This is a genomic window from Streptomyces jeddahensis (assembly GCF_001642995.1).
GTDB classification, from domain to species: Bacteria; Actinomycetota; Actinomycetes; order Streptomycetales; family Streptomycetaceae; genus Streptomyces; species Streptomyces jeddahensis.
This window is the reverse complement of the sequence record NZ_LOHS01000200.1, coordinates 57672-114329: the sequence shown is the minus strand read 5'-3', so window position 1 is coordinate 114329 and position 56658 is coordinate 57672. Positions and strand designations below refer to the sequence as shown.

General features: G+C 70.7%; 56 protein-coding genes and 2 pseudogenes (2 of these 58 running past the window's edge). 26 read left to right on the top strand and 32 right to left on the bottom strand.

From position 1 onward, the window contains the following. From STSP_RS35815 to STSP_RS35770, 11 genes are all read right to left on the bottom strand, one after another. A protein-coding gene (locus tag STSP_RS35815; RefSeq protein ID WP_107441498.1) for a DEAD/DEAH box helicase crosses the window boundary here: on the bottom strand, positions 1-1740 show its 5' portion. The gene continues 1215 nt to the left of window position 1, outside the view; 1740 of the gene's 2955 nt are visible here — the first part of the coding sequence; its start codon is at positions 1738-1740; its stop codon lies off the left edge, out of view. 358 nt (positions 1741-2098) lie between these two features. Next, complete coding sequence (locus tag STSP_RS35810; protein WP_067285365.1) at positions 2099-2686, bottom strand: sugar kinase; 588 nt, start codon at positions 2684-2686, stop codon at positions 2099-2101. Next, a complete protein-coding gene (locus STSP_RS40890; RefSeq protein ID WP_269801071.1) occupies positions 2683-2805 on the bottom strand; it encodes a hypothetical protein in 123 nt (40 codons plus the stop codon). The genes STSP_RS35810 and STSP_RS40890 overlap by 4 nt, the downstream gene beginning before the upstream one ends. After that, positions 2805-3998: an ROK family glucokinase gene (locus STSP_RS35805; RefSeq protein WP_067285364.1), complete on the bottom strand. Its 1194-nt coding sequence runs from the start codon at positions 3996-3998 to the stop codon at positions 2805-2807. Before STSP_RS35805 ends, STSP_RS40890 begins: the two co-directional genes overlap by 1 nt. A gap of 91 nt (positions 3999-4089) precedes the next feature. Then, a complete protein-coding gene (locus tag STSP_RS35800) occupies positions 4090-5058 on the bottom strand; it encodes an ATP-binding cassette domain-containing protein (protein ID WP_078067779.1) in 969 nt (322 codons plus the stop codon). Then, positions 5055-6137, bottom strand: coding sequence for an ABC transporter permease (locus tag STSP_RS35795; protein ID WP_078067778.1), 1083 nt, complete (start codon positions 6135-6137; stop codon positions 5055-5057). The genes STSP_RS35800 and STSP_RS35795 overlap by 4 nt, the downstream gene beginning before the upstream one ends. Continuing rightward, the gene (locus tag STSP_RS35790) at positions 6134-7147 is read right to left on the bottom strand and encodes a sugar ABC transporter substrate-binding protein (protein WP_067285363.1); all 1014 of its coding nucleotides are present in this window, start codon (positions 7145-7147) and stop codon (positions 6134-6136) included. Before STSP_RS35790 ends, STSP_RS35795 begins: the two co-directional genes overlap by 4 nt. Positions 7148-7348: 201 nt before the next feature. Next, positions 7349-8086 carry a GntR family transcriptional regulator gene (locus STSP_RS35785; protein ID WP_067285361.1) on the bottom strand — a complete coding sequence of 246 codons (738 nt, stop codon included), beginning with the start codon at positions 8084-8086 and terminating at the stop codon, positions 7349-7351. A 142-nt stretch (positions 8087-8228) separates the two neighbouring features. Continuing rightward, the gene (locus tag STSP_RS35780; protein WP_067285359.1) at positions 8229-9062 is read right to left on the bottom strand and encodes a carbohydrate ABC transporter permease; all 834 of its coding nucleotides are present in this window, start codon (positions 9060-9062) and stop codon (positions 8229-8231) included. Continuing rightward, positions 9059-10078, bottom strand: a complete 1020-nt coding sequence (locus STSP_RS35775; protein ID WP_078067777.1) for a carbohydrate ABC transporter permease — start codon at positions 10076-10078, stop codon at positions 9059-9061. The genes STSP_RS35780 and STSP_RS35775 overlap by 4 nt, the downstream gene beginning before the upstream one ends. A 12-nt stretch (positions 10079-10090) precedes the next feature. Beyond that, positions 10091-11359: an ABC transporter substrate-binding protein gene (locus STSP_RS35770; protein WP_067285436.1), complete on the bottom strand. Its 1269-nt coding sequence runs from the start codon at positions 11357-11359 to the stop codon at positions 10091-10093. 396 nt (positions 11360-11755) lie between these two features. Here STSP_RS35770 and STSP_RS35765 point away from each other — a divergent pair, with 396 nt between their 5' ends. From STSP_RS35765 to STSP_RS39860, 5 genes are all read left to right on the top strand, one after another. Further along, on the top strand, positions 11756-12760 hold the full coding sequence (locus STSP_RS35765; protein ID WP_198547519.1) for a LacI family DNA-binding transcriptional regulator: 1005 nt from the start codon (positions 11756-11758) through the stop codon (positions 12758-12760). Between the two features lie 141 nt (positions 12761-12901). Then, the gene (locus tag STSP_RS35760) at positions 12902-14833 is read left to right on the top strand and encodes a cellulase family glycosylhydrolase (protein WP_067285353.1); all 1932 of its coding nucleotides are present in this window, start codon (positions 12902-12904) and stop codon (positions 14831-14833) included. 264 nt (positions 14834-15097) lie between these two features. Then, complete coding sequence (locus STSP_RS35755) at positions 15098-16108, top strand: Gfo/Idh/MocA family protein (RefSeq protein WP_067285351.1); 1011 nt, start codon at positions 15098-15100, stop codon at positions 16106-16108. A 205-nt stretch (positions 16109-16313) separates the two neighbouring features. After that, entirely contained in the window at positions 16314-17186 is an 873-nt protein-coding gene (locus STSP_RS35750) for an LLM class flavin-dependent oxidoreductase (protein WP_067285350.1), read from the top strand. 31 nt (positions 17187-17217) lie between these two features. Then, positions 17218-17451, top strand: coding sequence for a hypothetical protein (locus STSP_RS39860; protein WP_198547518.1), 234 nt, complete (start codon positions 17218-17220; stop codon positions 17449-17451). A gap of 42 nt (positions 17452-17493) precedes the next feature. Here the strand turns inward: STSP_RS39860 and STSP_RS35745 are convergent, their stop codons facing one another. The 6 genes from STSP_RS35745 to allB form a co-directional block, all read right to left on the bottom strand. After that, positions 17494-18696 carry a cytochrome P450 family protein gene (locus tag STSP_RS35745; RefSeq protein ID WP_067285348.1) on the bottom strand — a complete coding sequence of 401 codons (1203 nt, stop codon included), beginning with the start codon at positions 18694-18696 and terminating at the stop codon, positions 17494-17496. Between the two features lie 441 nt (positions 18697-19137). Beyond that, the gene (locus STSP_RS35740) at positions 19138-19560 is read right to left on the bottom strand and encodes a ribonuclease domain-containing protein (protein ID WP_067285347.1); all 423 of its coding nucleotides are present in this window, start codon (positions 19558-19560) and stop codon (positions 19138-19140) included. A gap of 109 nt (positions 19561-19669) precedes the next feature. Next, complete coding sequence (locus tag STSP_RS35735; RefSeq protein ID WP_067285345.1) at positions 19670-20587, bottom strand: DMT family transporter; 918 nt, start codon at positions 20585-20587, stop codon at positions 19670-19672. A gap of 118 nt (positions 20588-20705) precedes the next feature. Beyond that, entirely contained in the window at positions 20706-21350 is a 645-nt protein-coding gene (locus STSP_RS35730; protein ID WP_198547517.1) for a dihydrofolate reductase family protein, read from the bottom strand. Positions 21351-21536: 186 nt separating this feature from the next. Then, positions 21537-22652 carry an allantoicase gene (alc, locus tag STSP_RS35725; RefSeq protein ID WP_067285342.1) on the bottom strand — a complete coding sequence of 372 codons (1116 nt, stop codon included), beginning with the start codon at positions 22650-22652 and terminating at the stop codon, positions 21537-21539. Between the two features lie 126 nt (positions 22653-22778). Further along, entirely contained in the window at positions 22779-24116 is a 1338-nt protein-coding gene (gene allB / locus STSP_RS35720) for an allantoinase AllB (protein WP_067285340.1), read from the bottom strand. 289 nt (positions 24117-24405) lie between these two features. Here allB and STSP_RS35715 point away from each other — a divergent pair, with 289 nt between their 5' ends. Further along, positions 24406-25203: an IclR family transcriptional regulator gene (locus STSP_RS35715; RefSeq protein WP_067285338.1), complete on the top strand. Its 798-nt coding sequence runs from the start codon at positions 24406-24408 to the stop codon at positions 25201-25203. A gap of 33 nt (positions 25204-25236) precedes the next feature. On the opposite strand, the gene STSP_RS35710 is transcribed toward STSP_RS35715, so the two are convergent. Beyond that, positions 25237-25557, bottom strand: coding sequence for a DUF5955 family protein (locus STSP_RS35710; protein ID WP_067285336.1), 321 nt, complete (start codon positions 25555-25557; stop codon positions 25237-25239). Between the two features lie 181 nt (positions 25558-25738). Here STSP_RS35710 and STSP_RS35705 point away from each other — a divergent pair, with 181 nt between their 5' ends. Together STSP_RS35705 and aceB are read left to right on the top strand one after the other, a co-directional pair. Further along, entirely contained in the window at positions 25739-26371 is a 633-nt protein-coding gene (locus STSP_RS35705) for a nucleotidyltransferase family protein (RefSeq protein ID WP_067285334.1), read from the top strand. Positions 26372-26466: 95 nt separating this feature from the next. Next, complete coding sequence (gene aceB, locus STSP_RS35700; protein WP_067285332.1) at positions 26467-28092, top strand: malate synthase A; 1626 nt, start codon at positions 26467-26469, stop codon at positions 28090-28092. Between the two features lie 40 nt (positions 28093-28132). Here aceB and STSP_RS35695 read toward each other — a convergent pair whose 3' ends face one another. From STSP_RS35695 to STSP_RS35680, 4 genes are all read right to left on the bottom strand, one after another. Continuing rightward, a complete protein-coding gene (locus tag STSP_RS35695) occupies positions 28133-28384 on the bottom strand; it encodes a SelT/SelW/SelH family protein (protein ID WP_067285432.1) in 252 nt (83 codons plus the stop codon). Positions 28385-28472: 88 nt separating this feature from the next. Beyond that, a complete protein-coding gene (locus tag STSP_RS35690) occupies positions 28473-29402 on the bottom strand; it encodes a HipA family kinase (RefSeq protein WP_067285430.1) in 930 nt (309 codons plus the stop codon). A 58-nt stretch (positions 29403-29460) separates the two neighbouring features. After that, positions 29461-30213, bottom strand: a complete 753-nt coding sequence (locus STSP_RS35685) for a Clp protease N-terminal domain-containing protein (RefSeq protein WP_067285330.1) — start codon at positions 30211-30213, stop codon at positions 29461-29463. Positions 30214-30280: 67 nt separating this feature from the next. Beyond that, complete coding sequence (locus tag STSP_RS35680; RefSeq protein ID WP_078067775.1) at positions 30281-32065, bottom strand: IucA/IucC family protein; 1785 nt, start codon at positions 32063-32065, stop codon at positions 30281-30283. 178 nt (positions 32066-32243) lie between these two features. Between STSP_RS35680 and STSP_RS35675 the strand changes: the two genes are divergently transcribed. Further along, entirely contained in the window at positions 32244-33737 is a 1494-nt protein-coding gene (locus tag STSP_RS35675; RefSeq protein WP_067285427.1) for an IucA/IucC family protein, read from the top strand. Positions 33738-33744: 7 nt separating this feature from the next. Here STSP_RS35675 and STSP_RS35670 read toward each other — a convergent pair whose 3' ends face one another. Beyond that, positions 33745-34218 (bottom strand): ATP-binding protein, encoded by a 474-nt coding sequence (locus STSP_RS35670; RefSeq protein ID WP_067285328.1) that lies wholly within the window; start codon positions 34216-34218, stop codon positions 33745-33747. Between the two features lie 167 nt (positions 34219-34385). Here STSP_RS35670 and STSP_RS35665 point away from each other — a divergent pair. Continuing rightward, positions 34386-34637: pseudogene (locus STSP_RS35665) on the top strand (helix-turn-helix domain-containing protein); the annotation flags it as partial. A gap of 76 nt (positions 34638-34713) precedes the next feature. On the opposite strand, the gene STSP_RS35660 reads toward STSP_RS35665, so the two are convergent. After that, positions 34714-35370: a winged helix-turn-helix transcriptional regulator gene (locus tag STSP_RS35660; protein WP_067285325.1), complete on the bottom strand. Its 657-nt coding sequence runs from the start codon at positions 35368-35370 to the stop codon at positions 34714-34716. An 87-nt stretch (positions 35371-35457) separates the two neighbouring features. On the opposite strand from STSP_RS35660, the gene STSP_RS35655 reads away from it, so the two are divergent. From STSP_RS35655 to STSP_RS35640, 4 genes are all read left to right on the top strand, one after another. Continuing rightward, complete coding sequence (locus tag STSP_RS35655; RefSeq protein ID WP_067285323.1) at positions 35458-36666, top strand: pyridoxal phosphate-dependent aminotransferase; 1209 nt, start codon at positions 35458-35460, stop codon at positions 36664-36666. 85 nt (positions 36667-36751) lie between these two features. After that, positions 36752-37351 carry a histidine phosphatase family protein gene (locus tag STSP_RS35650; RefSeq protein ID WP_067285320.1) on the top strand — a complete coding sequence of 200 codons (600 nt, stop codon included), beginning with the start codon at positions 36752-36754 and terminating at the stop codon, positions 37349-37351. Positions 37352-37398: 47 nt separating this feature from the next. Beyond that, positions 37399-38049, top strand: a complete 651-nt coding sequence (locus STSP_RS35645; RefSeq protein ID WP_067285318.1) for a hypothetical protein — start codon at positions 37399-37401, stop codon at positions 38047-38049. Between the two features lie 116 nt (positions 38050-38165). Next, positions 38166-38588, top strand: a complete 423-nt coding sequence (locus STSP_RS35640) for an acyl-CoA thioesterase (RefSeq protein ID WP_067285316.1) — start codon at positions 38166-38168, stop codon at positions 38586-38588. Between the two features lie 37 nt (positions 38589-38625). Here the strand turns inward: STSP_RS35640 and STSP_RS35635 are convergent. Continuing rightward, positions 38626-39733 (bottom strand): annotated as a pseudogene (locus tag STSP_RS35635) (DUF4037 domain-containing protein). Positions 39734-39940: 207 nt separating this feature from the next. On the opposite strand from STSP_RS35635, the gene STSP_RS35630 reads away from it, so the two are divergent. After that, positions 39941-40204: a DUF1876 domain-containing protein gene (locus STSP_RS35630; protein WP_067285314.1), complete on the top strand. Its 264-nt coding sequence runs from the start codon at positions 39941-39943 to the stop codon at positions 40202-40204. A gap of 81 nt (positions 40205-40285) precedes the next feature. Here STSP_RS35630 and STSP_RS35625 read toward each other — a convergent pair whose 3' ends face one another. From STSP_RS35625 to STSP_RS35595, 7 genes are all read right to left on the bottom strand, one after another. Further along, complete coding sequence (locus tag STSP_RS35625; protein WP_067285312.1) at positions 40286-41674, bottom strand: 8-oxoguanine deaminase; 1389 nt, start codon at positions 41672-41674, stop codon at positions 40286-40288. A 32-nt stretch (positions 41675-41706) separates the two neighbouring features. After that, positions 41707-42624: a factor-independent urate hydroxylase gene (gene pucL, locus STSP_RS35620; protein WP_067285310.1), complete on the bottom strand. Its 918-nt coding sequence runs from the start codon at positions 42622-42624 to the stop codon at positions 41707-41709. Positions 42625-42626: 2 nt separating this feature from the next. Beyond that, on the bottom strand, positions 42627-43022 hold the full coding sequence (gene uraH, locus STSP_RS35615; protein ID WP_067285308.1) for a hydroxyisourate hydrolase: 396 nt from the start codon (positions 43020-43022) through the stop codon (positions 42627-42629). Beyond that, positions 43019-43549, bottom strand: coding sequence for a 2-oxo-4-hydroxy-4-carboxy-5-ureidoimidazoline decarboxylase (gene uraD / locus STSP_RS35610; protein WP_067285306.1), 531 nt, complete (start codon positions 43547-43549; stop codon positions 43019-43021). Before uraD ends, uraH begins: the two co-directional genes overlap by 4 nt. Before the next feature lie 163 nt (positions 43550-43712). Further along, positions 43713-44090: a helix-turn-helix domain-containing protein gene (locus tag STSP_RS35605; protein WP_067285304.1), complete on the bottom strand. Its 378-nt coding sequence runs from the start codon at positions 44088-44090 to the stop codon at positions 43713-43715. Then, positions 44087-44338, bottom strand: a complete 252-nt coding sequence (locus STSP_RS35600) for a hypothetical protein (RefSeq protein WP_067285303.1) — start codon at positions 44336-44338, stop codon at positions 44087-44089. The genes STSP_RS35605 and STSP_RS35600 overlap by 4 nt, the downstream gene beginning before the upstream one ends. A gap of 105 nt (positions 44339-44443) precedes the next feature. Further along, on the bottom strand, positions 44444-45238 hold the full coding sequence (locus STSP_RS35595; RefSeq protein ID WP_067285301.1) for an SGNH/GDSL hydrolase family protein: 795 nt from the start codon (positions 45236-45238) through the stop codon (positions 44444-44446). 423 nt (positions 45239-45661) lie between these two features. On the opposite strand from STSP_RS35595, the gene STSP_RS35590 reads away from it, so the two are divergent. The 11 genes from STSP_RS35590 to STSP_RS35540 form a co-directional block, all read left to right on the top strand. Then, positions 45662-46711 (top strand): lytic transglycosylase domain-containing protein, encoded by a 1050-nt coding sequence (locus tag STSP_RS35590; protein ID WP_198547516.1) that lies wholly within the window; start codon positions 45662-45664, stop codon positions 46709-46711. 71 nt (positions 46712-46782) lie between these two features. After that, positions 46783-47898 carry an RNA polymerase sigma factor gene (locus STSP_RS35585; protein WP_107441501.1) on the top strand — a complete coding sequence of 372 codons (1116 nt, stop codon included), beginning with the start codon at positions 46783-46785 and terminating at the stop codon, positions 47896-47898. Positions 47899-48032: 134 nt separating this feature from the next. Next, positions 48033-48986, top strand: coding sequence for an ABC transporter ATP-binding protein (locus tag STSP_RS35580; RefSeq protein ID WP_067285296.1), 954 nt, complete (start codon positions 48033-48035; stop codon positions 48984-48986). Beyond that, the gene (locus tag STSP_RS35575; protein WP_067285294.1) at positions 48983-49753 is read left to right on the top strand and encodes an MlaE family ABC transporter permease; all 771 of its coding nucleotides are present in this window, start codon (positions 48983-48985) and stop codon (positions 49751-49753) included. Before STSP_RS35580 ends, STSP_RS35575 begins: the two co-directional genes overlap by 4 nt. Before the next feature lie 3 nt (positions 49754-49756). Next, positions 49757-50584: an MlaE family ABC transporter permease gene (locus tag STSP_RS35570; protein ID WP_067285292.1), complete on the top strand. Its 828-nt coding sequence runs from the start codon at positions 49757-49759 to the stop codon at positions 50582-50584. A 65-nt stretch (positions 50585-50649) separates the two neighbouring features. Further along, positions 50650-51900 carry an MCE family protein gene (locus STSP_RS35565; RefSeq protein ID WP_067285422.1) on the top strand — a complete coding sequence of 417 codons (1251 nt, stop codon included), beginning with the start codon at positions 50650-50652 and terminating at the stop codon, positions 51898-51900. Continuing rightward, entirely contained in the window at positions 51897-52946 is a 1050-nt protein-coding gene (locus tag STSP_RS35560; RefSeq protein WP_067285290.1) for an MCE family protein, read from the top strand. The genes STSP_RS35565 and STSP_RS35560 overlap by 4 nt, the downstream gene beginning before the upstream one ends. Positions 52947-53041: 95 nt before the next feature. Next, positions 53042-54025 (top strand): MCE family protein, encoded by a 984-nt coding sequence (locus STSP_RS35555; RefSeq protein WP_067285419.1) that lies wholly within the window; start codon positions 53042-53044, stop codon positions 54023-54025. Continuing rightward, on the top strand, positions 54022-55179 hold the full coding sequence (locus STSP_RS35550) for an MCE family protein (protein ID WP_067285288.1): 1158 nt from the start codon (positions 54022-54024) through the stop codon (positions 55177-55179). Before STSP_RS35555 ends, STSP_RS35550 begins: the two co-directional genes overlap by 4 nt. After that, positions 55176-56465, top strand: coding sequence for an MCE family protein (locus STSP_RS35545; RefSeq protein WP_067285286.1), 1290 nt, complete (start codon positions 55176-55178; stop codon positions 56463-56465). Before STSP_RS35550 ends, STSP_RS35545 begins: the two co-directional genes overlap by 4 nt. Then, positions 56462-56658, top strand: the beginning of a protein-coding gene (locus STSP_RS35540) for an MCE family protein (protein ID WP_067285284.1). 1078 nt of this gene lie beyond the right edge of the window; only the first 197 of its 1275 coding nucleotides appear in the window; it begins with the start codon at positions 56462-56464; the stop codon falls past the right edge of the window. Before STSP_RS35545 ends, STSP_RS35540 begins: the two co-directional genes overlap by 4 nt.

Below are 56658 nucleotides of genomic sequence, written 5' to 3'. Positions count from 1 at the left end.
GTTGCCCAGGAGCGACGCGGGGCAGACCACGAGGGTCGGCTCGGGCCGCGCCCGGCGCAGGTGCAGCGCGATGACGGTGACGGTCTTGCCGAGGCCCATGTCGTCGGCGAGGCAGCCGCCCAGGCCGAGCGAGGTCATCATCTCGAGCCAGGCGAGTCCCCGGATTTGGTAGTCGCGCAGCCGGGCCTGCAGCGTGGGCGGCGGCTCCACCGGGGCCACCCCGGCGGTGAGCCGGTCGCGCAGTGCGGCGAGCGCGCCGACCGGCACCGCCTCCACGGTCTCGCCGTCGACCTCCGTGGTGCCGGTGAGCGCGACGGACAGGGCATCCACCGGGTCGAGGAGGCCGAGTTCGCGTTTGCGGGCCTTGCGCACCATGGCCGGGTCGGCCGTCACCCACCGGTCGCGCAGTCGTACGACGGGCCGGTGGGCCTCGGCGAGGGTGTCCATCTCGGCCTCGGTGAGCGGATCCCCGCCGAGCGCCAACTGCCAGCGGAACTGCAGCAGTTCCTCGGCCTCGAAGAAGCCGGTTCCGTCGGTCGCGGAGCCGGGAGCAGGCCGCACCACCGCGGTGGCGGAGAGATCGCGGGCGAGGTCGCGCGGCCAGTGCACGGCGACCCCGGCGGCGCCGAGCCGGGTGGCCGCGGGCCCCAGCAGGTCGTACAACTCGTCCTCGGACAGGACCAGTACGTCCGGTACGTCCTGGTCGGTGAGGCGGTCGAGCGGGGGCCAGACTCGGGCGGCGCGGCGCAGGGCGAGCGCCGCGTCGACACGCGCGCGTGGCCCGAACGACGCCTCCCCCTCCCCCGCCCACAGCGCCGCCGCGTCGATGACGAGCGTCGGGTCGGCGAGGCTGTGCACCTGGACCACGGCGGCTCCGGCGCTGCGGGCGCCGTCCGTCGAGTCGAAGACGTCGTACGCGGACAGGTCGAGGCGGAGCGAGATGCGTACGCCCGCGTCCATTCCGGCCGCGACCTCTGCCGCCCAGTCCCGCGCCCCGGCCAGCGGCTGCGGCTCACGCGCGGCGAACGGCGCGCCGGTGGCGTGCGGCGCGGCCGGGGTGCGCGGCAGGGTGTCGGCGACCGCGTCGAGGAAGGCCCGCACCAGCGCCTCCGGGTCGGGCAGGTGCAGGGGGACACGGTCCGGAAGCGGGTTGGCATGGCCCTCGTACGGCAGGGCGGCGGCGATGGCGCGCAGATGCGCGATGTCGTCCGCGTCCAGCGGGCCGGCGCGCCAGGCGTCGTACCCGCCTGGGCTGAGGCCGGGCAGCAGGCGGCCGCGGGCGATGAGCCTCAGGGCGTGCAGGGCCGCGGCGCCCCAGCAGGCGGTGGCCGGGTGGGCGGCCGGGTCGTGCCGGGCGCGCACGAGCAGCGGCAGGGCGTCGGCGAGCGGGAGCAGCAGCGCCGGGACGGCTGCCCTGCGGACGCCGCCGGTGCGGCCGTGGCGCCGGACGACGGTCAGCTCCGCGAGCCCGACCGCGTCCGGCCGGTCACCCGACTCCCTACGGTCGCCAGGCTCCGGGCGCCCGCGCGACTCCGAACGCTCACCGGGCTCCGGACGGTCACCGAGTCCTGCGATCTTGCCCGCAGGATCCGTAACCGCGCCCGCAGGCAGTGGCCCCCCGCCGTCCGGGTCCCAGAAGGCCACCCGGCCCTCGCGCGGCACCTGCGACGGCAGGAAGACCGCGGCGAGCCGCACGGACACCGCCTCGTCCGCAGTGCGCGCACCCACGCTGACCGCCACGCTTCCCTCCCTCCGTCGCACACGTCGGATCACACTCGGATCTGATTCCGGTCGGACTCGGATCAGACGTCTTCGACTCTAACGACGGGGACTGACACCAGCGGAGCTCAGCGGGCGGTCACACAGACCGGCCCGCCCTCGCCCCCGGGAACACCGAGGGACGGGGACGGGCCCGGGCCCTCACCTCGCGTCACGTACCGTCACTTATAGGTGACGTCGACGCGCTGTAGCGGCAGTGCGTTCCGTCCGGGGCCGTGCCGAGGGCGGTCGGTTCGGCGCCGGAGTCGTTGCCCTTGAAGCGCTCACAGACGGTGATCTCCTTGCTGCCGTCGCCGACGATAGTCACGCCCGAGACGCGTCAGGGCGTCGTCGTGGAGACCACGTAGACCATGGGGTGTTCCGGGTTCGATCGGTCGACCACGACGTCCAGGGTCGGCTGCGGGTCCTTCTGCTTATGGGTGAGCCCGGACCAGGAGCCCCGTGCGGAGAAGTCCCAGCCGACGATCCTGCGGTCCCGTGGCCTGATGGCGATGTCCTGGTCCGCGAGGGTGTCGTCGTTTGCGCCGATCTTGTCGAGGAAGGTGTCCAGACCCTTGTCACTCGTCAGGAACTGGACGTAGAGACGGCTGGTCTTCCAGTTGTTCGTCTCGTAGTAGGCGACCTCCTCGGAGTGCGGCGGTATCGGCACGTCGTACAGACGGCGCTGGACCCGGGAGGGCCAGCCCTCCGTGAGGCCGGTCGCGGAGTACTTCCTCTCCTTGTCCTTGCCGCTGTCGCGGCTCTGGTTGGCGGAGATCACGAGGTAGCCGGCGGGAATGCCGATGAGGAGCACGATGATGACCGCCGTCAGGAGGCGGCGGCGGACCACGTGCCTGCGGTTCTCGGGGCGTCCCGGAACACCGTCATCGTCCGTGGGCGGCGACTGGCGGGGTACGAGGGGCGTCACTGGTTTCCCTGGGTGGTGCGGGTGCGGGTGCGGGTGCGGGTGCGGTCGAGGGTGGGGGTGGCGGACGGTTCGGTCCGGCGGCCGCGGCCAGTGCGGGCCGTGGCCGGGTGGGCGTGCATCACTCCGGCGCCTCCGCCGTGTCCGCACCGCGTCGCGCCTGCGCGTACCGCTCGTATCGTTCGTAGCGCTCGACGCGGCGCCGCTTCGCGCGCCGGAAGCGGCGGGCGACCAGGCGGGCCAGGTCGGCGGCGCCGACCATGCCGGCCTCGGGGCCGAGCTGGGCGCGGACGATGCGGGCCTCTGGGCGGTAGCCACGGCCGGTGAGGTGGCGCTTGAAGGCGTCCCGCGCGGGGCCGATCAGCAGGTCGTCGGCGGCCGAGACACCGCCGCCGATCACGAAGCACGACGGGTCCAGCGCCGCCGCCAGATTCGCGATGCCGACGCCGAGCCACTGGCCGATGTCCTGGAGGAGCTCGACGCACATGGCGTCGCCCTCACGCGCCAGCTCGGTGATGAGCGGTCCCGTGATCTCCAGGATGTTGCCCTTGACGTGCTCGATGATGTTGAAGGCCACCGGGGAGTCGGCGGCGGCCAGCTCGCGGGCCTCGCGGACGAGCGCGTTGCCGGAGCTGTACTGCTCCCAGCAGCCGCGGTTGCCGCACGGGCAGCGGTGGCCGCCGGGCACGACCTGCATATGGCCGAACTCGCCGGCGACGCCGTACTTGCCGCGCTTGACCTGCCCGTCCTCGAGGATCGCGCCGCCGATGCCGGTACCGAGCGTGATCATGACGAGGTGGTCCTCGCCGCGTCCGGCGCCGAAGCGCCACTCGGCCCAGGCGGCGGTGTTCGCGTCGTTGTCGACGAGTACGGGCACGGAGAGCCGCTCGGAGAGGCGGTCCCGGAGGGGTTCGTTGCGCCACGACAGGTGGGGGGCGAACAGGACGCGCGCGCGGTCGGCGTCGACCCAGCCGGCCGCGCCGATGCCGACGGCGTGCACGTCGTGCCGGTCGGAGAGGTCCAGGACCAGCTCGACGATGGTGTCCTCGACGACCCTGGGGCTCTTGGACTTGTCCGGGGTCTCGGTGCGGAGCTTCTCCAGGATGTTGCCGTCCGCGTCGACGACACCCGCCATCACCTTCGTACCGCCGATGTCGATGCCGACGGTAGGTACGCGGGGCGCCGTGAGGTGCGAACGACGCTCACGCGTCCCCACAGTCCGCAGGACGGGGGCCCGGCGGGAGCCTATCGGGGCGCCCGCTGCTCGTGAGGGGCTGAGAGCCCGGGGCAGTGCGAGGTCGCGGTAGGTGCTCATCGCGCCGATTCTGCCTCACGCCCGCACGGGCCTGCATGACGACGCCCGAGCCCCGAGGGGACAATGGGCGTTCCCTTCAAGAGCATTTCGGTCATTCCACCCGATTCGGTGCCGCTTCCTTCGAGTATCCGCTCACATCGGCGGACACCGATGCCGCCGACACAGATCCCGCGGACACCGATGCCGCCGACACAGATCCCGCGGGCCCCGAGGCCGCAGACACCGGAGCCGGGGACACCGATTCCCGCTCCAGCTCGTGGCGGAGGGCCTCCAGCTCCGAACCGCCCGCCATCTGCCGGGTGAGCTCGTCGAGCGTGATGCCGTCCTTGAGATGGCTGCCCGCCATGGTGCCCCGCTTCAGCAGCACGAAGCGGTCGCCCACGAGGTAGGCGTGGTGCGGGTTGTGTGTGATGAGGACGACACCGAGCCCTGCATCCCTGGCGGCGGCCACGTACTTGAGGACCACACCCGACTGCTTGACGCCGAGGGCCGCCGTCGGCTCGTCCAGTACGAGGACCTTGGCCCCGAAGTGGACGGCGCGGGCGATCGCCACGGACTGCCGTTCGCCGCCCGACAGGGTGCCGATCGGCTGGTCGACGTCGCGCAGGTCGATGCCCATGCGCAGCAGTGCGGAGCGGGTCGTCTCACGCATGAGGCCCACGTCGAGGCGCTTGAAGAGGCCCCTTCCCTTCCGGGGCTCGGAGCCGAGGAAGAAGTTCCGCCACACCGGCATCAGCGGGACGACGGCCAGGTCCTGGTAGACCGTGGCGATTCCGCGGTCCAGGGCCTCACGCGGGCCCGCGAGGCTGACCTCGTCGCCCTCGATGCGGAAGGTGCCCGCATCGTGCTGGTGCAGGCCCGCGACGATCTTGATGAGGGTCGACTTGCCGGCGCCGTTGTCGCCGAGGACGCAGGTGATCTCGCCCGCGTGGACCTCCAGCGAGACGCCTTCCAGGGCGCGGACCGTGCCGTAGTACTTGCTGACGTCGTCGAGCTCGACGAGCGCGGGACGCGCCGCGGCGTCCGCTGTCGTCGTGGCGGTCGTCGTCGCGGTCGTCATGAGGTGGCCTCCGCACGCTTGCGCACCCAGGCGTTGAGCAGGGTCGCGAGGAGCAGCATCGCTCCGAGGAAGAACTTGAACCAGTCCGGGTTCCATTCGGCGAAGACGATGCCCTTGCTCGTCATGCCGAAGATCAGGGCGCCGACGGCGGACCCCACCGCGGAGCCGTATCCGCCGGTGATCAGGCAGCCGCCGATGACGGCCGCGATGATGTAGATCAGCTCGTTGCCGACGCCCTCGCCGGACTGCACGACGTCGTACGACAGGAGCAGGTGCTGGCCTGAGACCCAGGCGGCGAAGGCGACGCCCATGTACAGGCCGATCTTGGTCTTGTTCACCGGGACGCCGACCGCGCGGGCCGCGTCCTCGTTGCCGCCCACGGCGAAGATCCAGTTGCCCGCGCGCGTGCGGAGCAGGATCCAGGTGGCGACGGCGACCAGCGCCAGCCACCACAGGATGGTCACCTTGACGGTGACGCCGCCGACGGTGAGCTGCGATGCGAACAGGGCCCGGGCGGAGGGGAATCCCTCCATGTCGGAGATCGACTTCGTGGAGACCGTGCCGCTGATGAGCTTGGTGAAGCCGAGGTTCATGCCGGTCAGCATCAGGAACGTGCCGAGCGTGATGATGAAGCTCGGCAGCTTGGTGCGGGTCAGCAGTACGCCGTTGAAGAGCCCGAAGGCGAGCGTCACCAGCAGCGAGACGCCGACGCCGACCCAGACGTTCGCGGTCATCTGGTAGCTGAACATCGACGAGATCAGCGCCGAGCTGGTCACCATGACGCCCGCGGACAGGTCGAACTCGCCGCCGATCATGAGCAGCGCGACGGGTACGGCCATGATGCCGATCGTCGACGCGGCGTACAGGACGGTGCTGAGGCTGGAGGCGCGCAGGAAACTGTCCGCGAAGACGGCGAAGAAGAGAAAGACGGCGACGGCTCCGACGACGGAGCCCAGTTCGGGACGGCCGAGCAGCCTGCGCAGCGGTGAGGTGGTGAGCAGCCGTTCGTCGCGGGAGGGTTTCTGTGGTGCGGGGCCGGGCTTCGCGCCGGGCGCGGAGGCGGGAGCGGTGCCGGTCATCGGGTCCCCCGCTCCGTGTACTCGGCGAGCGCGGCGGCCTGGTCCTTCGTGATGATCTGCGGCCCGGTGAGGACCGGCTTGCCGCCGCCGAGCACGTCGGCGTTGTACTTGTACAGCCACAGCAGGTCGACGGCCTGGTAGCCCTGGAGGTACGGCTGCTGGTCGACGGCGAAGCCGAGCGTGCCGGCCTTCAGCGCCGCCGCCACCTTGGCGTTGAGGTCGAAGGTGTCGACCTCGGCCTTGCTGCCCGCGCTCTGCTTGGCCTTGACGGCGGCGTCCGCGTAGGGCGCGCCGAGCGTGACGACGGAGTCGATGGACGGATCGGCCTGCAGCTTGGCCTCGATGGAGGACTGGACGTCGGGCATGTTCGTGCCGTCGACGTAGAGGTTCTGCATCTCGCCGTCGAACGTGTCGTCGGCGCCCGCGCAGCGCTGTTCGTGGCCGACGTTGCCCTGCTCGTGCAGGACGCAGAGCGCCTTCTTCCGGCCGCGCTCGTTCAGCTCCTCGCCGACGGCCTCGCCCGCGACGGTCTCGTCCTGGCCGATGTGGGTGAGCGCGCCGAACTCCTTGGACTCGGCGGAGCCGGAGTTGACGGTCACCACCGGGATCCCGGCCTTGACGGCGCGGGCCACGGCCGCCTTCATGGCGTCGGGCTTGGCCAGCGTCACGATGATGCCGTCGACCTTCTTGTCGACGGCGGCGTCCACGAGCTGCGCCTGCTGCTGCGCCTCGTCGCTGTGCGAGTACAGGAAGTTGATGTTGTCCTTGACCGCGGCCTGCTTGGCGCCGTTCTGGACGATGTCCCAGAAGGCGTCGCCGTCGCCGGAGTGGGTCACCATCGCGAAGGTCCAGCGGGGCGTGTCCACCGCGGCCCTGCCCCCGGCGGCCGCGGCCTTGCGGGCGTCCTCTGCGCGCTTGCCGCCGGTGCTGCTGCATCCCGCCAGGGACAGCCCGAGCGCCGCCACCAGCACGGCGCCCATCGCACGTACCCCTGTCCGAACCCTTGCCACGACGCCGCGCCCTTCCTGAACTCCTGCTCGATGGTCGGGGCCGGATGTTCTCCGACCTCGAACGACTCATTATCGAGGACAGAAATCCGGTATCCGGACACGCGGCGCTGTGCACAAGCTCACGTCCGGCGGGCTTCAGGTCACGTCGGGCGGGCTTCCCGGGCTTTGAAGGAATTCAGGGAACGGATTCAGGGGAGGGATTCAGGACCGTACGAGCAGCTGGAACTCGAAGGAGTAGCGCGAGGCCCGATACGTGTGCGAGCCGAACTCGACGGCGCGGCCCGTGTCGTCGAAGGTGGTGCGCTGCATGGTGAGCAGCGGGGCACCCTCGGGCTCGGTCAGCCGCTCGGCCTCCTCGGCTGTGGCGGAGCGGGCGCCGATGGTCTGGCGGGCGCTGTGCAGCGTGATGCCGGCGGCGCGCATCAGCCGGTAGAGGCCGGTGGCCTCCAGCTGCTCGGTGTCCAGGGCGAGCAGCCCGCGGGGCAGCCAGTTGCACAGATACGCCATGGGCTCGCCGTGGGCCAGCCTCAGCCGCTCGACGCGCTGTACGTCACTGCCCTCCGCGACCCCGAGGGCGGCGGCGACCTCGGCGGACGCGGGTTCGAGGATATTGCCCAGAACGCGAGTGGCCGGGCGCTGGCCGGCCGACTCGAGGTCGTCGTAGAGGCTGCTGAGCTCCAGCGGCCGCTTCACCTGGCTGTGCACGACCTGGGTGCCGACACCACGGCGGCGTACGAGCAGGCCCTTGTCGACGAGCGACTGGATGGCCTGCCGGACGGTCGGCCGGGACAGTCCGAGCCGCGCGGCGAGCTCGATCTCGTTGCCGAGGAGGCTGCCCGGCGTGAGCGTTCCGTGCTCGATCGCCGCTTCCAGCTGCTGCGACAGCTGGAAGTACAGCGGGACCGGGCTGTTGCGGTCGACGCTCAGTTGGAGCGACACGGTGGCATCGACATCTGGTTTGGACACGGAGTGAGCGTAGTCGCCGCCAAATGACGACGGGAAGTCGAGAGGTTCTGTTGTCCGGACAACCGTACGATTCGCGAGTGACGCCCCTCACGGCTCACGGTGCCTGCGGTCGGCGTCATCGGGTCGCCCCTCTGGTGAAGCCGTTGTAGATGTACCGCTGCAGGAAGAGGAAGGCGATCAGCGTGGGAAGGATCACCAGTACCGCGCCCGCCGAGATGGTCTCCCAGTGCGCCCCGAAGGGCCCCTTGAAGCGGAAGAGCGAGGTGGAGATGGTGCCGAGGTCCTCCGACGGCATGTAGAGGAACGGGATGTAGAAGTCGTTGTAGACCGTGATGCCCTTGATGATGACGACGGTCGCGATGGCCGGCTTGAGAAGCGGGAAGATGATCTTCCGATAGATGGTGAAGGCGTTCGCGCCGTCCAGTCGGGCCGACTCGTCAAGCGAGACCGGGATGCCCCGGATGAACTGCAGGAAGATGTAGATCGACACGATGTCCGTGCCCATGTAGAGCACGACGGGCGCCCACCGGCTGTCGAAGAGGCCGAAGCTGTCGACGATCTGGAAGGTCGCCACCTGCGTGGTCACGCCGGGCACCAGCGTCGCGATCAGGAACAGCGCCACCACGAGCTTCTTGAGGCGGAAGTCGAACCGGTCGATCGCATACGCGGTCATGGAGCCGATCACGACGGTTCCGGTGATCGCGAAGGCCAGTATGAACGCGGTGTTCCCGAACGCCGCCAGCATCTGGCCGTCCTGGAAGGCCGTCACGTAGTTGGACAGGTTCAGCCAGTCGTCGGGCAGCGTCAGGGCGCCGCTGCCGCGCGCCATCTCCTTCGAGGACTTCAGCGAGGTGAGGAAGACGCCACAGAGCGGCAGCAGCACGACGACCGCGGCCAGGATCAGAGAGGCGTACTTCAGCGTGGCGGCCGTGGCCGCACGGGGCGTCATACCAGGTCCACCTTGTCGTCCGGAACGAGACGGCGCTGAACCCACGTCACCGCCAGGATGATCAGCAGCAGGACGACGGCTGCCGCGGAGGCGAGTCCCGTCTTGTTGAACTGGAAGGCGAGCTTCACGGTCTGGATCACGAAGGTCTCGGTGCCGGTCGCGCCGCCGGTCATGATGTACGGGACCTCGAAGGCCGACAGCGAGCCCGAGATGGCGAGGATGGCGCTCAGCGTGATGATGGGCCGGATCCCGGGCGCGATGATGTGCCGGAACTGCTGCCACCTGTTGGCGCCGTCGAGCTCCGAGGCCTCGTACAGCTCGCTCGGGATGGACTGGATCGCGCCGAGGAACAGCACGAAGTTCAGGCCCATGAAGCGCCATACGGAGACCCCGGCCAGCGAGACGTTGGCCGATGTGGAGGTGGAGAGCCAGGCCCGGTCGGTGTCGACGCCGAACAGGGCGAGCACCGAGTCGAGCGTGCCGCCGTCCTGGAAGAAGTACAGGAACACGAAGCCGATCGCGACCCCGTTGATCAGGTACGGGAAGAACAGCACCCCTTTGAAGAAGTTCCGGAAGCGGGTGTTGAAGCTGAGGATCGTGGCGAAGTAGAGCGCGGCGGCGATCTGCACCACCGACGCCGCCAGGTAGTAGAGGCTGACGAAGAACACCTGGAACAGCTCGGGCCGCGTGAAGATGTCCACGTAGTTCCCGACACCGGTGTACGACAGTTCGGGACTCACGCCGTCCCAGTCGGTGAAGCTGTACGCGACCATGTTGGCGACAGGTGCGTAGGTGAACGTCACCAGCAGAACGAGCGCGGCGGCCATGAACAGCCACGGCGTTGCACCCCGCAGCAGGCGCGCGCGCCAGGGACGGGGGGCGGGACCGGGCAGGGCCACCGGAGCCCCCGCCCTGCCCGGCCGGCCCCTCCTCCCCCAGGCTCTCGACTTCGCCCGAGCCGGGGGGACCCCCACGGAGGCCGCCTGGGATGTGGCCTCGGATGCCGTGTCGGTCATCGCGGGCGCCCCTCAGGAGCCCGCCGTCTTCGCGGCGTCCGTCCAGCGCTTCGACAGGTCCGCGAAGTAGTCCTCCAGGCTGCCCTTACGCGCGCCGCGGGCGAGGTCCACGAGGTCCTGGCGGTAGTCGGGCTTGTTCAGGCCGATCTCCGAGGCGTTGTCGATTTCATTGACCAGAGCGGTGTTGGTCTGGTCGAGCTCGATGAACTTGACACCCGCGTCCTCGTAGGGCTTCAGCACGTCGGGCAGCGGAGCGCCCTTGACCGGCGAGAGAGTCAGATTGTCCTCGGCGTACCCGGACTTGTCGGTGAACCAGTCGATCCAGGCGCGGGCCGCCTGCTTGTGCTGGGAGTGGATGCTGACGGCCTGGTTGTAGTCGGGCGCGACCAAGGGGCAGAACACGCCGTCCTTCTGGGCGGGGAAGGGCATGAATCCGACGTCGTCCGGATCGGTGCCGGCTTCCTCGGCGGCGGCCTGCATCTGCGTGATCGCCCAGGAGCCCAGCCACATCGTGGCGATCTCGCCCTTGGCCAACTTGGGCTTCGAGCCCTCCCAGTTGGTGGTGGTCGGGTCCTTCTCCACGAGGCCGTGGTGCACGATGTCGTACAGCAGCGTGTCGATCGTCCGGAGTTCGCCGCCCTTCGCCCACGGATCCGATGCGGCAAGCTTGTCGTTGGCCTGGACATCGCAGCTGACCGACCCGATCGCGCCGGTCCACTGGCTCAGCGGCCACATGTCCTTGAAGTTGGTGTAGTACGGGATGGCGTCCGTCTTGGACTTGATGGCTTTGAGGTCGGCGATGAACTCGGCCGGAGTGGTGGGCCAGTCGGTGACTCCGGCCTCCTGCCAGACCCTCTTGTTGTAGATGAACCCAGGGGTCACACCGATCGGGCTCTGCCCGTAGACCTTGCCGCCGACGGTGGTGAAGTCCGTGAAGCGGTACTTCTTGCTGCGCTCGGCCTGACTGCCCAGCGAGGCGAAGAACTTCGGGTAGTCGTTCTTCTTGATCGCGGCCGGGATCATCAGCACGTCGCCGTAGTTGTCCGTATTCATGCGGATCTTGACCTCGCCCTCATAGTCCGTGAGGGCCTCGAACTCGACCTTGACGTTCGGATAGGTCTTGTTGAACTCGGCGGCGTACTCCTTCATCGTGCCGTCCTGCACCAGGTCCGTGCGGTGCGTGAGGACCTTGATGGTCCCGGAGACCTTCTTCGGGTCGTCGGGCGCCTCGGCCTCCTCCCCCTTCGACGACGCCCCGCCCCCGGTGCACCCCGCGGCCATGAGCGCGGCGGCGAGCAGGACTGCGGTCAGTCCCGACCTGGCACCGACGAGCCTTCTCGTGGTGCGGTGGCTTCCGGCTGCGGCGAACCTGTTCCTGGCGGTGGTCATGGCGGCCCTTCGCTCGGCGGGGCACCTCCCGGACTCTCAAGGCACCGGGGGAGGCACGGGTGACGGCACGGCAGCGGTCCGCACACTGCCGGTGCCCGTGAAATTAAGGGTGTGCAAAATGAGGTGTCAATGCCGTTGCACGATTCGGTGTTGGACGCTCGAGCGTGATTACGGAATCCCGTGAGGAATGTTCGCTGAACCGGTTCAGTCGAATATCGTCGAACCCCCCAGGTCCAGGGCAACCGACGCCCCCATCGCATTGCGAGGCAGCACGTGAAAAGACCCACCATGGCGGACATCGCCCGGCGCGCCGGCGTCACCAAGGCCGCGGTCTCCTTCGCCCTGAACAACCGGCCGGGCGTCTCCGAGCCGACGCGGCGCCGCATCCTCGCGATCGCCGAGGAGCTCGGCTGGCAGCCCAACAGCGCGGCGAGAGCCCTCTCGGACGGCAAGGCGGGCGCATTCGGGCTGGTCATCGACCGCCCGGCGCGGACTCTCGGCATCGAGCCGTTCTTCATGCAGCTGATCTCCGGCATCCAGGGGGAGTTGATCCGCGACGCCACCCCCCTGGTCCTGACCATGGCCGAGGACCAGGCCGCGGAGATCGCTCTCTACCGGTCGTGGTGGGCCCAGCGCCGCGTCGACGGCGTCTTCCTGGTGGACCTGCAGGCCGACGACGCGCGCGTGCCGGTACTCGAGGAGTTGGGGATGCCCGCGGTGGTCATCGGGGCACCCGTCGGCACGGGCCGGCTGCCCGCCGTGTGGAGCGACGACGCGGCGGCCGTCCGGACAGTGCTTGAGCATCTTGCTGGGCTCGGACACCGGCGGATTGCCCGGGTCGGCGGCCCCCGGCGCCTGCGCCACACCGTGATCCGTACGGCCGCCTTCGAGGCGTTCGCACGGGAGTTGAGGGTCACGAGCCGGATCATGGAGGCCGACTACAGCGGCGAGCAGGGTGCGGCGGCGACCCGCGCCCTGCTGGCGGACCCGGAGCCGCCGACGGCGATCGTGTACGACAACGACGTGATGGCCGTCTCCGGGCTGACGGCCGCGCAGGCGCTCGGCCTGCGGGTGCCGGCGGACGTGTCGGTGGTGGCGTGGGACGACTCTGCGCTGTGCGAGCTCGTGCATCCGTCGCTCACCGCGCTGAGCAGGGACATAGCGGCGTACGGGGCGCGAGCGGCACGCCGGTTGCGGGAAGCCGCGGGCGGGCTGGGCCTGGGGGACGTACAGGACACGGCGCCGACGCTCACGGTGCGCGGCAGCGTCGGTGCACCGAGGACCGTGCAGTAAACCGATTTAGACGACCGCTTTAGACGCTGCGAGAACCCTTGACGCTAAACCGGTACAGCGCTTCACTGTCGAAACAGCGCGGCACGCCCGTCCGCAACGGGCCGCACCCACCTTCACCCGTTTCCTCAGGGGAGTTCGCCGATGCCGCGTCCTGCTGCCCGGATTTCCGTGTCCGACAGCCCCGTCCACTGGCTGGGCGCCAATTTCTGGTCGCGCACCGGCGGCCCGCTCATGTGGCGCTCGTACGACGGCGAGGTCGTCGCCGAGGAGTTGCGCGTGCTGCGCGACCACGGGATGAACATGACCCGGTCGTTCTTCTACTGGCCGGACTTCATGCCCGAACCCGACCGCGTCGACGAGGAGCTGTGCGCGCACTACGCCGACTTCCTCGACCGGCACCGCGCCCTCGGCATGACCACCGTGCCCACCTTCATCGTCGGCCACATGTCCGGCGAGAACTGGGACCCGGCGTGGCGCGGCGGCCGCGACCTGTACACGGACGTGTGGCTGGTGGCCCGCCAGGCATGGTTCGCCCGCGAGATGACGCGCCGCTTCAAGGACCATCCGGCGGTCGCGGGCTGGCTGATCTCCAACGAGATGCCGATCTACGGCGCCGAGGGGGCCGACCGGGAAGCGGTCGCCTCGTGGGCCCAGCTGGTGGTGGACGCCGTACGGGCAGGGGGCGGGACACAGCCGGTGTCACTCGGCGACGGCGCCTGGGGCCTGGAGAACTCCGGGCACGACAACGGCTTCCGGGTGCGGGACACGGCCGAGCTGTGCGACTGGCTCGGCCCGCACGTCTACCGCATGGAGGACGACCCGGTGCGGCAGCACTACGCGGCCGCCTGGGTGTGCGAGCTGACCGGAACCTTCGACCGCCCCGTCGTCCTGGAGGAGTTCGGCCTGACCTCCGCCTTCGCCTCGGACGAGAACGCCGCCTCGTACTACCGGCAGGCCCTGCACAACAGCCTGCTGGCCGGTGCCACCGGCTGGATCGCCTGGAACAACACCGACTACGACAACCTGCGCGAGCAGCCGCCCTACCGGCACCACGCGTTCGAGATGCACTTCGGGCTGACGGACAACGAGGGACGGCCCAAGCCGCAGCTGCGTGAGGTCCGGGACTTCGCGAGGGTCCTGGAGCAGGTGGACTTCGCCCGGTGCCACCGAGCGGACACGGACACGGCGCTCGTGGTCTCCTCGTACCTGGACACGCTCTACCCGTTCACGCGCGCCGAGGACCGTTCGTACGTCCAGGAGACCGCCCGCCAGGCCTGGATCGCCGCACGTCTCGCGGACGCACCGGCGACGGTCGTGAGGGAGAGCGACGGTCTGCCGGACGGCCACCGGCTCTACCTCGTGCCCTCCACGAAGCAGTTGCTGTCCCCCAGTTGGTACCGGCTGGAGGAGCTCGCCCGCGGCGGGGCCACGGTCTACGTCTCGTACTCGCCGGGGGCGCACGAGGAGCAGCGCGGGCCGTGGTACGCGCACCTCAACGAACTTTTCGGCGTACGGCACCAGTTGACCTACGGACTGGTGAACCCCATCGAGGACGACGAGACGGTGTTCACCTTCGGGCGGCCGTTCGGAAGCCTGCAGGAAGGCGCACGGCTGACCTTCCGCACCGCCGGGACGGCCAACAGCCGCTGCTTCCTGCCGGTGGAGCCGGACGGGGCCGAGGTCGTCGCCACGGACGCGCACGGACGCCCGGCACTGCTGGAGCGCCGGGTCGGCACGGGCAGCGTGGTGCTGTGCACGTACCCGGTCGAACACATGGCGGCCGTGACGCCCCGCGTGAACCCGGAGGCGACGAGCAGCCTCTATGACGCGCTCGCTGCCCGGGCGGGCGTGCGGCGTCCGGTGACCGTGGACGATCCGCGGGTCGCGGTGGACCTCCTGGAGCACGAGGACGGCCACCGGTGGGTGTGGCTGGTCAGCCAGTGCCCCACGGAGCTCCCCGTGAAGCCGGTCGTGGCGCCGGGACACCGGCTGGCACCGCTGGACGGCGAGCCGCTCGAGTCCGTGGTGCTGGCGCCGTATGGCGTGGTGGTGCTGCGGCTCGATGCGGAGTGAGGCGGCGAGGCGCAGCGTGAGGTGGCGCGACGCGCCTGGCCGGTGGATCGAGAAGATCGCGACCGCAGCACGTAGGTGACGACGGGACCAGAGTGATCAGGGCTGTGACCAGAGTGATTGATGTGTTCCTTCTGCCTCCTGTGACGCAGGCGCACCCGGCGTTGCACGGCATGTGATCGGACTGCGGCCGCATATCCGGATGAATGCCGCGCATTTATCCGGACAAATATTGACAGTCCAGGACCCGGACGCCACGTTTGGGTCATGCGCATCGGACTCATCGGGGCGGGCCGCATCGGCGCCTTTCACGCGGCCTCGCTCAGCCGGCACCGCGAGGTGGGCTCGCTGGTCATCACCGACGCCGACCGGCAGCGGGCGACCGGACTCGCGGACCGGCTCGGCGCGACGGCGGCACCGGGCGTCGACGAGGTCTTCACCTGGGGGGTCGACGCGGTGGTGATCACCGCGGCGACCTCGGCGCACGCCGAGCTGATCGGCCGGGCGGCGCGCGCCGGGCTGCCGGTGTTCTGCGAGAAGCCCATCGCGCTGGATCTCGCCGGGACGCTGGCCGCGCTCGCCGAGGTGGACGCAGCCGGTACGGCGCTCCAACTCGGCTTTCAGCGGCGCTTCGACGCCGGGTACACGGCCGCGCGCGAAGCCGTCCGCGGCGGGCGCCTCGGACGGCTGCACACCGTCCGCGCGATCACCTCCGACCCGGCCCCGCCTCCGCCCGAGTACGTGCCGCTGTCGGGCGGCCTCTACCGGGACTGCCTCGTCCACGACTTCGACATCCTGCGCTGGGTGACGGGCCATGAGGTCACCGAGGTGTACGCGGCCGGGTCCGACGCGGGGCCGGCCGTGTTCCGCGAGTGGGGCGACGTGGACACGGCCGCCGCGGTGCTCACGCTGGACGACGGCACGCTCGCCACGGCCACGGCCACACGCTGCAACGGCGCTGGATACGACGTGCGCATGGAGCTCGCCGGAGAGCTCGACCAGATCGCCGTCGGCCTCGACGACCGCACACCGATCGCCTCCACGGAACCCATGGGGCCCCCGGCCGCCGACAAACCGTGGACCGGTTTCCTGGAACGCTTCGCCCCCGCGTACGAGGCCGAGCTCGCGGCCTTCGTGGACGTGGTGCTCGGCGAACGCCCCAACCCCTGCGACGGCCGCGAGGCCCTGCAGGCGCTCCGCATAGCGGAGGCCTGCGAACTGTCGCGCCGGGAGCGGCGGTTGGTGCGGCTGGCGGAAATTCCAGGGATGGGCGGCTGAGTACTCGCCCCGGGAGACCGGGGTCGACCGGCCGTCCGCGCGGTCGCCCCAGGCGGGAGACATGACCGACTGGCCGTCCGCGCGGTCCAGTCGCTGCGTACGCTCGCCGCTGAGGAAGGCGACATCGCGAACCACTGGGTGCTGACGCCCTCGACCTTGCCTGAAGCATTGATCACTCACTGGAACCGACCATAGATTGCGGTCCATGACGACGTTTCGGATCGGCGTGATGTACGACCGTGACTGGGCACCGGAAGGGCTGCCCAAGTTCGCACGGGAGGTCGAGGCGCTCGGAGTGGACGATCTCTGGGTGGTCGAGGACCTCGGATGGAACGGGGGCGTATCGGCCGCGTCCGTGGCGCTGGGAGCGACGGAGTTCCTGCGGGTAGGCATCGGCATCGCGCCCGCTCCGTTGCGCAGTCCGGCCTTGCTCGCGATGGAGCTGGCGACGCTGGCGCGGGTGTTCCCGCGGCGGCTGGTGGCCGGAATCGGCCATGGGGTGCCGGAGTGGATGGCCTCGGTTGGCGTTGCGCCACGGTCGCCGCTCGCCCTCCTGCAAGAGACCATCACTGCCGTGCGGGCGCTGCTGCGCGGGGAGCGGGTCGAGCTGGAGGGCCGGGAAGTGCGACTGGACGGCATCCAGTTGGTGCATCCCCCCGCCGAGCCGCCGCCGGTCGTCGCCGGCGTAGTGCGGCCCCGCTCCCTGGAGCTGTCCGGGCGAGTCGCGGACGGCACGCTGATCGCCGAGGGCCATGGGCCGCAAGATCTGGAGAATGCTCGGGCATTGACCAGGAAGGGCGGAGCCTCTGCCGACCACACTCTGACGGTGCTCGCCTTCTGCTGCGTGGGCGACGACGCCGATCAGGTGGCGCAGGCGCTACAGCCTCATACAGAGGGCCATGGCGCCTGGCTCGGCCGCCCGGCGCGGCAGGTGTTCACCGTCTCCGGCAGGGCTGAGGAGGCCGCCGAACGAGTCCGCGCACTGGAAGCGGCCGGAGCAGGCACGGTCGTACTGCGGATGGTAGGGCCCGAGCCGGCACAGCAGCTCGGGACCGTCCTGAAGGCCCTCGGACGCTAGGCCGGGGCCGAGGAAGCCATTCCTCCCCGGCATGGCCGACTATCTGGGCGAGGTCGCCACAATGATCGCCGACCTCGCGTCCGTGTACCGCCATAACCAGCGCGGCTCGGGCGAATCCGGTGGCAGGGCCGCCCTGGAACGCGGACACAGCGCATCTGCGCGATCGCCCCGCGAAGACGGGGCCGAGCGGTCGCCCCAGGCGGCCTGCGCGGTCACCCGAACGCCTGCCGCCTCGCGTGGCCAAGCCGCGGCCGCCGGGGCCTGACCGGTCGTACGACCGTCGGCAGCGCATGCCGTGCGGCCGGTGCTACCAGCGCACCGGAAGCCTGCGCATGCCCCGGATCAGCATGCCCGGTATCCAGGGGCCGGGCGGCCCGTCGCGGTCCGCGTCCAGGGCCAGGTCCGGGCAGCGGTCCAGCAGCGAGCGCAGCGCGACACGGGCCTCGATACGGGCGAGTGGGGCGCCCAGGCAGTAGTGGATGCCGTGGCCGAAGGCCAGGTGTCCCCCGGCGGCCCGGCGGATGTCGAACCGATCGGGCTCGGGGAACTTCTCCCCGTCACGGTCGGCGGAGGCGAGGCCGACCAGAACCGCTTCACCCTGCGCGATGAACGTACCCCCGATGTCGAGGGGCTCGGCCGCGAACCGGAACGTCGCGTTCTCCACCGGCCCCTCGTAGCGCAGCATCTCCTCCACGGCGCCGTCCAGGAGGCCCATGTCCGCGCGCAGGGCAGCTAGTTGACCCGGGTGGGTGAGGAGGGCATGCACGCCGTTCGCAATCAGGTTGACCGTCGTCTCGTGGCCCGCGACCAGCAGGAGATAGCCCATGCCGCGCAGCTCTTCGCGGGACAGCCGGTCGCCGTCCTCCGCGGTAGTGCGGAGGAGCGCGCTCAGCAGGTCGTCGCCTGGCGCGGTACAACGCTTGTCCTCGATCAGATCGTCCAGATACGCGGCGAGCTCCACGATCGCCGCGTATTCAGCCTCGCCGCTGGTGGGCGCCACCACCTCGTTCGACATACGGCGGAACGCGGCCCGGTCGATGTCGGGCACGCCGAGGAGCTCGCAGATGACGGTCATCGGCAGCGGGAACGCCAGCGACTCCACGAGGTCGGCATGGCCCAGCGGCACCATCTGATCGAGCAGCTCATCGGTGATCTGCTGGACCCGCGGCCGCAGCGCCTCGACCCGGCGCGCGGTGAACTCGCGGGCCACCAGTCGGCGCAACCGGCTGTGCTCAGGCGGATCCGACATCAGCATGTGGGGCCCGATGCGCTCCACATCGAGCCCGACGTATCCCAGCTTGCTCATGTCCTTCGCCAGGCGCGGATCGGCAAGGGCGGCGCGCGCCTCCTCGTACCCGACGACGAGCCACACCTCCTGGCCCTCCGCGGGCGACGGCGGCCCCAGCCGCACCCGGTGCACGGGCCCCCGCTCCCGCAGCTCCGCGTACACCACATGCGGGTCGGCCGTGAACGCCTCGCCGTACTCGCTCAGATCGATCGGACCTGCCATGAGCTTCCCCCTCCAGCCCTGCCTGTCGGCATCGTCCGGCTTCTTCGACGGACTGAGACCGAATGTAGACCGCCGCACTGACAACGCTCCGCGGGGCGACATCGTGCCCGCGCTGCCCGCCCGGCACCTCGGCCGGTCGCCGGTCCACGTGTCCGGCCACGGCGGCCGGTCGCCGACCGGACCGGCCGGCAGGGCGCCGACGGCGGGCGGCGCACACCTCGCCCCGCGGCCCGGATTGCGTGGGGGGTGCCGCGGGGCGAGGATCCTGTGCGCCTCGGAAGGCGCGTGGGCTAAGCAGGTCGGGCGAAGTCGGCTGCCGTTTGGCAGCGCCCCAAAGGGGCGCGGGGCTGTATCGATATGCGGCTCCGCCGCGCGGGCGCGACCAGCCACGACGGCGCCGCAGACGATCGACGGCACATCGCGGCACGTCCAGCGGAGCGCCTAGCAGGCGTAGTCGATCAGGTCGAAGGACGCGTAGTGGTCGGCGGTGTAGTAGTCCTCCTGGTACTCCTCACCGGTCACGATGCGACGGGCGCCGCGGGTGCTCGAGCCGGGCGTGATGACGGTGTACTCGTGGTAGTAGCCGGTGGACTGCGAGGGCAGGATGCCTTCCCTGTTCTGGAAGACGGTGCCGTCCTGCTCGTACGGGAACGGGCCGCCCTGTTCGATGAGTTCCAGCGTGTCGTAGGCCTGGGGCGGCAGGTCGGAGTAGCAGATGTCGCCGACTGCGGCGGCCGAGAACCCCGCGGAGACGGTGGCCGCCGACGGCGCGGGCGCCGCGGTGGCGGAGACGGTGGCCGGGCCGCCGATGAGCAGTGCGGCGGCGAGCGCGGTGACGCTGAGGATTCGTGGGGGGATTCGCATGGCCCCAGTGTGACGCGCGTAGAGACTGACGTGTCAACGTCAAGTCACAGGATTTTTCCGGGACTTAACCCGGCGCGGGAGGCGTGCGATGCGGTTTCGGCCAACATCGTCAGCCGGTGGAGCGCCGCCCCCACGACGTTCCCGCGAGCACCAGAACCGCCCCCAGAAGCCCTGCCGCACCCAGCCGTTCACCGCCGATGAGAATGCCGGCCGCGGCCGCCCACAGCGGCTCGGTGCCGAGCAGCAGACTCACCCGCGACGGCGATGTCCTGCGGACCGCCCACATCTGCACGAAGAAGGCGAAGAGCGTGCAGCAGGCCGAGAGGAAGAGGAGTCCGGCCCATTCCCGGGCGCCGAAGTCCGCCGCCGCTGCCCAGGGCGTTGCACCGGCGCCGGGCGAGGCCGCGAGGAGAACGGCGAAGACCGCGACTGCTGCGCCGAGTTGGACGGTCGTCAGAGGCAGGGCGTCCGCACCCCGGACCGACTTGATACGGGCCATGGCGAGCACATGGACGGTACGGGCCAGAGCCGCGAGCAGCATCAGCAGGTCACCGGAGGAGGGGCTGGTGAATCCGCCGCTCTGGGTGAGGAGTACGACGCCGAGCACGGAGAGCCCGGCGACGGCGAGAAAGCTGCGCGAGGGAAGGGTCCTCGTCACGGCCGCCTCAGCGAGCGGCGTGAAGATCATGGTGAGGCTGATGATGAGACCGGCGTTGGTCGCCGAGGTGTACACGACGCCGTACGTCTCCAGCAGGAAGACCCCGCTCAGGACGAGTCCCAGCAGCCCGGCCCCGCGCCACTGTGCGGCGCTCAGCGCGCGCAGTGCCCTCCAGCCCATGACGGCGAGCACCGGCAGGACGATGCCGAAGCGCAGCACCAGAACCGCGAGCACGGTCTTCTCGGTGGTGATGCCCTTCGCGGAGAGATAGCTGGCGCCCCACACCACGGCCACGAGGAGTACCGGGAGGTCGGTGAGCCAGGCGCGGCGGCGCGGGGCGAGTACGGCAGTGACGGCGATCGAGGACATGTGCGGGGCCCTTCGGGGAGTGGCGACATCTCGGGGTCTTATGAGGAGCCCCTCACGAGAGGAGACGTCGTCGGCTCGCACACGCGGCGATCAACGTACCTGTGCGGCTGCGTGAGGGCTACACATTTCCTTCCGGTCCTTCCAGCTCATAAGAGCCATAGGTGGGCCGGCCCGCGAGGTCGTACGAGTGGATGGCCACGCCCTTGCCCGTGGTGCGGGACGCGGTGAGGCGGAACGCCCTCGGCACCGCTCCGTCCGCGAAGAGGCGGCGGCCCGTGCCCAGGACGACGGGGAAGGTGAACAGGTGGACGGTGTCGATCAGGTCGTGGGCCATGAGCGACCGGGCGAGGGTGGCGCTGCCGTGGATCTGCAGCTCCCGGCCCGGCTGCTCCTTCAGCGCGGTGACCTGCTCGACGAGGTCGTCGCCGATGACGGTGGTGTTCTGCCAGTCCGCCTTGTCGAGGGTCGTCGAGGCGACGTACTTGGGCAGGGTGTTCAGCGGGGAGGCGATCGGGTCGGCGGGGTCGGTGACCTTGGGCCAGTAGGCGGCGAAGATGTCGTACGTACGGCGCCCCAAGAGGAAGGCGTCCGCGCGTTCGAAGGCCTCGTCCACGAACTGGCCGGAGTCCTCGTCCCAGTACGGGACGGTCCATCCGCCGTGCTCGAAGCCGCCGCTGCGGTCCTCGTCGGGGCCGCCCGGGGCCTGGACGACGCCGTCGAGGGTGACGAACTGGGTGAGGGTGATCTTCATCGCGGGTGCCATGCCTCTCTGGTCCGCGGGGGCGCCCCTGAGAGCACCCCCGCGCGCGTGCACTGTCACCTTCTTCGACTTCACGCTCACGCAGAACTCATCGGTGCGCGCGGCGGGCGTGCCGGGCGCCCGGTATTCGACGGCGGTCGGGAGCGGTCCTGAGCTGTCGTCGGCCTGTCCCGGGTTCGTGGAACGCCCTCAGCCCCCGAGCTCCCGGCGGCGGGCCCGCAGCCGCGCCGCACCGTCCTCTGTCGGCGATCCGAACAACCGCAACCGGGAGATCCCCCCGTCCGGGAAGATGTCCACGCGCGCGTGCGTGCCCACGACCGGTGCGTCCAGGACGAAGCGGTGGTTCGTGTCGGGCTGGAGGCGGGTGCGCGGCAGGACCTCCGTCCAGTCGCCGTCCTCGCCGTCGCGGACCGACACCGAGGCCCAGCCTGCCGCGTTCCCCTTGAGGTACGCCGTGTCGATCTCGATCGCGCGGATCTCGGACTGGGCGGACAGGCGGTAGCGGATCCAGTCGTGCCCCTGGTCGCGGCGGCGACGGGTCTCCCAGCACTCGTGCATCGCGCGCGAGCGGCCGGGCTGGATCGTGTTGGTGGCGGGCGAGTAGAACAGGTTGGATGCGTCCTCGACCTGGCCGCCGTTCTCCAGCGCGACGACGTCGAACGTGCCGAGGGCCGCGAGCCAGCGCGGGTCGGGCACGACCTCGCCGTAGACGCGCAGGCGGGCGATGCCGCCGTCGGGGTGCTGGTTGACCCGCAGATGTGTGAAGACCTGCTCGACGTCCACGGCGAAGCCGTTGGCCGCGTGGCCGCCGACGGCCGTACGCGGTACGAGCGGCGTCCACTTCACGTCGCCGGAGAGGAGGTCCTCGGGCGACGGGGAGCCGGGCACGGACGTGGCCTCCACGGAGACGGCCGCCGGGTAGTTGCCGCGGAAGTGGGCGGTGTCGACGACGATGCCGCGGACGATGCCGGGCGCGCCCAGGCGGACGAGGGCCCAGTCGTGGTCGTCGGCGGTGGGCCAGGGATGCTCGGCGGAGGCGCCGCGGCGGCGGCGTGTCTCCCAGCCGTCCATGATCTTGCCCTTGTGGCCGAAGTGCTCCGGGTCGAACTCGGCGCGCTCGGGCACCAGCAGGTTCTCGCGCTGGGCGAAGAACTCGTCGTTGGCGGCGATGACTCCGGCGCCGAGCGTGCGGTCCGCGAGATCGGCGTGGTGCGCGAACGGGAACTCGGCGGTGCGGTAGTCGGCGTACGGGTCGCCGCCGGCGTAGGGGCTGGCGTCGCCGGTGAAGCGGGGAATCGCCGTCACGGTGATCAGTTGTTCCTTTCCAGGTGCCGGCCGGTGGGGTGCCGTGCCGTCGGCTGCGGGTGCCGGTGGCCGATCCGGCCTGGGGTGCGGGGCGCGGGCCAGGGCCGGTGTTCGGCGGTCGGCGCGTTACGGGTGCCGGGTCAGGAGCCGTCCTCTCGGCTCGGTGAACTCGCTGCCGGCCAGGATCCGTTCGCCCCGCAGCCAGGTCGATGTGACGACACCGTGCAGGGTCCTGCCCGCGTACGCCGTGACCTGGTTGCGGTGGTGCAGCTCGGCCGGGTCGACGGTGAAGGTCTCGTCGGGCGCGAGGACCGCGAAGTCCGCGTCGCGGCCCGCCTGGATGGCGCCCTTCTGGGAGAGCCCGGCCAGCTCCGCCGGGCCTGCGGCCATCCAGCGGACGACGTCCTCGAGCGTGTGCCCGCGCCGGCGCGCCTCCGTCCAGATCGCGGGAAGGCCCAGCTGGAGCGAGGAGATGCCGCCCCAGGCGGTGGCGAAATCGTCGGTCTTGAGGTCCTTGGTGGACGGGGAGTGGTCGGAGACGATGCAGTCGATGGTGCCGTCGGCGAGGCCCGCCCAGAGCGCATCCTGGTTGGACGCCTCGCGGATGGGCGGGCAGCACTTGAACTCGGTGGCGCCGTCCGGGACTTCCTCGGCGGTGAGGGTGAGGAAGTGCGGACAGGACTCGACGGTGACGCGTACGCCCTCGCGCTTGGCAGTGGCGATCAGCGGCAGAGCGTCGCTGGACGACAGGTGCAGGACGTGCACGCGCGCGTGGAGCCGCTTCGCCTGTGCGATGAGGTTCTCGACGGCCCTGTTCTCGGCGTCCTTCGGCCGCGAGGCGAGGAAGTCCGCGTAGCGCCCGCCGCTCTGCTGCGGGGCGGCGGCGAGCTGGTGCGGGTCCTCGGCGTGCACGATCAGCAGCCCGCCGAATCCCGCGATCTCGGCAAGCGACCGGCCGAGCTGCTCCTGGTCGAGCTCGGGGAACTCGTCGACACCGGAGGGCGAGAGGAAGGCCTTGAAACCGAAGACTCCGGCGTCGTGCAGCGGCCTCAGGTCCTTGAGGTTGTCGGGCAGCGCACCGCCCCAGAAGCCGACGTCGATGTGTGCCTTGGTGCGGGCGACCTCCTGCTTCGTACGGAGGTTCTCGGCCGTCGTGGTCGGCGGCAGCGAGTTGAGGGGCATGTCGACGATCGTGGTGATGCCGCCTGCGGCCGCGGCGCGCGTGGCGGTCCAGAAGCCCTCCCACTCGGTGCGGCCGGGGTCGTTGACGTGGACGTGGGTGTCGACGAGGCCGGGCAGCAGCACGTCGTCGCCGAGGTCCTCGAGCCGGGCACCGGCCGGCACGTCGGCGTCGTGCACCAGGACGGCCGTGATCGTCCCGCCGGCGACGGCGACCGAGGCGGCCCGCGTCCCTTCGGGAGTGACGACGCGCGTCGAGCGCAACACCAGTTCGACGTCGGACACCCGAACCCCTCTCGCCCGCTTCACCCACTTCAACGTTCTGTTGAAGGAGTTTTCACTTCCGGTATCAGCACGTCAAGACCGCAGCTGACGGGCGCCGGACCCCCTGATCCACCGCCGGACCCCATGAAAGCACCCTCGACGTTTCCACTGAGTGAAATTAGACTTCCGTAAGTCAAAAAGTGAAGAGACTCAGGCGAACCATGGAACGATCACGGAAGTGCCCCGGACCGTCCCTCGACGGAGGACCTCCGGGCCGCCCCTGTCGATTCTGACCCGAAAGGACCGCGCCGTGCCGACGTCCAGTGCCGCCGACGCCTCCAAAGCCCCATCCTCCAGCGGCGGCGTCCAGTCCCTCGAGCGTGCCTTCGACCTGCTCGAGCGGATGGCGGACGCGGGCGGCGAGGTCGGGCTGAGCGAGCTCTCCGCCAGCAGCGGGCTGCCGCTCCCCACCATCCACCGCCTCATGCGCACGCTCGTGGCGTGCGGGTACGTGCGCCAGCAGCCCAACCGCCGCTATGCGCTCGGCCCCCGGCTGATCCGCCTCGGCGAGTCCGCCTCGCGGCTCCTCGGTACCTGGGCCCGCCCCAGTCTCGCCCGCCTCGTCGAGGCGACCGGCGAGACGGCGAACATGGCCCTGCTCGACGGCGACGAGATCGTGTACGTGGCGCAGGTGCCGTCGAAGCACTCGATGCGGATGTTCACCGAGGTCGGCCGCCGGGTGCTGCCGCACTCGACGGGCGTCGGCAAGGCGCTGCTCGCCGACCTCCCTGCGGACGAGGTGCGCGCGCTGCTCGCCCGCACCGGCATGCCCGCCGCGACCGAGAAGACGATCACGACACCCGAGGGCTTCCTCGACGCGCTCGAAGAGGTGCGCCGCCTCGGCTACGCCGTCGACGACAACGAACAGGAGATCGGCGTCCGCTGCCTCGCGGTCTCCGTCCCCGACTCCCCCACGGCGGCGGCGATCTCGATCTCGGGCCCGGCGGGGCGCGTCACCGACGCGACGACGGAGAAGATCGTGCCGGTGCTGAAGCAGGTGGCGGCGGAGCTGTCCGCTGCGCTGGCCGGTTCCGGGTCGGCGAGCTGAGGGGGGCGTACCGCCCGAAACGCGGGCGTGGAGTCACCCCCGCTGTCCCCGCGGCTCGCCGAACAGATCCACCGCGCTCCGGACCTCCGCAAGGCCCGCCGCCAGTGCGCTCACCGAGCCGATCGCGCCCGCGATCAGCAGCAGCGACCGGTGCAGCCGCGGGGTTTCCGGAGCCCCGCTCACGGCCATCGCCGCCAGGGCCGCCAGTTCCTCCTCGGCGATCCCGCGGTCCGGGAACTCCGCCGGATGAGCGGCGAGTTCGCGCCGCAGCCGCGACACGGCGGTACGCAACTCCGTCACCCGCGGGTCCTCGTCGCTGCCGGTCAATGGCTTCTGCCCCACGCTCCGCAACACGGCATCTCCCCCTCGCACGTCCTCGTGCGTGTGTCTGCGTCGTCACCCCTGGGCGATGGTCGGGCGCCGGGGGACGCGGGCCAGTAAACGGCACTGGAGCGACGCGCGCCACCGCATAGACGGAATCCGAAGGGACTGACGGATGTGACCACCGGGTCCATGGCTGCGATATGCAGGTGACATGACGCGCGCACCCCATACGGATTCCCCCACGGCTCCACGCGCCCGGGGCGATGTCGTCGGTCTTCTGCTGGCGGCCGGCGGCGGCCGGCGACTCGGCGGCCACCCCAAGGCGCTGCTCGAACACCGCGGCCGCCCACTGGTCGAGCACGCGGTACGCACGCTCCGCGAAGGCGGCTGCACGCGCGTGCACGTCGTCCTGGGCGCCGGGGCCGACGCGGTGCGGGAACGCGCGGAGCTGACCGGCTGCGTACTGGTCGACAACCCGCAGTGGGAGGAGGGCATGGGTTCCTCACTCCGGGCCGGGCTCGGTTCCCTCGCCGGCACCGGCGCCGCGGCGGCACTCGTCTCACTCGTCGACCAGCCCGGGATCGGCCCGGAGGCGGTGGCCCGAGTGCTGGCGGCGTACGAGTCACCCGCAACTCTGGCGGCCGCCGCGTACGACGGCGAGCGGGGCCACCCGGTGCTCTTCGGCTCCGACCACTGGGCCGGAGTCGCGGCGAGCGCGGTGGGAGACCGTGGTGCGCGCGCCTATCTGCAGGCGCACGACGACGCGGTCACGCTGGTCGAGTGCGGGGACGTGGCGGAGCCGTACGACATTGACACGGCGGCCGACCTGGCGCGCCTGGAGTGACAAGACCCCCTCGACATCAACGAACGATTGATCTTCCACGATGAGAAAACTAGTATCCACAACACAGAAGCGTCCCCTGAAGGAAGTGACAGCTCATGTCCGCACCAGCGCCGTCCCCGCTGGCCATCGTCGACGCCGAGCCCCTGCCCCGGCAGGAGGAGGTCCTCACCGAGGCAGCGCTCGCCTTCGTGGCGGAGCTGCACCGCCGGTTCACGCCCCGGCGTGACGAGCTCCTCGCCCGCCGCGCCGAGCGCCGCGCCGAGATCGCCCGCACATCGACGCTCGACTTCCTGCCGGAGACGGCCGCGATCCGCGAGGACGAGTCCTGGAAGGTCGCCCCGGCACCGGCGGCGCTCGACGACCGCCGCGTCGAGATCACGGGCCCCACCGACCGCAAGATGACCATCAACGCCCTCAACTCGGGCGCGAAGATCTGGCTCGCCGACTTCGAGGACGCCTCGGCCCCGACCTGGGCGAACGTGGTCCTCGGCCAGCTCAACCTCACCGACGCCTACGAACGCCGTATCGACTTCACGGACGAGAACACCGGCAAGTCGTACACCCTCAAGCCCAACGAGGAGCTGGCGACCGTCGTCATGCGCCCGCGCGGCTGGCACCTCGACGAGCGCCACCTGAAGGACGAGACCGGCCGCGCCGTGCCGGGCGCGCTGGTCGACTTCGGCCTCTACTTCTTCCACAACGCGCAGCGCCTGCTGGACCTCGGCAAGGGCCCGTACTTCTACCTCCCCAAGACGGAGTCGCACCTGGAGGCCCGCCTCTGGAACGACGTCTTCGTCTTCGCCCAGGACTACGTCGGCATCCCGCAGGGCACCGTTCGCGCCACCGTCCTGATCGAGACGATCACGGCGGCGTACGAGATGGAGGAGATCCTCTACGAGCTGCGCGACCACGCCTCCGGGCTGAACGCGGGCCGCTGGGACTACCTCTTCTCGATCGTCAAGAACTTCCGTGACGGCGGCGAGAAGTTCGTGCTGCCGGACCGCAACGCGGTGACGATGACGGCCCCGTTCATGCGGGCGTACACCGAACTCCTCGTTCGCACCTGCCACAAGCGCGGCGCGCACGCCATCGGCGGCATGGCGGCCTTCATCCCGTCCCGCAGGGACGAGGAGGTCAACAAGGTCGCGTTCGAGAAGGTCAAGGCCGACAAGGACCGCGAGGCGAACGACGGCTTCGACGGCTCCTGGGTCGCGCACCCGGACCTCGTCCCGATCGCGATGGCATCCTTCGACGCCGTCCTGGGCGACCGGCCGAACCAGAAGGACCGCCTCCGCGAGGACGTCGACGTGAAGGCGGCCGACCTGATCGCCATCGACTCGCTCGACGCGAAGCCGACGTACGCCGGTCTCGTCAACGCCGTCCAGGTCGGCATCCGCTACATCGAGGCCTGGCTGCGCGGCCTCGGCGCGGTCGCGATCTTCAACCTCATGGAGGACGCGGCCACCGCCGAGATCTCCCGCTCCCAGATCTGGCAGTGGATCAACGCGGGCGTGGTCTTCGAGAACGGCGAGAGGGCGACCCCCGAGCTGGCGCGCAAGGTCGCCGCCGAGGAGCTCGCCGCGATCCGCGCGGAGCTCGGCGAGGAGGCCTACGCGTCCGGCAAGTGGCAGCAGGCCCACGACCTCCTCTTGAAGGTCGCGCTGGACGAGGACTACGCGGACTTCCTCACCCTGCCCGCGTACGAACAGCTGCGCGGCTGAGCCGGGGCCGGGCCAGGGCACCCACCCTGGCCCCACGGCCTCAGCGCTCCGAGTGGCCCAGGCTCTTGTCCGGTGCCACCCGGTCGCGGACCAGGCGCTTCACGGCGGTCGGTTCGGGGAAGCCCTGCTCTCGGCGGTCCCAGACCACCTCGTCGTCGACGCGCACGACGAAGACGCCGCCGGTGCCCGGCTTGAGGGCGAGTTCGGTGAGCTCCGTCTCGAAGGTGGTCAGGAGCTCCTGGGCCAGCCAGGCCGCTCGCGGGAGCCAGCGGCACTGGGTGCAGTACTCGATCTGGACGCGGTGGCCGCTGTCCGCGGGTGATTCGGTCTCGGCTGTGGCTCCGGTGTCCGGGGAAGACGAGTTCGACGAGGTCAAGGGTTCAGTTCTTCCTTTCGAGGTGCACGGACCAGTCCTGTGCGGCGGCCGGTTTGCCGTGCAGGTCCGGTACCCGCTTCAGCCAGGCGGGGCGGCCCGCCTCGGTGGCCGCGGCACGCGCGGCGTCCTCGGCGGCGAGCTGCTCGCGGGTGGGGAAGTCCGTGGGGAGCCAGACGTGGGAGGTTTTGGCACGCGCGGCGAGATACGCGACGTAGGCCTCGCGCTTCTCGTCGGGACCGGCGAAGCCGGGCTCCCCCTCCAGCCACTCGTCCGGCACCAGGTCGGTGACCTCGCGGAGCAGGTCGCGGGTCACGCGCGGTGCGAGTTCCGCGTCGGCGGCGGCCGCGTCCGGACCGTACGCGCCGAGGGCGTGCTGCCGGAAGTCGTACGCCTTGTCGACGGAGGCCGCAGCGGAGTCCCAGCGGTGGTGGAAGACGAGGGCCGCTCCGTGGTCGATCAGCCACAGCTTGGGCTCGCGCGTCCCGAACGCCGGCCAGAGCATCAGGTTGGAGCTGTGCACGGTGCGGTCGACGTTGACGGTGAGGGCGTCCAGCCAGACCACCTTGCCCGCCTCCAGCGGGTCGACGGTCAGCGACCGCGCCACCTCGGGTGTGAAGTCCTTCGCGCCCGGCAGGAGGTCCATCCCGAGGTTGAGCCCGGCGCTGGCACCCAGCAGGTCCCGGACCTCCTGGTGCGGCTCGCCCTCCGCCACCGCCGGATCGAAGTGGGCCAGCACCAGCTCCGGGACGCGCAGGCCGAGCCGCCGGGCCAGCTCACCGACGATCACCTCCGCCACCAGCGCCTTTCGGCCCTGGGCCGAGCCGGTGAACTTGACGACGTAGGTGCCGAGGTCGTCCGCCTCCACGATGCCCGGAACAGACCCCCCTGTGGTCAGGGGGGTCACGTATCGGACGGCAGTCACCTCGCGCAGCACACCGGCCACTGTAAATCAGCGGTGCGTGCTCCTGATCCTCGTCGGCCGGGCGCCCAGGTCAGGACTCCTTCTGCTCGGCGGCGGAGGGACCGACGAACTTCGCCAGGAGGTCGACGATACGGCTCTCGGTAGCCGCCTTGTCGACGCCGAGACCGCTGAGCACACCCGAGCCGTCCTCGAACTCCAGCAGCGCGAGCAGGATGTGCTCGGTGCCGACGTAGTTGTGCCCCATGCGCAGGGCCTCGCGGAAGGTCAGTTCCAGCGCCTTCTTGGCCCCCGCGTCGAACGGGATGAGCGCCGGCACCTCCTCGGCCGCCGGCGGCAGCGCCGCGGTGGCGGCCTCCCGGACGGCGTCCAGCTGAACGCCCTGCGCCTGGAGCACGACCCCCGCGAGCCCCTCCGGTTGGCTCAGGAGCCCCAGGACCAGATGCTCGGGGCAGATCACGTCGTTGCCTGCCGCCTTGGCTTCGTTCTGTGCGGTCACCACCACGTTCCTGGCCCGCGGTGTGAACCGGCTGAACCCCTGGCTGGGGTCGAGGTCCGACAGCTCGCCGGGTTCCTTCGGCACGAAGCGCTTCTGGGCGGCCTGCCGGGTGACGCCCATGCTCTTGCCGATCTCCGTCCAGGAGTGGCCCGAGCGCCGCGCCTGGTCCACGAAGTGGCCGATCAGGTGGTCGGCCACTTCGCCGAGGTGGTCCGCTGCGATGACCGCGTCGGAGAGCTGCTCGAGCGCGTCGGTGTGGACCTTCTTGATGGCCTCGATCAGGTCGTCGAGGCGGACGGTGGTCGTGACGGGACGTGGATTCGTCATGTGACAACCGTAGGTTGACACTCGAGGGGTGTCAACCCGAAGTTGACATGACGGCGCCAGTGTCGGATCAGGGTGAGCCGGAGGCCTCCAGCAAAGGGTTGGGCACCGGCCGGTAGCGCGCGTCCGCCCCGCCCGCTCCCGTCCAGCGCAGCAGCAGGTTCGTCTTCCCCGGGAGCGTGGGTGCGGTGAGCAGGCCAGCGATCTCGGGCAGTCCGCGCTCGGCGTCGTAGCGCACGAGCTCGCGCCGTACGGCGGGCCACAGCCCCGGCCCGGCCCACGGGTACCGCTCGGCGAGCGCGCCCGCGATCTCGGCGATGTGGTTGACGAACAGGCAGTACACGAGCCGCTCCCAGCCGGCCGCGCGCCCCACCTCCGGCACCCTCTTCACGCCTTCCGCATCCCGGAACAGCGCCTGCACCGGCATACCGTCCCGGTCCACCGCCACCAGCGAGTTCTGCAGATGCGCCTCGAGGACGAGACCGTGCCGCCCGAACACCTCGAGCACGGGCGGAACCACGTGCCGCAGATACGCCGCCCACCACGCCGCCGGGTCGGCGAGCCGGTCGAGCGGGCTGCCCTCGAAACCCTCGGCCAGCGCCGCCCCGAGCAGCGCCGTCGCGCCCGGCCGGACGTGCCGGCCCAGCCCGTCCCGCACCAGCACGGCGAGCTCCTCGAACGCGAAGGCGGCCGTGCGGTAGCCGCGGTCGCTCAGCCAGGCCGCCGCCGTCGCCGTGCCCGTCCCAGCCGCCGCCGCGTCCGTCTCGTACAGGCCTCCGCTCTCGTACAGGCCCCCGGTCCCGTACAGGCCCCCGGATTGCCGCAGCGCCGCGAAGGCCGCCGCGACCGCCGCGTCCGTGGCGCGCATCTTCAGCAGGTCGTGCCGCCACAGCCGCCGCACGTCGTTGGTGATACGGACGTCGAGGCTGAACTTCACGAAGAGGTCGGCCGCGGGCGTACGCCCGGAGCGGTCCGGGACGTACAGCGTGCGCACGGCCGCCGTGGGCCACACGGGCCGCTCGGTGTGCCCCAGCCGTACGAGACGCCCGTCCGCGAACGCGTCCCGCAACTCCGGGCGTCCGCCGACCAGTTCGAGCTGCCAGGGGTGGGCGGGCAGCAGACGGTACCCGGGGGGCGGCACGGCGGGCGCGCCTCCCGTGCCTCCCAGCGCTTCGGCGAGGGAGTCCAGCGCTCGCGTGTCGCCCTCCTCGACGACCATGTCCTCGCGCACGCCGAGCAGCACCAGAGGGAAGCGCGCATGCGCCTCCGGGGCGTACGGCAGCCAGCCGGCGACCGGTCCGCCGCCGCGCGCCTTGGGGGCGGGATGGTACGGATGCCCCATGATCAGGGACTGCTCGGAGCGCACGTACAGGTCGTCGGGCGGGGTCGCCCGGGCCCGGGCGGTGAGCAGTGCCGCCACCGCGTCCCGGCTGTCGATCATCTCCGCGGTGAGCTCGTCGTTGGACTCCCCCGTGTACCGCCGCAGCTCGTCGGCCGCCAGTTTGACCAGCTCGGTGTGGCCGAGCCGGTGCCAGGCACCCGCCACGAACAGCTCGGGCTCGACGGGCCGGCGCCCGGCGCGTACGCGCAGCCGCCGCCCGACGGCCGGCAGCCGGTACACGCGCCGCCGCCCGCCCTGGGACGACGAGTCGCCCCCCAACGCGTCGGACTCGAATGACGCGGCCGACTCGCCGGAGCCGGCGGGCTCGGCGGGCCCGGCCAGCTCCCGCAGCAGACAATTGAGGAGAGGCGCTGCCGCGTACGCGTCAGCAGCCTCGGCGACGTCGTCCATGGGATGCATCGGGAGTGTGGAGTGGTCGCGGTACGTGGGGTAAGTGGGGTCCACGGGATCCATTCGGTCCATACGGTGCACTGGTGATGATCAGTATGTCCTGTCGTAGGCCGCCGCAATGCGGTCTCTGCACCAGAGGAGTCCGAACGTGCATCCGCCCCGTACCCAGGCCGTCCCCCCATCCGCCGCGGCGGACTCCGCACGCGCCGAGCCGGAGCCCGAGTCCGCCCTCTCCGACGAGTTGCGCGCCGTACGCCCGGGCCTCCTCATGCCGTACGCGGCCGAACTGCCCGGAGCCCGCGCCGCCGTCCTGACCCGTCTGTGGCGCGGTCTGGTGTACGACCCGCTGCCCTGGATCAGGCGGCGCGAGCCGGGACGTGACGGCCTGACGCTCCATCTGGCCGACGGCCGCCGTCTGCACGGCCCGCACGCGGACCCGTACGCCACCACGGCGTACGTCACGGAGCTGCACCTCGACGGCACGGCATACGCCAGTGCGCCAGGGCTGATCACGGCGCTCGCCGTCCCGGGAGCCGCCGCCTTCGCCGCCGAACTCCACCACAGCACCGCGTCTCTGGCCCTGGCCCGGGCCAACCAGCCGCCGGACGACGGCGCCTGGCCCACCACCGCATGGCAGTGGGAGCAGCGGATCGTCGACGGCCACCCGTACCACCCGAACTGCCGTTCACGCCCTGGCTTCTCGGTGGCCGAGCAACTCGCGTACGCACCGGAGCACCGGCCCGTCGTAGCGCTGGACCTTGCGTCACTGCGCCGCGACGACTGCCTGGTGACGGGCGAGTGGCCGGACCGGCTGCGGGACGGGGACCGGGTCCTGATCCCGGTCCATCCCTGGCAGAGTGCGCACGTCCTCGGGAAGGCGGACCGGCCCACCGCCCGCGAGAAGATCGCGGCACACCCCCTGATGTCCCTGCGCACACTGGCCCCCGCCTCGGCCGCCCACGGCGTCACCGCACACATCAAGACGGCCCTCAGCGCCCGCCTGACCTCCTCCGTCCGCGACATCTCGGTCTACTCGATCGCGACGTCCGAGACCGTCTCAGCCTTCGCGGACGCCCTGTCCGCCCGTCTGGACGGCCTGTTGTACATCACCCGCACACTGGGCGCCGTGACGGCCGACTCTCCCGATCTGGCGGCGGTCCTGCGCGAGTCCCCGGAGACGTACGCAGCCCCGGAGTCGGGCGAGCGCGTCATCCCCGTGGCCGCCCTCGCCACGACGTCGCTGCCCCGATCCCTCGCCTGGCTGGCCGACTTCGCGCGCCTGGCCCTCGCGGCCTGTCTGCGCCTGCTCGACCTCGGCGTGGCCCTGGAGGCCCACGGCCAGAACCTGCTCGTGGTCCTGTCCCCCGCGAACGCCCCGGTCCGCCTGGTCTACCGCGACCTGGCCGACATCCGCATCAGCCCGGCCCGCCTGGCCCGCCACGGCATCCCGGTCCCGCCCCTCACCGGCCGCCTGATCACCGACGACGACACGGCCCTGCGCCGTAAGCTCTTCGGCTCCCTCGTCGCAGGCGCCCTCGGCGCGACGGCAGGCTCGGCCCCCGCCCTCCGCGGGGCCCTCTCCACCGCGGTACGGGACCTTCCGCGGACCCCGGACCTCGACGCACTGCTCACGGAGCCGCTGCCCACGAAGGCGCTGACGCTGATGCGGTTGTCGCCGGAGGCTTCCGGGGACCGCTGGACCACCCTGCCGAACCTTCTGACGTCACCCTGTTGAGTCCGCCTTACTGGAGGGCCAGTTCGCACCAGACGGTCTTGGCGCGTGGAGGCTCCGGCCGTGTGCCCCAGCGGTCCGCCAGGGCCCGGACGAGGTGGAGTCCTCGGCCGGTCTCGGCCTCGGTCGTGGAAAGCCCGACATGGTCGGCGACGAGGGGAAGGCGGTCCGGTCTGGGATCCGTGACCTCGACACGGATCGTCACGCCATCGACGAGCATCAGGCGGAGCCGGAAATCCCGCCCCGCCACCCGGCCGTGCAGCACGGCGTTGGCGGCGAGTTCGGCCACGAGGTGGGCGACGGCCCGGGATGCCTCCGAGTCGTACGGCCAGCCCCAGGCATCAAGTTGCTGCGTGGCGAGCCTCCGGGCCAGGCGGGCGCCTCTCCGCGTGGCGGAGAGCTGAATGCCGAAGTCACGGTCCGGAGCGGCGTGTTGTGCCACCCCACTGAGTGCGTCCGACAAGTGTGGGATTTCCGCGTTCATGTGACTCAGCGTGGCCGGTGCTCTCTACGCTGGCCAGCAGCGTCGGCAGTACGCAGCGTCACTGTCCGGTCGCGGTCGGCACTGTCCGGCCCGTGTCCCGTGACGTGACGCCCGGAAGCGACGTTGGTCTCGGGCAGCACGGCGAAGGTGGCGGGCACATGGCAGCGATGACACACGGGCAGCCGGCCGACGGGGCCGAAGCCCACCCCTGGGAGGACGACTCGGCGGCGGTCCTGCGAACCGTCGGCAAGGTCATCAAGATGTGGCGCGAGAAGTCGGGGCGCACACAGGCCGAGTTGGGCTCCGCGATCGGGTACGGCGAGGAGCAGGTGTCGTCCGTCGAGCGGGGGCGACGGGCACCGAGGGCCCAGTTCCTCGAAGCGGCGGACCAGGTCCTGGGCGCGGGCGGGATGATCGCCGGAAGTGCGGACGCCGCGCTCGGCTGATCACACCCGATGGGAAACCCGATACACGGCTGTCTTCAGCTGCAGACGCTCACGCCTCCCGCAGCGCCTTGGCCAGCGTCCCCTCACCCGTCACGTCGATACGCCCGTCCCGTACCGCGTCCATGAGCAGCACGGTCCCTCTGCTCAGCGCCGTGCACGTCTCCGCGTCCAGCGAGAGCCGGGCATCCGGCCCCTCCGGGGCGGGTCCGTCCCCGTAGACGGGGTGGACCGGGGCGTCACCGACCGCCGGGCCGCCCACCCGCACGTGGAACTGCCCCTCGTCCAGCCGCACTTCCACGACACCCTCGCCCAGGCCCGCCTCCTCCAGGCACCGCAGCAGAGGCAGCGCGAACCAGTGGGCCCGCACCGCGTCGGTGGGCCGGCGTTCCTCCAGCGCGGACGCGCCCCACTCGCCGAGAGCCTGCAGAACGGGCAGCAACTGGCTTCCTCGCTCGGTGAGTTCGTAGACGAACGCGGCGCCGGGCGGGGGCAGGCGGCGGCGTGTCGTCAGCCCGTCGCGCTCCATGTCCCGCAGCCGGGACGCCAGTACGTCGGTGCTGACTCCCGGCAGGTCCGCGTGCAGGTCCGTGTAGCGGCGCGGACCGGCCAGCAACTCCCGGACGATCAGGAGGGTCCAGCGGTCGCCGACGGCATCGAGGGCGCGGGCGGCGGGACAGTACTGGTCGTAGCTTCGGCGCGGTGACATGCGACGCAGTCTAGACAAGTTGTTGGACTTTCCAAGCGTCAACTTGGTAAAACCAAGCAACGCAACGAACCAGAGGGGCGGCAGCGCATGGAGTTCCGGCAGTCGAGCAAGCTCAGCGAGGTCTGTTACGAGATCCGGGGCCCGGTCATCGAGCACGCCAACGCGCTGGAGGAGGCCGGGCACAGCGTGCTGCGCCTCAACACCGGCAACCCCGCGCTCTTCGGCTTCGAGGCGCCCGAGGAGATCGTCCAGGACATGATCCGGATGCTGCCCCAGGCGCACGGCTACACGGACTCGCGCGGCATCCTCTCCGCCCGGCGCGCCGTGGCCCAGCGCTACCAGGCGCTCGGCCTGGAGGTCGGCGTCGACGACGTGTTCCTCGGCAACGGCGTGTCCGAGCTGGTGTCGATGGCCGTGCAGGCGCTCCTCGAGGACGGCGACGAAGTCCTCATCCCGGCCCCCGACTTCCCGCTGTGGACCGCCGTCACCACGCTCGCCGGCGGCAAGGCCGTGCACTACATCTGCGACGAGTCCGCCGACTGGTACCCGGACCTCGACGACATGGCCTCGAAGATCACTGACCGCACCAAGGCCGTCGTCATCATCAACCCCAACAACCCGACCGGCGCGGTCTATCCGAAGGAGACCATCGAGGGCATCCTCGACCTCGCCCGCCGCCACGGCCTGATGGTCTTCGCGGACGAGATCTACGACCAGATCCTCTACGACGACGCCGTACACCACTCGGCCGCCGCCCTCGCCCCCGACCTGGTGGTCCTCACCTTCAGCGGTCTGTCGAAGACGTACCGGGTGGCGGGCTTCCGCTCCGGCTGGCTGGTCGTGACGGGCCCGCGGCAGCACGCGAAGGACTACCTGGAGGGCCTGACCATGCTGGCCTCCATGCGCCTGTGCGCCAACGCCCCGGCCCAGTACGCCATCCAGGCCGCGCTCGGCGGCCGCCAGTCGATCCGCGAGCTGACCGCGCCGGGCGGCAGGCTGTACGAGCAGCGCAACCGCGCCTGGGAGAGGCTCAACGAGATCCCCGGTGTCTCCTGCGTCAAACCGAAGGGCGCGCTCTACGCCTTCCCCCGCCTCGACCCGAAGGTCCACCCCATCCACGACGACGAGAAGTTCGTCCTGGACCTGCTGCTGCGCGAGAAGATCCAGGTCGTCCAGGGCACCGGCTTCAACTGGCCGCGCCCGGACCACTTCCGCATCCTGACCCTGCCGTACGCCGACGACCTGGATGCCGCGATCAGCCGGATCGGACGCTTCCTGAGCGGGTACCGGCAGTAGCCTCGGTGGTGATCGGCCGGGCGCCGCACGTCACACGCACGCCGACCGGCGTCCCGGCTCGCCACGACAGAACAGGATCGCGAACATGGGTGATCTGCTCCTTGTCCGCCACGGGGAGACCGAGTGGTCGCGCTCGGGGCAGCACACCAGCTGGTCGGACATCTCCCTCACCGAGAACGGAAGGGAGCAGGCCCGCCGGCTGGGGCCGCTGCTCGCCTCGTACCGGATCGGGGCCGTGTTCGTCAGCCCGATGAAACGGGCCCGCGAGACGGCCGAGCTCGCGGGGCTGACCGAGACGCAGATCGATCCGGATCTGTGCGAGTGGGACTACGGCGGCTACGAGGGCTTGACGACCCACGAGATCCACGGCAGCCGCCCCGACTGGTTTCTGTTCAGCGACGGGGTCGTGCCCGGCCCTGACGGGCATCCGGGCGAGAGTCCGGAAGAGATCGGTGCGCGGGCCGACCGGATGCTCGCCAAGGTGGACGCGGCGCTCGCCGACTGCGAGGGCAATGTCGCCCTGGTGGCCCACTCGCATTTTCTGCGGGTGCTGACCGCCCGGCGGCTGGGGCTGCCGCCGTCCGGCGGCGCCCTGTTCCAGATCGCGACGGGCGCGCTGTGCCGGCTGAGCACGGAGCACGGGCGCCATGTCGTGGCCGCCTGGAATGTCAGACCTCAGTCGTAGGCTGCGAGAGCGGTGGGGACTTACGAGGAGGTCGAGGAGGTGGGGGCGTGGCCAGACCGCCGACCGCCGCGCAGCGGCGCATCATCGAGGCGGCCGATCCCGCGACCGGCCGCCTCAGGGGGACGGAGACGCAGCTTGCGGGCCTGGTACGGCTGCGGCTCGCGTTCCGGCACCCGCGGCCGCCGCATGACTACTTCCTGACGCCCGCCGGCCACCGGCTGCGCGAGCAGCCGGAGACGCCGGATCGTACGCCGGGTCGTACGGAGGAGCGGGCACCCGTACCGAAGCAGGCGCCGGGCGTGTTCGCCGCACGCGTCGGCGGCGAGGAGGCGCCCGAGGGCGACGGGCAGGCCCGGGTCCATGAGGTGCGCAGCGCCTGGCAAGGACTGGTCGAGATGCGCCGGATCACCAATCCGGACGGCTCGACCGACCGACCCTGTGGCTGGGAGCGCGCCCATCTGGTGCAGGCCGCGGCGCTGTGCCTGGAGGCGGCGGACTGCCCGCCCGCGACCCCGGACAGCGAGGGTTACCGCGTCAGCAGCACCCCGCAGCCGGAGGCTGTCGCCGTACGCCATCCCGCCCCGGACGGCCGCCGGGCCTGCGCGGCCGCGCTGGAGCAGGCCGGATGGCAGGTGAGCGAGCACACGGAACCGCGCACGGGCGTCCGCTATCTGCTCGCGTCACCGCGGCGCCTGTAAGGGACGGTGCATGTGAGGCCGGACGGCCCGCCCTCTCACGCGAACGGCTCCCCTCCGGGACGGCTGTACGGTACAAACGATGGGTAAGCAAGCGCTCAGCCGCCGAAGGGGAAGCCGTGACAGACCCGTTCTCCGTGCGCGTCGTCGTGCGCGGATACGAGACCGACACCCAGGGCCATCTGAATCAGAGCGTGTACCTGCAGTACGCGGAGCACGCCCGCTGGTCGCTGCTGCAGCACGCGGGCATCCGGCAGAGCGACATGCTGGAGAAGGGCGTGGGACCGGCCACGCTGGAGACGACCATCCGCTACCTCCGCGAGCTGCGCGCCGGCGATGAGGTCGACGTGAGCTGCGCGTTCCTCTGGGGCAAGGGCAAGATCCTCCGCGTCGAGCAGACGATCCGGACGACGGACGGCACGACGGCCGCCGAAGTGACGTCCGTCGTCGGGCTGCTGGACCTCAGGGAGCGCAGGCTGGTGCGGGATCCGCGCGAGTACTTCCGGGCGCTGGCCGACCGCCCCGAAGAGCTGGGTCTCTGACGGGGCCGCTGGTCAGGCAAGGGCATTCACGGCTGCGTCAGGCGAGGGCGTTCACGGCCGCACGGATCGATCCCTGCTGCCCGATGAAGTCGGTGCTGTCCGCCCACTGGTCCACGCCGCCGGTCAGCGGCAGGGACCGCAGGTCCGGGTCGGTGACGGTGTCCGCCAGTGCCCGGGCGAACCGTTCGGCGTGCAGGACGAGGAAGGGCCGCGAGTGGTAGCGGCGGCGCTCCGGGGCCACCGGACGCGCGAGCCCGGTCTCGTTCTGCAGGGCGGCGACCGTCTCGTACGCGTCGCACAGGTGGCGTTCCCGCTCCGGATACTCCGTCGCCGCCAGGGCGCCGCGCAGCGAGGGGGCGAGGGCGTCGGCCACGGCGAGCTGGGCGAACGCGCTGCCCAGCCACTTGCTGTACGGCGCGTACCTGCGCTCGAGCAGCAGGCTCAGCCGCATCAGGTCGCGTACGAGCCGGGCGGCGACCACCGCTGAGCCGAGCTCGTCCCCCACTTCGGCGCAGCGCCCCACGAACGCCTCCTCCTGGGAGAGCCTCTGCCATTGGCAGGCCAGCAGATGGCGCCACACCTGGTCCGGGTACCACTCCAGGCGCCGCCGCGCGGCCGTGAGCTCCCCGAGCCCGTCGTGGTACACCGCGCCGGACGTGACCTCGGCGAGCTTCTGCTGCGGCATCACCAGCCAGTCGCGGGCGGCCGGTTCACCGGCCAGCGGGTCGACGCCGAGCTGTGCGGTCAGCCAGCCGCGGGTGTCGCCCAGCTCGACCCGGTGATCGACCGGGCCGTCCGTCGGTTCCATGTGGCCGGACACCGGGTCCAGCGGATCGTCGTCCCGGCGGCGGAAGTGTGTGGGCCAGCCGCGTACCTGCTTCGGGAGCCGGTCCGCGAGGAGCCGGTGGACGGCGGCGGCGCCTGCCGCCGCGTCCTCGGGCGCGAGGAACAGCTGCAGCCGCGGACCCCACTCGTGGTCCGCCGACCGTGCCGTGTCGAAGCCGAGCACCCGAGCCCGTACCGACCCGGGCGGCGGTGTACCGCAGGCCGGGACACTCCTCCGCCAGGAGAGGCCGCGCCGCCTCTTCGTACAGGATCCGCGACAGCTCGAGGCCGGGAAGGAACGTGGCGTCAGTCGTCGTCATGTGGTCACTGTGCTGGCGCCGGACGGGTGCGGCCACCGAATATCGGCGGCTGTCACGGGGACGCCTCCCGGCGGGGCGGTGGCCACAAGATCGCCATCGGACCGTCGTTCCCTCTGGCCTGGTCGCGCGGTCCGGCGCACGCTGGGAGTACGAGGCTGCAGAACCGGGACACGCCCGGGGCCCCGCCCCCGTACAGAGGTGATCACGATGGACAAGCAGTGGAACGTGAAGGTCTACATCTCCGAGGAGGGCGACAACACGCGCGCCCGCGCCGTGCTCGACACCCCCGAGACGCACGAGGTCACCGGCACCGGGGTGGCCAGGCGGAATCCCATCGACCGGCCGGTGGCGGAGATCGGCGACGAGCTGGCCGCCAGTCGCGCCCTGGAGGATCTCGCCGTCCGGCTGCACGACGTGGCGTCCGACGACATCGTGCAGTTCAGCGGGCCTGCGGAGGCTCAGGGGCGGTGACCTTCGGCAGCCGGGTGAGCACGCCGGGGAGCGCGGTCGTGCACGCGCGCTCCCCGGACACGGGGTAGACGGACCGCCGGATCACCCCTCCGCGGCGATCCGCGCGAGGCGCTGTGCCTCGTCTCGCGTGGAGCGGGCGACGGCGTCCTCGTCGACGTGCAGCAGCCGGCTGTTCTCGACGACCGGGCGGCCGCCGACGAGTGAGAGCGTGACCGGGGCCGCGGCGCCGAAGACGAGGGCGGTCACCGGGTCGGCGATCGACGCGTGGGCGAGCGTGTCGAGCTTCCAGAGCACCAGGTCGGCGAGCTTGCCCGGCTCCAGGGAGCCGATCTCGGCGGCCCGGCCCAGGACCTGGGCACCCCCGTACGTGCCGAGGCGCAGCGCCTGGCGCGCGTTCAGGGCGGCTTCCCGGTGCGGACCGAGGCGGTTGATCAGCAGCGCGTTGCGCAGCTCGGTGTGGAGCTCACCCGACTCGTTGGACGCGGTACCGTCCACGCCCAGACCGACCGGGACACCGGCCGCGAGCATGTCGGGCACGCGCGCGATCCCGGCGGCCAGCCGGGCGTTGGACGACGGGCAGTGGGCGACCCCCGTCCGCGTACGGGCGAACGCGGCGATGTCGGAGTCGTTCATGTGGACGCAGTGCGCCATCCACACGTCCTCGCCGAGCCAGCCGGTCGACTCGAAATAGTCCGTCGGCCCCATGCCGAACAGCTCGTGGCAGAACTTCTCCTCCTCCACCGTCTCGCTGCCGTGGGTGTGCAGGCGCACCCCCTTGCGGCGGGCCAACTCCGCGCCCTGCCTGAGGAGTTCCGTGGTGACCGAGAAGGGCGAGCACGGGGCGACCGCGATCTGCGTCATCGCGCCGAACGACGGGTCGTGGTGGCGGTCGACGGTCTCCTCGGTCGCGGCCAGCGCGCCCTCGAGGGTCTCGACCGCGAAGTCCGGCGGCAGTCCGCCGTCCGACGCGCCGCGGTCCATGGAGCCGCGGGCGAGGGTGAAGCGGACGCCCGTCTCGCGGGCAGCGCGGATGATCGCGCCGGAGAGGTCGCCGGAGCCGCGCGGATAGACGTAGTGGTGGTCCATGGCGGTGGTGACGCCGCCGCGGGCCATCATGGCGAGGGATCCCTGCGCGGCCGCGTACACCATGGGCTCGTCGATGCGCGCCCAGGTCGGGTAGAGGGCGACGAGCCAGTCGAAGAGGTTGTGGTCGGTGGCCAGGCCGCGGGTGATCCACTGGTAGAAGTGGTGGTGCGTGTTGACCAGGCCCGGGGTGGCCAGGTGGCCGGTGCCGTCGATGCGGCGGACCACGTTCTCCAGGCCCTCCGGGGCCCTGCCCGGGCCCACGGACTCGATCGTGTCGCCGGCCACGACGACGTGGCCGGTGGCGTACTCGGTGTCGTCCGCGTCGACGGTCGCGACGGCGCAGTTCTCGATGACGATGCGCTCGACGTGATGCGCAACTGCCACGGCAGGGCTCCTGGATGCCTAGAGGTTGATGCCTAGAGGTTGGTGAGGTCCACCGGGATGTGCGCCTCGCACCCGTCCCGCAGGATGGTCGCCTCGATGAGGCCGTAGGGACGGTCGGCGGCGAAGTACACCTCGTTGTCGTTCTTCAGGCCGAACGGCTCGAGGTCGACGAGGAAGTGGTGCTTGTTCGGAAGGGAGAAGCGGACCTCGTCGATCTCGCCGCGGTTGTCGATGATCCGCGCGCCCATCGCGTAGAGGGTCTGCTGCAGCGACAGCGAGTACGTCTCCGCGAAGGCCTCCAGCATGTGCTTCTTGACCTGCTCGTACGACGTGTCCCAGTCGGGTGCCGTCTCCTCGTCTCCGGTCCAGTTGAACCGCCAGCGGCCGGAGACCTGCGTGGCGAGGATGCGGTCGTACGCCTCGGGGAGCGTCGTGTACGTGTCCTTGACGTAGCCCCAGAACTCGGAGTTCGTCGAGTTCATCACGACGAGGTCCTTGAGGCCGGAGACGACCTCCCACGTCTCGCCGTCGAAGGTGATCTGCGCGAGGCGGGTCTCCTGCCCCTTGCGTACGAAGGAGTGCCGGGCCTCACCGGACGTCTCGATGCGCTCCCAGGCGTACTCCTCGATACGGATGCGTGCCCGGTGGATCGGCTCCTGCGAGGTCACGAAGTGCCGGGCGAGGTGGATGCCGAACTGCTCCGCGGACTCGATGCCGTGCTCCTTGGCGAACGCGTACACCGTGTTCTTGGTGGTGTCGGTCGGCAGGACGTTCGCGTTGGAGCCGGAGTAGTGCACGTCGTCCATGTCGCCGGAGAGCGACACGGACACGTTGAGGTCCTTGATGTGGTGCGTCGCGCCGTCCCGCACGATCCTGACGACGCGGTTCTCGGCCTTGCCGTACTGGTTCTGTCCCAACACAGGGCGGGAAGGGCGGGAATTGACTGCCATCGCTAGCTCCCTCGGTATACGGAGTAGCCGTACGGGTTGAGCAGCAGCGGTACGTGGTAGTGCTCGCCCGGCACGACGGCGAACGTGATCGCCACCTCCGGGAAGAACACCCCAGGCCCGCTGTCCCGATTCGCGGGGGCGTCCTGCTGCGCCTCGGCTTGCTTCTTCTCGAAGTACGGTTCGACGGCGAAGTCGAGCCGTACGTGGGTGGTGCCTTCCGGCAGCGCCGGGAGGTCCTTGCAGCGCCCGTCCGCGTCGGTAGCGGAGCCGCCGAGCTCCTGCCACTCCGCGTCCCGGCCGCTGCGGGAGGCCAGCTGGACGGCGACGCCCGCAGCGGGGCGGCCGATGCTGGTGTCCAGGATGTGCGTGGACACCGAGGCGGTGGTGTCGGTGCTCATGCCGTGCCCTCTTCGAGGAGTCGGGTCAGCCGGATGCGGTTGATCTTGCCCAGTTCGGTGCGGACGATGTCCCGCTCCTGCTCGGGCGAGTTGCCGATCCGGGTCTTCACAGCGTCCCGCATCTGCTCGCCGGTCAGGCCCGTGGCGCAGATCAGGAAGACGTGGCCGAACCTGTCCTGGTACGCCAGGTTCAGTTCGAGCATCTCGGCCCTGAGCTCGTCGGAGGCTCCGGCCATGCCCCGCTGTTCGCGTGAGGAGGCCGGATCGCCCGGCTTGGGACGGCCGATGGGCGGGTGGCCCGCCATCGCCTCCTCCAGGTCCGCGGTGGTGAGCCCGGCCATGGCGGCGTCACTCGCGGCGAGGAGATCCTCCGCGCTGACGAAGGGACGCCGGGCGAGCAGCGCGCTGCCCCACGCCGATGAGGCGCACAGCTCGTGGAGGACGGCGGCGGCCTCGGCCTCGGGCAGGGCGTTGAAACGGGCCAGGCCGTCTGCTTCCGGACCAGGTGTCGTCGGACTCGAAGTCACGGGGATGCCTCCGTGGCCTTGATACGGGACGGGCTGGATTAACCCAATACCGTCGACGACCTCATGTCAACAGTTTGTTGAATTCGAGGGGGTCGGCGTTGATCAAGGCAGCGTCAGCGTTGGTCAAGGCCGCCTACTGGCGCCGGGAATACTGACGCTGGGCCTACTGGCGCTGGGCGCCGTAATCCCTGTTCAGGTAGTTGTAGACGGTGAAGCGGCTCACCCCGAGCGCGCTCGCCACCGTCTCGACGCCGTGCCGTACGGAGAACGCACCCCGGGCCTCCAGCGCCTTCACGACCTGCTGCTTCTCCTTGCGGTCGAGCTGGGCGAGCGGTCTGCCGTGCTTGCGCTCCAGCGCGGCCAGGATGTGGTCCAGCGAGTCGGCGAGCTGCGGCAGCCGTACGGCGACCACGTCCCGGCCCTCCCAGGCGAGCACGACGTCGTCATCGCCCGCCTGGTCCGGCGGGACCATCTCGCCGCCCATCGCGTCCACGAGGGGCTTGACCGCGGCGATGAAGGGGTCGTCTCCGATGCCGGTCACCGATCACCCTCCCCGATCACGTTGATCTGCAGGGAGATCCGGGTCGCGCCCGCCTCCAGGGTCTTGCGCAGCAGTGCGTCGACCGAGGTGAGGACGGCGTCCACGCCACCCTCCGCCGTGTTGCCGAACGGTCCGACATCGACGGCGTCCAGATCGGCCCCCTCGATGACCTCGCGCGCCACCAGGGCGTGCCGCGGCGTCTCGTCCAGATCGAAGGGCTCGGTCGTGAACTCCACTTTCAATCGCACTGTGCCCCCATTGGCATCCGCTGTGGTCTGCCGGCGCGCCCCGGCCGCCCCGAGACCGACCTTAACGGACTCCGCCCACGGAATCCTCCGAGGTCGGACGCCGAGTCACGCCCTGGCCCTGAAGACCGGCAGATACCCGAGGGCCTGGCCGTCCTGGTTGGGGTGGTACGAGTTACCGACAGGGACGGTCAGACTGTGCAGCCACGCGTCGCCCGAGCAGATCTCATGTCCGGTGAAGGCGCCCCGGACGTCGCCGAAGGTGAAGCCGTACGCCGCGGCGCGGGCCGATATCACGGAGTTCAGCTGGTCCGACGCGGCGTTGAGGGCGGCGCGCTCGCTCTCCCGCAGCCCGACGATGCAGGTGCCGTTGAGCATGTAGAGGCGGGGATAACCCATCACGACGACACGGGCGTTCGGCGCCCTGGTCTTGATGGTCGCGTACAGCGTGTTGAGCCTGCCGGGCAGCAGGCTGGACATCTGGGACCGGGCGGTCGCCACGGCCGACAGGCAGCTCTCCTCGCCCTCGAGGATGCAGGTGGTCATGACGTCGGCGAAGCCCACGTCGTTGCCGCCCGCGCTGACGCTGATCAGGCCGGTGCCGGCGCCCAGCGGCGCGAGCTGCCCGCTGATCACGGTCGTTGTGGTGGCTCCGGAACAGGCGGTGAAGGAGAAGGACGAGGGGCTGTTGGCGGCGGCCCACAGCGCGGGATACGCGTTGGCACTGCGCTTGCAGTCACCGCTGTCGCCGTAGTCGCCAGCTCCGGTTCCGGACGAGTAGCTGTCGCCCAGCGCGACATACGCGGGGGCGGCGGCTGCGGCCTGCTGAGCACCCATCAGAACACTGGTGAGCGCGAGGAGCAGAGCCGCGACGACCGATGACGATCTGCGGAACAACTTCATGAAAGCTCCTGGAGTGAGGAAAACGCCCTGTTTGCTCCTGTTTCTGAATCCCTTTCAGAGGCCCGGGGCGGGCCTGCGGACCTGGAAAGATGACGGGCTCATGACAAAACGCGGTGCAAGGAAGTTGCATCGCGCTGTGCCGTGCTGGACCGTACTGCAGCAGATCAGGCCGCGTCTACGCGCATGGACAAAGTCAGTTGCACTGAATGCGGCCGATGCAAGTCGTCTTGCGATCGCGAACGCGCGATCGACAATTCGGGCGACGGACCCGCTCCTCATCTCCGTAAAGCAGATGACGGAAGCCGTGCCGTCTCTCATCTGCGGTGCGGCGACGCGACAGGGAGGGGCTGCTGCGCCATGGCAGGACGCACACGAAGAGGGACCGCAAGAGGAGTCAGGGGAACGGCGATCGCGGCTGCGGCCATGGCCGTGCTGACCACGTCCCAGGCTCCCGGGGCGGTGGCGCGGACGTCGGAGTCCGCCCCCCGGAGCGCGGCGGAACGCGGTCCGAGCATCTCCGGGGACACGCCGTTCCGCGCCGAACTCCCGCCGCTGCGGGCGCGGGACGGCTCGGGCACGTCATCGGCGCAGGGCCCGTCGGCAGAGGGCTCGTCCGCGGGGGGCGGGGCGCTGCCGGCGACGGTTTTCGCGGCATACCGGCATGCGGAGTCGGAACTCGCGCGTACCGCGCCCGGTTGCCATCTGCGGTGGCAGCTACTCGCCGCCATCGGGCAGGTGGAGTCCGGACAGGCGCGCGGCGGCCGCGTGACCGCGGACGGTACGACACGGGCACCGATCCTCGGGCCGCGGCTGGACGGCAACGGGTTCGCTCTCATCCGGGACAGCGACGGCGGCGCGTACGACGGGGACACCGTGTACGACCGGGCGGTCGGCCCGATGCAGTTCATCCCGTCGACCTGGGCGGCGTGGGGCGCGGACGGCAACGGCGACGGACGCGCCGACCCGCACAACATCTACGACGCGGCACTCGCCGCGGGCCGCTATCTGTGCGCGGGCGGGCGCGATCTCTCCCAGCCGGGCGACCTGGACCGGGCGATCCTCGGCTACAACCACTCGAGGGCCTACCTGCGTACGGTCAGGGCCTGGTTCGCGTACTTCCTCGAGGGGCACCAGGTGGTGCCGGACGACCCCGCCGCGTCCGACGCGAGAGGGAAGAAGAAGACGTCGGAGAAGGAGCGCGCCAAGGGCTCGCACGCGTCCTCGCGGCCGGAGCCCCGCCCCGGCGGTGCATCGGGCACACCGTCATCCCCCACGCCCAAACCCTCGTCACCCTCGCCCTCGCCCTCGAAGACCCGCCCGGCGGAGGAGACGGAGGAGCCTGCACTGCCCCTTCCGGAGCCCACCCTCACCCTGCCCGGAGACGGAGTGCTGATAGAGGAAGAGCCGCTGGCCAGCAACGGTAAGGACTCGATGAGGGCCTCCCCCTCCACAACCGCTGATACCGGGCGGTAATGTCGCCACCCGCCGGGCACAGCACGGGACGACCGGCGGGTGAGCGCGAAGGGGCCCTCATGGCGACGGACATGCATCCTGAGTCTGCGGACGGGGCGGGTGAAGAAGGGCCCGAAGGACCGGACGTGGACCGGGACCGCTGGCAGCGCATGTGGAGCCACCGCGAGCAGCTGCTCAAGGTGGCCCGCCGCCGTTCGCTCAGCCCGGAGGACGCCGAGGACGCCGTACACGAGGCGATGCTGCGCGCCGCGGAGCGGCCGGATCTCGACGACGAGCGGCTCGGGGCCTGGCTGACGACCGTGACGATGCGGCTGTGCATCGACCGCCATCGGCAGGTCAACCGCGAGGCCGAGGTGCGCACCAGCCCCACACTCGTCACGCCCGGTCCCGTGCCCGTCGAGGAGGCGGTGTGCGACCGGGCGGAGGCCAGGTGGCTGGCCGTCCGCAGCAATGAGCTGCCCGCACGCCAGGCGGAGGCGATCTGGCTGAAGTCCGAGGACCTGGACGTCGGGCAGGTCGCCGTCAAGATGGGGCTGAGCTACCGGACGGTCGAGTCGCTGCTCGCCCGGGCCCGGCGGACCCTGCGCGCTTCGCTGGCGGCCACGCTGGGTGTCGCCCTCTTCCTGATCGGACGCGGCCGGCCGCGCACCGGCGGCCATGTGCATGTGGTCGCGGTGGCGTCGACGGCGGCGACCCTCGTGGTGGCCGGGTTCGTGCTGCCGTACGCGCACGACTGGGGCGGGGACGGCACGGCGCCGCGGCCGTCCGTCTCGGACACCGCGCAGACCACCGAGGTGAGGGGCACGGACGCGGGCGGCCGGACGCCGGCTCCCGGTGACCGCGGTCTCACGGGGCCGCCGACGGCCGGCGGCGCGGAGGGTACGGGTCCGTCCGGTGACGGGTCGCTGGTGCGGCTGTCCGTTCCGCCCGTCCCGGGGGTCTCCGTGGATCCGCTGCCGACTCTGTCCGCCCCCGCGGTGCCGGACGTGCCGCAGGTGCCCGGGGTGCCCCACGTCCCGTCCGTCCCGTCTGTGCCGTCTGTGCCGTCTGTGCCGTCCTTGCCGGAGGCGTCCGTTCCGGCGGTGCCCGATGCGTCGTCCGTTCCGGCGGTCCCGGAGGTCACGGCGACCCCCGGCGCCTCCGCGCGGGTGGACGCCCCCAGCGCAGGGGACGCGCACCTGCCCTGACCGCACCAGGCCACCGGTTCGTCGGCACCCTGATCCCCATCCGGAAAAAAATTCGGTCACCGCAGCGACGGACGCCCTTCCTCTCCCCGTAGAGCAGATGTCGGAGCTGCTCCACAGGCTGAAGGGTGGACCGGATGGGTGTCGAGATCTGTGTGGAAGGGCTGACCAAGTCCTTCGGACACCAGGTCATCTGGCAGGACGTCTCGCTGACGCTGCCTGCCGGGGAGGTATCGGTGATGCTCGGCCCCTCGGGCACGGGCAAGTCGGTGTTCCTCAAGACGCTCGTCGGGCTGCTCAAGCCGGACCGGGGCTCGATCCGGATCGCGGGCCAGGACATCACCAAGCTGCGTGAGCACGACCTCTACGAGGTGCGGAAGCTCTTCGGCGTGCTGTTCCAGGACGGTGCGCTGTTCGGGTCGATGAATCTCTACGACAACATCGCCTTCCCGCTGCGCGAGCACACCCGTAAGTCCGAGAGCGAGATCCGGCGGATCGTCCTCGAGAAGATGGACATGGTCGGGCTGATCGGCGCCGAGGAGAAGCTGCCGGGTGAGATATCCGGAGGTATGCGGAAAAGGGCGGGTCTGGCGCGGGCCCTCGTGCTCGATCCGGAGATCATCCTCTTCGACGAGCCGGACTCCGGCCTCGACCCGGTGCGCGTCGCGTATCTCAACCAGCTGATCGTCGATCTCAACGCCCAGATCGACGCGACCTTCCTGATCGTCACGCACGACATCGCCTCGGCCCGCCAGGTGCCGGACAACATCGGTCTCCTGTTCCGGCGCGAGCTGGTGATGTTCGGCCCGCGCGAGAAGCTGCTGACCAGCGACGAGCCGGTCGTGCGGCAGTTCCTGAACGGCCGGATGCAGGGGCCGATCGGCATGGCGGAGGAGAAGGACGCCGCCCAGGTCGAGCAGGAGCTGGCGCAGCTCGGGAACGGCGCACACGCCGACTCCGTCAGCCGTACGGAGATGACGCCCCGCCTGCTGCCGGGACCGGGCATCACCCGGCCGCCCCGGTGGCAGGCCATCGCGAGACGCGAGGCGGAACTCCATCCCGTGCACGCCTGGAAGGGAGCGGGCGCATGAGCCTGTCACCGACCGGAGCGCTGCGGCACTCCGGCAGCCTCTTCGCCATGGCCCTGGACGTGCTGCGGACCATGCCCCGACGTCCCTTTCAGCTACGGGAGTTCATCCAGCAGGCCTGGTTCGTCGCCAGCGTCACGATCCTGCCCACGGCGCTCGTCTCCATCCCCTTCGGGGCGGTCATCGCGCTCCAGATCGGCAGCCTGACCCGGCAGCTGGGTGCCCAGTCCTTCTCGGGCGCCGCCTCGGTGCTCGCGGTGCTGCGGGAGGCCTCGCCGATCGTCACCGCACTGCTGATCGCGGGCGCCGGCGGCACGGCGATCTGCGCCGACCTGGGAGCGCGGAAGATCCGCGAGGAGATCGACGCGATGCAGGTCCTTGGCATCGACCCGATCCACCGGCTCGTGGTGCCGCGCGTACTGGCGTCGATGGTGGTGGCCGTGCTGCTCAACGGCCTGGTGTCGGTGGTCGGCGTGGCGGGCGGCTACTTCTTCAACGTCGTCCTGCAGGACGGCACGCCCGGCGCCTATCTGGCCTCCTTCACCACCCTCGCCCAGCTCTCGGACCTGTGGGCGGCCGAGCTGAAGGCGCTGGTGTTCGGGGCGATCGCGGCGATCGTCGCCTCCTACAAGGGGCTGACCGCGAAGGGCGGACCGAAGGGCGTGGGCGACGCGGTGAACCAGTCGGTGGTGATCACCTTCATGTTGCTGTTCGTGACGAACTTCGTGATGACCGCCGTGTACTTCCAGATCGTTCCGCAGAGGGGCTGAGGAATGGCGCTCGTCAACCGTCTCGTGGAGCGTCCGCTGCGCTCCCTGGAGGAGCTGGGCGCCCAGCTCTCCTTCTACGGGCGCTCGCTCGCCTGGACCGGCCGCACCCTGCGCCGCTACAAGAAGGAGGTGCTGCGCCTGCTGGCCGAGGTGAGCTTCGGCCGGGGCGCGCTCGCGGTGATCGGCGGCACGGTCGGCGTCATCGCCTTCCTGTCGTTCTTCACCGGCACCGAGGTGGGCCTCCAGGGCTACGCGGCCCTCAACCAGCTCGGCACGTCCAACTTCGTGGCCTTCCTGTCGGCGTACTTCAACACCCGCGAGATCGCACCGCTGGTGGCCGGGCTCGCGCTGTCCGCGACCGTGGGGGCCGGATTCACCGCCCAGCTCGGCGCGATGCGGATCAGCGAGGAGACGGACGCACTGGAGGTGATGGGTGTCCCGTCGGTGCCGTTCCTGGTGACCACCCGCATGATCGCCGGCTTCGTCGCGGTGATCCCGCTGTACGTGATCGGGCTGCTGTCCTCGTACTTCGCCGCCCGGACCATCACCACCGGCTACTACGGGCAGTCCGCGGGCACCTACGACCACTACTTCCAGCAGTACCTGCCGCCCGTCGACGTGCTGTGGTCGTTCGGCAAGGTGATCGTCTTCGCCATCGTGATCATCCTGGTGCACTGCTACTACGGCTACCACGCGAGCGGCGGCCCGGCGGGCGTCGGCGTCGCGGTGGGCCGCGCGGTGCGCACCTCCATCGTCGCCATCAACGTCCTGGACTTCTTCCTCTCGCTGGCCATCTGGGGCGCCAACACGACCGTACGGATTGCGGGGTAGGGACGATGACGACCATCGCACCCACGCGGAGCCCGAAGGCGAGCCGCCGCAGGGCGGCCGCCAAGGTGAGCAGCACGGTGAGACTGCGCCTGTACGGCATCGTCTTCCTCGCCGTCCTCGCGCTGCTGCTGTCGCTGTCCGTCGCCGTCTACCAGCAGGTGTTCACCTCGGTCGTACGGATCAGCCTGCAGGCCGACACACTGGGCAACCAGCTGGATCCGCGCGCCGACGTCAAGCTGCGCGGCCTGCTGGTCGGCGAGGTGCGCTCGGTGCACTCAGACGGCGAGAAGGCAACGCTCGACATCGCGCTCAAGCCCAAGTACGTCGCGTACATCCCGGCCGACGTGCGGGCGCGGCTGCTGCCCAAGACGCTGTTCGGCGAGAAGTACGTCGACCTGGTTCCGCCGCGCCACTCGACGGCCCGGCCCATCCAGGCCGGGGACGTCATCACCCAGGACCGCACCCGGGCCGGCATCGAGCTGCAGAAGCTGATGAACGACCTGCTGCCGCTGCTGCGCACCGTGAAGCCGGGCGAGCTCAACGCCACCCTGTCCGCGTTCGCGGACGCCCTGGAGGGCCGCGGCGACCGGATCGGCGACAACGTCGTCCGCCTCGACCGCTATCTGCGCCGGCTCAACCCGCACATGCCGTCCATCAAGGAGGACATCTCCCGGTTCGCCGACGTCGCCGAGCTGTACAGCGAGGCGGCGCCCGACCTGATGGAGATCCTCCGCAACACCGTGACCACCAGCCGCACCATCGTCGAGAAGCAGAACCAGCTGGCCGCCGCGCTCACCTCGACCGCGACGGCCGCGCACACCGCGGACGACTTCCTCGGCGCCAACGGCGACCGGCTGATCACCCTCGGCCGGGTCTCCCGCCCCACGCTGGCGCTGTTCGCCCGGTACTCGCCCGAGTACCCCTGCCTCCTCGAAGGCCTCGTGCGGCAGGACAAGGCCGCGGAGGAGAGCTTCAAGGGCGGCAGGTTCCACATCACCCTCGAAGTCGTCCGTCAACGAGACCCGTACGAACCCGGCGAGGAACCGCGCTATGCAGAGCGATCGGGCCCGAACTGCAGAGGCCTGCCCCACCCCCAGGTACCCGCACCGCCCGTCAAACTCAACGACGGCACGAAGCCGTCGGGTTCCGGGGCAGGCGGCCTGGGCGGTCTCACCGTGTCCGCCACCGAGGCCGAGCAGCGCGCCGTCGGCTCGCTCGTGGCCCCCGTCATGGGGGTGCCGGCCGACGAGGTGCCGCCCGTCGCGACCCTGCTGTTCGGCCCCCTGGCCCGGGGAACGGCGGTGAGTGTGGCATGACGGCGGGACGCAGGATCCCAGGGGCCCGGCAGACGGCTGCGCCGCTGGCCAAGTTCGGTCTGTTCACGGCCGTGACGGTGCTGGCGACGGCGCTGCTGGCCGCCACCATCTCCGGCCTCGACATGACGCCCACGCACACGTACCGCGCGGTGTTCAGCGATGTCACCGGCCTGGAGGAGGGCGACGACATCCGGGTGGCCGGTGTGCGGGTCGGCGAGGTGAAGGACATCCGCATCAAGGACCGGACGCTGGCGGAGGTCACCTTCTCGGTCAGCGAGGACCGTCCGCTGCTGGCCAGCACGGGCGCGGTCATCCGCTACCGCAACCTGGTCGGGCAGCGGTACGTCGCGCTCACCGAAGGAGCGGGCGACGGCACCCAGCTCAAGCCGGGCGGCACAATTCCGCTGTCGCGGACCGAGCCCGCGCTGGACCTCAACGCGCTGCTGAACGGCTTCAAGCCGCTGTTCGCCGCGCTCAGCCCGAAGGACGTCAACCAGCTGGCGACCGAGATCATCAAGACCCTCCAGGGCGAGGGCGGCACGGTCAACAGCCTGCTGGCGCACACCGCGTCGCTCACCACGACGCTCGCCGACCGCGACCAGCTGATCGGCTCCGTGATCGACAACCTCAACGACGTACTGGCGACGCTGGACAAGCGCGGCAGCCGCTTCTCCGAGCTGCTCAAGCAGCTGCGGCGTGTCATCTCCGGGCTGGCCGCCGACCGCAAGCCCATCGGTGAGTCGCTGGTGAACATCGGCAGTCTGGCGGATGCCACCTCGGGCCTGCTCCAGGACGCCCGCCCGCCGCTGAAGGACGACATCGCCCAGCTGACCGACCTCACCGGAACCCTGAACAAGAACGAGAAGACCGTGGAGGGCGTCCTGAAGCGGCTGCCGAACAAGCTCAACGCACTGACGGGGACAGCGAGTTACGGCTCCTGGTTCAACTTCTACCTCTGCGACTTCGACGGCCGCATCGTGCTGCCGAAGACCAAGCAGGTGCTCACCCCCGAAATGCACGTCGCGCAGGCGAGGTGCGGCGGATGAAACTGCGGACGAACCTGCGGATGAACCTGCGGACGAAGAGGAACCCGAGCGCGAGGACGTCACCGACGAAGCGGAGGCTGCGTCTGCTCCCCCACGTGACGCCCTTCCGCGAGCGGAACCCCGTGGTGATCGGCGCCGTCGGCCTCACCACGCTCGGGCTGCTGACCGTCGCCGCCTTCAACGCCGACAGCCTCCCGGTGATCGGCAACGGCGAGACGTACAGCGCGGCCTTCGCGGAGGCGGGCGGCCTGAAGCCGGGTGACGAGGTGCGGATCGCCGGCGTGAAGGTGGGCAAGGTCGAGGAGGTCGACCTGGACGGCGACCACGTGAAGGTGGTCTTCAAGGTCAAAGGCGACCCGCAGTTCGGCACCCGGACCGGCGCGGCCATCCGGGTCCAGACCATCCTCGGCGCGAAGTACCTGGCGCTGGAGCCCAAGGGGTCGGGGCAGCTCAGACCCGGCAGCGAGATCCCGCTGAACCGCACCACGCCGGCGTACGACGTCGTGCAGGCGTTCAGCGATCTGGCCACCACGACGGAGAAGGTCGACACCCAGCAGGTCGCGAAGGCCCTGGACACCCTCTCCGCCACCTTCAAGGACTCGCCGGCCGAGGTGCGGGCGTCCATCGATGGCCTGTCGAGGATCTCCCGGACGGTGGCCTCGCGCGACCAGGCGCTGGAGGAGCTCCTCGACCACGCCCACGGGGTGACGGGGGTGCTGGCCGAGCGGTCCAAGGACTTCTCCGCGCTCGTCAAGGACGGAGACGCATTGTTCAAGGAGATCAGCAGGCGCCGACAGGCCATCCACACCCTGCTCAAGAGCTCGGCGGAGCTCGGCGTCCAGCTGTCCGGTCTGGTCGAGGACAACCGCAAGGAGATCGGGCCCGCGCTCAAGGGCCTGAACCAGGTGGTCAGGATGCTGGAACGCAACCAGGCCGCCCTGGACCGCAGTGTCGCCCTGCTCGCGCCGTATGTGCGGGTGTTCACCAACACCCTCGGCAACGGCCGCTGGTTCGACAGCTACGTCCAGAACATGGTCGCCCCCGGCCCGGTCACCCCGCGGACGGGAGGATCGCGATGAAGCGCACCCCCTTCCCGAAGAGCCGCCGGGCCCGCCTGGTCGCCGCGCTCACCGCGGCCGCCCTGGTGGCGTCGCTCGCCGTGGCGCTGTGGCCCAGCTCGGACCCGGTCCGGGTCACGGCGTACTTCCCGCGCACCGTCGGCATCTACCCCGGGTCGGACGTCCGCGTCCTCGGCGTCCGCATCGGCGAGGTCAAGAAAATCACCCCGGAGGGCGACCGGGTCCGGGTGGAGCTCGAGTACGACGAGGGCCGCAAGGTGCCGGCCGACGCCAAGGCCGCCATCATCAACTCCTCCGTCGTCAGCGACCGTTACGTCCAGCTGCTGCCGGTGTACCGGGGCGGGCCGGTGATGCACAGCGGTGCCGTCATCCCCGAGGAGCGCACGGCCGTACCGGTCGAGCTGGACCGTATCTTCGACAGCCTGCACACCACGGCGGAGGCGCTCGGGCCCAAGGGCGCCAACAAGGACGGTTCGCTGTCGCGGCTGCTGGGGGTCAGTGCCGACAACCTGGGCGGGCAGGGCGAGAACATCCACCAGATGGTCGAAGACCTCTCGGAGGCCGTCACCACGCTGTCCGACGGCCGCAAGGACCTGTTCGGCACCGTCCGCAACCTTCAGGTGTTCACGGCCGCGCTGGCGGCGGACGACGAGAACGTGCGGTCGTTCAACACCAGCCTCGCCCAGGTCGCGCAGCAGCTCGCCGACGAGCGCAAGGACCTCGCCGCGGCGCTCCGGAACCTGGCGACGGCGCTGGCCGACGTGTCCGACTTCGTGAAGAACAACAAGAAGGACCTGACGTCCAGCGTGAAGGGCCTCAGCAAGGTCACCAAGGTGCTGGTCACCCAGCGAGCCGCCCTCGCGGAACTGCTGGAGGTCGCCCCGGCCGGTCTGGACAACCTGCACAACGCGGGCAATCCGTCGGCGGGCACCCTCGACACCCGCAACAACCCCGACCACCCCCAGGACCCGGCATCGCTGCTGTGCTCGGTGCTGAAGACGACCGGCGACGCCGGCGGGAAGAACCCCGACTGCCAGGACCTGAAGAAACTCTTCGACTCCCTGCCCGACCTGTCGAAGGCCGGGGCCGCCGTGCCGGCCGGCACGGGCAGCGTCGACAAGACCCTCGGCGGCATTCTGGAGGCCCGCGCATGAACCATCTGCGCAAGGGCGGCATGGCCGCCTGGGTGGCCGTCGGTTCGCTGCTGCTGACCGGCTGCGAGTTCAACGGCTGGTACGACATCCCGCTGCCCGGCGGTGCCGCCGACGACGGGCACGCCTACCACGTCACCGTCGAGTTCCGGGACGTCCTCGACCTGGTGCCGCAGTCGGCCGTGAAGGTCAACAACGTCACGGTGGGCGCCGTCGAGAAGGTGGAGCTGGTGGGCTGGCACGCCCGGGTGCGGCTGCGGGTCGCCGACTCCGTGAAGCTGCCCGGCAACGCGATCGCCGAGCTGCGGCAGACCAGCATGCTCGGCGAGAAGTACGTGGCGCTGTCCGCCCCGCCCGACACCGCGCCCATCGGCCGGCTCCGCGACGGAGACCGCATCCCGCTGTCCCGCAGCGGCCGGAACCCGGAGATCGAGGAGGTGCTGTCCGCCCTGTCCGCGCTCCTCAACGGCGGCGGTGTCGCCCAGCTCAAGACGATCACCGTGGAGCTCAACAAGGCCCTGGAGGGCCGGGAGAACCGAGTCAAGTCCCTGCTCACCGAGCTGGACACGTTCATCGGCGGCCTCGACTCGCAGCGGGCGGAGATCATCCGCGCGCTCAAGGGCGTCGACCGGCTCGCCGAGCGGCTGCGGCAGGAGAAGCAGACGATCGCCGAGTCCGTGGACACCATCCCGCCGGCCCTCAAGGTGCTCGCCGACCAGCGGCGCGATCTGACGAAGATGCTCACGGCCCTGTCGAAGCTGGGAGAGACCGGCACGCGGGTGATCAACGCCTCGCGGAACGACACGGTCGCCAATCTGAAGGCGCTGCAGCCGATCCTCCAGGAGCTGAACAAGGCGGGCGACAACCTGCCCAACTCCCTGGAGCTGCTGACGACGTATCCGTTCCCGCGCAACGTGATGGGCGCGATCAAGGGCGACTACGTCAATCTCAAGGTGACCGCCGACCTCGACCTGTCGAGCATCTACGGCAATCTCACCGACAAGCCCGGCAAGGGCGACGGCGGCTCCGGCAAGCCCGGAACGCCGGACCTTCCGACGGTGCCGGACACGCCGAGCCTCCCGCTGCCCACCTCGCTGCCGGAGAACCCGGTCACGCCCGGCACGCCGTCCTCTCCCGCCACGCCCTCCGCCCCGTCCGGCGGCGATCTGCTGTGTCCTCCGGTGTGCTCCAGCAACTACGCGGGGTACGGCCGGCCCGACGGACACCGCCTGCCCCCGGGGATCGACCTGGAGCTGGCCGAGCTCATGCTGAAGGGGATACAGCCGTGATGACACGTACGGTCAAGGCCCAACTGATCGCCTTCGCCACGGTCACCGCCGTGGGCGTGTCGTACGTCGGCGCCGAGTACACGGGGCTGCAGGACACTCTCCTCGGCCGCGGCTACACGGTGCGGGCCGACTTCGCCGACTCCGGCGGCATCTTCCCGGGCGCCGAGGTCACCTACCGCGGTGTTCCGGTCGG

Excerpts from the sequence above, each read along its gene's own strand:
- STSP_RS35630 (WP_067285314.1), top strand. The coding sequence starts at position 39,941 with ATGGACAAGCAGTGGAACGTGAAGGTCTACATCTCCGAGGAGGGCGAC.
- STSP_RS35590 (WP_198547516.1), top strand. The coding sequence starts at position 45,662 with ATGGCCGTGCTGACCACGTCCCAGGCTCCCGGGGCGGTGGCGCGGACG.
- STSP_RS35795 (WP_078067778.1), bottom strand. The coding sequence starts at position 6,137 with ATGACCGGCACCGCTCCCGCCTCCGCGCCCGGCGCGAAGCCCGGCCCC.
- STSP_RS35735 (WP_067285345.1), bottom strand. The coding sequence starts at position 20,587 with ATGTCCTCGATCGCCGTCACTGCCGTACTCGCCCCGCGCCGCCGCGCC.
- STSP_RS39860 (WP_198547518.1), top strand. The coding sequence starts at position 17,218 with ATGGCCGACTATCTGGGCGAGGTCGCCACAATGATCGCCGACCTCGCG.
- STSP_RS35800 (WP_078067779.1), bottom strand. The coding sequence starts at position 5,058 with ATGACGACCGCGACGACGACCGCCACGACGACAGCGGACGCCGCGGCG.
- STSP_RS35660 (WP_067285325.1), bottom strand. The coding sequence starts at position 35,370 with ATGTCACCGCGCCGAAGCTACGACCAGTACTGTCCCGCCGCCCGCGCC.
- STSP_RS35560 (WP_067285290.1), top strand. The coding sequence starts at position 51,897 with ATGACGGCGGGACGCAGGATCCCAGGGGCCCGGCAGACGGCTGCGCCG.
- STSP_RS35650 (WP_067285320.1), top strand. The coding sequence starts at position 36,752 with ATGGGTGATCTGCTCCTTGTCCGCCACGGGGAGACCGAGTGGTCGCGC.
- STSP_RS35705 (WP_067285334.1), top strand. The coding sequence starts at position 25,739 with ATGACGCGCGCACCCCATACGGATTCCCCCACGGCTCCACGCGCCCGG.
- STSP_RS35765 (WP_198547519.1), top strand. The coding sequence starts at position 11,756 with ATGGCGGACATCGCCCGGCGCGCCGGCGTCACCAAGGCCGCGGTCTCC.
- STSP_RS35775 (WP_078067777.1), bottom strand. The coding sequence starts at position 10,078 with ATGACCGACACGGCATCCGAGGCCACATCCCAGGCGGCCTCCGTGGGG.
- STSP_RS40890 (WP_269801071.1), bottom strand. The coding sequence starts at position 2,805 with ATGCACGCCCACCCGGCCACGGCCCGCACTGGCCGCGGCCGCCGGACC.
- pucL (WP_067285310.1), bottom strand. The coding sequence starts at position 42,624 with ATGGCAGTCAATTCCCGCCCTTCCCGCCCTGTGTTGGGACAGAACCAG.
- STSP_RS35585 (WP_107441501.1), top strand. The coding sequence starts at position 46,783 with ATGCATCCTGAGTCTGCGGACGGGGCGGGTGAAGAAGGGCCCGAAGGA.
- STSP_RS35595 (WP_067285301.1), bottom strand. The coding sequence starts at position 45,238 with ATGAAGTTGTTCCGCAGATCGTCATCGGTCGTCGCGGCTCTGCTCCTC.
- STSP_RS35755 (WP_067285351.1), top strand. The coding sequence starts at position 15,098 with ATGCGCATCGGACTCATCGGGGCGGGCCGCATCGGCGCCTTTCACGCG.
- aceB (WP_067285332.1), top strand. The coding sequence starts at position 26,467 with ATGTCCGCACCAGCGCCGTCCCCGCTGGCCATCGTCGACGCCGAGCCC.
- STSP_RS35750 (WP_067285350.1), top strand. The coding sequence starts at position 16,314 with ATGACGACGTTTCGGATCGGCGTGATGTACGACCGTGACTGGGCACCG.
- STSP_RS35575 (WP_067285294.1), top strand. The coding sequence starts at position 48,983 with ATGAGCCTGTCACCGACCGGAGCGCTGCGGCACTCCGGCAGCCTCTTC.
- STSP_RS35770 (WP_067285436.1), bottom strand. The coding sequence starts at position 11,359 with ATGGCCGCGGGGTGCACCGGGGGCGGGGCGTCGTCGAAGGGGGAGGAG.
- STSP_RS35580 (WP_067285296.1), top strand. The coding sequence starts at position 48,033 with ATGGGTGTCGAGATCTGTGTGGAAGGGCTGACCAAGTCCTTCGGACAC.
- STSP_RS35780 (WP_067285359.1), bottom strand. The coding sequence starts at position 9,062 with ATGACGCCCCGTGCGGCCACGGCCGCCACGCTGAAGTACGCCTCTCTG.
- STSP_RS35745 (WP_067285348.1), bottom strand. The coding sequence starts at position 18,696 with ATGGCAGGTCCGATCGATCTGAGCGAGTACGGCGAGGCGTTCACGGCC.
- uraH (WP_067285308.1), bottom strand. The coding sequence starts at position 43,022 with ATGAGCACCGACACCACCGCCTCGGTGTCCACGCACATCCTGGACACC.
- STSP_RS35685 (WP_067285330.1), bottom strand. The coding sequence starts at position 30,213 with ATGACGAATCCACGTCCCGTCACGACCACCGTCCGCCTCGACGACCTG.
- STSP_RS35655 (WP_067285323.1), top strand. The coding sequence starts at position 35,458 with ATGGAGTTCCGGCAGTCGAGCAAGCTCAGCGAGGTCTGTTACGAGATC.
- STSP_RS35740 (WP_067285347.1), bottom strand. The coding sequence starts at position 19,560 with ATGCGAATCCCCCCACGAATCCTCAGCGTCACCGCGCTCGCCGCCGCA.
- STSP_RS35730 (WP_198547517.1), bottom strand. The coding sequence starts at position 21,350 with ATGGCACCCGCGATGAAGATCACCCTCACCCAGTTCGTCACCCTCGAC.
- STSP_RS35670 (WP_067285328.1), bottom strand. The coding sequence starts at position 34,218 with ATGAACGCGGAAATCCCACACTTGTCGGACGCACTCAGTGGGGTGGCA.
- STSP_RS35545 (WP_067285286.1), top strand. The coding sequence starts at position 55,176 with ATGAACCATCTGCGCAAGGGCGGCATGGCCGCCTGGGTGGCCGTCGGT.
- STSP_RS35760 (WP_067285353.1), top strand. The coding sequence starts at position 12,902 with ATGCCGCGTCCTGCTGCCCGGATTTCCGTGTCCGACAGCCCCGTCCAC.
- STSP_RS35680 (WP_078067775.1), bottom strand. The coding sequence starts at position 32,065 with ATGGATCCCGTGGACCCCACTTACCCCACGTACCGCGACCACTCCACA.
- STSP_RS35570 (WP_067285292.1), top strand. The coding sequence starts at position 49,757 with ATGGCGCTCGTCAACCGTCTCGTGGAGCGTCCGCTGCGCTCCCTGGAG.
- STSP_RS35805 (WP_067285364.1), bottom strand. The coding sequence starts at position 3,998 with ATGAGCACCTACCGCGACCTCGCACTGCCCCGGGCTCTCAGCCCCTCA.
- STSP_RS35550 (WP_067285288.1), top strand. The coding sequence starts at position 54,022 with ATGAAGCGCACCCCCTTCCCGAAGAGCCGCCGGGCCCGCCTGGTCGCC.